Source organism: Methylobacterium sp. R2-1 (assembly GCF_014191355.1).
Lineage (GTDB): Bacteria > Pseudomonadota > Alphaproteobacteria > Rhizobiales > Beijerinckiaceae > Methylobacterium.
Genome location: NZ_JACHWM010000019.1, coordinates 1 through 55,100 on the forward strand (window position 1 = coordinate 1; position 55,100 = coordinate 55,100).

At 66.3% G+C, this 55,100-nt stretch carries 56 protein-coding genes and 1 other annotated feature (1 of these 57 running past the window's edge); of the genes, 31 read left to right on the top strand and 25 right to left on the bottom strand.

Features of this window, described 5'->3' with window-relative positions; genetic code table 11:
* Positions 1-1,242: 1,242 nt before the first annotated feature.
* The 3 genes from FHU13_RS23120 to FHU13_RS28435 form a co-directional block, all read right to left on the bottom strand.
* Positions 1,243-1,824 carry a hypothetical protein gene (locus FHU13_RS23120; protein ID WP_183438198.1) on the bottom strand — a complete coding sequence of 194 codons (582 nt, stop codon included), beginning with the start codon at positions 1,822-1,824 and terminating at the stop codon, positions 1,243-1,245.
* 536 nt (positions 1,825-2,360) lie between these two features.
* Positions 2,361-3,728, bottom strand: coding sequence for a TadE/TadG family type IV pilus assembly protein (locus tag FHU13_RS23125; protein ID WP_183438199.1), 1,368 nt, complete (start codon positions 3,726-3,728; stop codon positions 2,361-2,363).
* Positions 3,729-4,093: 365 nt separating this feature from the next.
* On the bottom strand, positions 4,094-4,351 hold the full coding sequence (locus FHU13_RS28435; RefSeq protein ID WP_183438200.1) for a DUF4113 domain-containing protein: 258 nt from the start codon (positions 4,349-4,351) through the stop codon (positions 4,094-4,096).
* A 200-nt stretch (positions 4,352-4,551) separates the two neighbouring features.
* Between FHU13_RS28435 and FHU13_RS23135 the strand changes: the two genes are divergently transcribed.
* The 3 genes from FHU13_RS23135 to FHU13_RS23145 all read left to right on the top strand — a co-directional run bounded on the left by FHU13_RS23135 (position 4,552) and on the right by FHU13_RS23145 (position 9,599).
* Positions 4,552-4,725, top strand: a complete 174-nt coding sequence (locus FHU13_RS23135) for a hypothetical protein (RefSeq protein ID WP_183438201.1) — start codon at positions 4,552-4,554, stop codon at positions 4,723-4,725.
* A gap of 1,525 nt (positions 4,726-6,250) precedes the next feature.
* Positions 6,251-7,369 (top strand): helix-turn-helix transcriptional regulator, encoded by a 1,119-nt coding sequence (locus FHU13_RS23140; protein ID WP_183438202.1) that lies wholly within the window; start codon positions 6,251-6,253, stop codon positions 7,367-7,369.
* A gap of 544 nt (positions 7,370-7,913) precedes the next feature.
* Positions 7,914-9,599 carry a methyl-accepting chemotaxis protein gene (locus tag FHU13_RS23145; RefSeq protein ID WP_183438203.1) on the top strand — a complete coding sequence of 562 codons (1,686 nt, stop codon included), beginning with the start codon at positions 7,914-7,916 and terminating at the stop codon, positions 9,597-9,599.
* Positions 9,600-10,530: 931 nt separating this feature from the next.
* On the opposite strand, the gene FHU13_RS23150 is transcribed toward FHU13_RS23145, so the two are convergent.
* Together FHU13_RS23150 and FHU13_RS23155 are read right to left on the bottom strand one after the other, a co-directional pair.
* Positions 10,531-11,529 (bottom strand): HWE histidine kinase domain-containing protein, encoded by a 999-nt coding sequence (locus FHU13_RS23150; protein WP_246714818.1) that lies wholly within the window; start codon positions 11,527-11,529, stop codon positions 10,531-10,533.
* Positions 11,530-11,788: 259 nt separating this feature from the next.
* A complete protein-coding gene (locus FHU13_RS23155; protein WP_183438205.1) occupies positions 11,789-12,127 on the bottom strand; it encodes an HNH endonuclease in 339 nt (112 codons plus the stop codon).
* A gap of 168 nt (positions 12,128-12,295) precedes the next feature.
* Between FHU13_RS23155 and FHU13_RS23160 the strand changes: the two genes are divergently transcribed.
* Positions 12,296-12,493, top strand: a complete 198-nt coding sequence (locus FHU13_RS23160) for a hypothetical protein (RefSeq protein ID WP_183438206.1) — start codon at positions 12,296-12,298, stop codon at positions 12,491-12,493.
* 48 nt (positions 12,494-12,541) lie between these two features.
* Here the strand turns inward: FHU13_RS23160 and FHU13_RS23165 are convergent, their stop codons facing one another.
* The 3 genes from FHU13_RS23165 to FHU13_RS23180 all read right to left on the bottom strand — a co-directional run bounded on the left by FHU13_RS23165 (position 12,542) and on the right by FHU13_RS23180 (position 14,521).
* A complete protein-coding gene (locus FHU13_RS23165) occupies positions 12,542-13,057 on the bottom strand; it encodes a DUF3280 domain-containing protein (RefSeq protein ID WP_183438207.1) in 516 nt (171 codons plus the stop codon).
* A 302-nt stretch (positions 13,058-13,359) separates the two neighbouring features.
* Positions 13,360-13,578 carry a hypothetical protein gene (locus tag FHU13_RS23170; RefSeq protein ID WP_183438208.1) on the bottom strand — a complete coding sequence of 73 codons (219 nt, stop codon included), beginning with the start codon at positions 13,576-13,578 and terminating at the stop codon, positions 13,360-13,362.
* Positions 13,579-14,329: 751 nt separating this feature from the next.
* Entirely contained in the window at positions 14,330-14,521 is a 192-nt protein-coding gene (locus FHU13_RS23180) for a hypothetical protein (RefSeq protein ID WP_183438210.1), read from the bottom strand.
* Between the two features lie 247 nt (positions 14,522-14,768).
* On the opposite strand from FHU13_RS23180, the gene FHU13_RS28440 reads away from it, so the two are divergent.
* Positions 14,769-14,981: a hypothetical protein gene (locus FHU13_RS28440; protein WP_183438211.1), complete on the top strand. Its 213-nt coding sequence runs from the start codon at positions 14,769-14,771 to the stop codon at positions 14,979-14,981.
* A gap of 41 nt (positions 14,982-15,022) precedes the next feature.
* Here FHU13_RS28440 and FHU13_RS23190 read toward each other — a convergent pair whose 3' ends face one another.
* From FHU13_RS23190 to mntR, 3 genes are all read right to left on the bottom strand, one after another.
* The gene (locus FHU13_RS23190; protein ID WP_183438212.1) at positions 15,023-15,226 is read right to left on the bottom strand and encodes a hypothetical protein; all 204 of its coding nucleotides are present in this window, start codon (positions 15,224-15,226) and stop codon (positions 15,023-15,025) included.
* A gap of 113 nt (positions 15,227-15,339) precedes the next feature.
* A complete protein-coding gene (locus FHU13_RS23195; RefSeq protein ID WP_183438213.1) occupies positions 15,340-15,648 on the bottom strand; it encodes a hypothetical protein in 309 nt (102 codons plus the stop codon).
* 43 nt (positions 15,649-15,691) lie between these two features.
* The gene (gene mntR / locus FHU13_RS23200) at positions 15,692-16,171 is read right to left on the bottom strand and encodes a manganese-binding transcriptional regulator MntR (RefSeq protein WP_183438294.1); all 480 of its coding nucleotides are present in this window, start codon (positions 16,169-16,171) and stop codon (positions 15,692-15,694) included.
* Between the two features lie 401 nt (positions 16,172-16,572).
* On the opposite strand from mntR, the gene FHU13_RS23205 reads away from it, so the two are divergent.
* Positions 16,573-17,907 (top strand): Nramp family divalent metal transporter, encoded by a 1,335-nt coding sequence (locus tag FHU13_RS23205; protein WP_183438214.1) that lies wholly within the window; start codon positions 16,573-16,575, stop codon positions 17,905-17,907.
* 27 nt (positions 17,908-17,934) lie between these two features.
* Positions 17,935-18,573, top strand: coding sequence for a DUF3885 domain-containing protein (locus FHU13_RS23210; protein WP_183438215.1), 639 nt, complete (start codon positions 17,935-17,937; stop codon positions 18,571-18,573).
* A 27-nt stretch (positions 18,574-18,600) separates the two neighbouring features.
* Here the strand turns inward: FHU13_RS23210 and FHU13_RS23215 are convergent, their stop codons facing one another.
* The gene (locus FHU13_RS23215) at positions 18,601-19,491 is read right to left on the bottom strand and encodes a LysR substrate-binding domain-containing protein (protein ID WP_183438295.1); all 891 of its coding nucleotides are present in this window, start codon (positions 19,489-19,491) and stop codon (positions 18,601-18,603) included.
* A gap of 173 nt (positions 19,492-19,664) precedes the next feature.
* Here FHU13_RS23215 and FHU13_RS23220 point away from each other — a divergent pair, with 173 nt between their 5' ends.
* The 7 genes from FHU13_RS23220 to FHU13_RS23250 all read left to right on the top strand — a co-directional run bounded on the left by FHU13_RS23220 (position 19,665) and on the right by FHU13_RS23250 (position 26,089).
* Positions 19,665-20,990, top strand: coding sequence for an SLC13 family permease (locus tag FHU13_RS23220; protein ID WP_183438216.1), 1,326 nt, complete (start codon positions 19,665-19,667; stop codon positions 20,988-20,990).
* Positions 20,991-21,130: 140 nt separating this feature from the next.
* Complete coding sequence (gene sdhC / locus FHU13_RS23225) at positions 21,131-21,532, top strand: succinate dehydrogenase, cytochrome b556 subunit (RefSeq protein WP_153875652.1); 402 nt, start codon at positions 21,131-21,133, stop codon at positions 21,530-21,532.
* 10 nt (positions 21,533-21,542) lie between these two features.
* The gene (sdhD, locus tag FHU13_RS23230; protein WP_096486447.1) at positions 21,543-21,962 is read left to right on the top strand and encodes a succinate dehydrogenase, hydrophobic membrane anchor protein; all 420 of its coding nucleotides are present in this window, start codon (positions 21,543-21,545) and stop codon (positions 21,960-21,962) included.
* A gap of 29 nt (positions 21,963-21,991) precedes the next feature.
* Positions 21,992-23,809 (top strand): succinate dehydrogenase flavoprotein subunit, encoded by a 1,818-nt coding sequence (gene sdhA, locus FHU13_RS23235; protein WP_183438217.1) that lies wholly within the window; start codon positions 21,992-21,994, stop codon positions 23,807-23,809.
* Positions 23,810-23,855: 46 nt separating this feature from the next.
* Positions 23,856-24,416: a hypothetical protein gene (locus tag FHU13_RS23240; protein WP_183438218.1), complete on the top strand. Its 561-nt coding sequence runs from the start codon at positions 23,856-23,858 to the stop codon at positions 24,414-24,416.
* A 56-nt stretch (positions 24,417-24,472) separates the two neighbouring features.
* On the top strand, positions 24,473-25,297 hold the full coding sequence (locus FHU13_RS23245; RefSeq protein WP_183438219.1) for a succinate dehydrogenase iron-sulfur subunit: 825 nt from the start codon (positions 24,473-24,475) through the stop codon (positions 25,295-25,297).
* Between the two features lie 237 nt (positions 25,298-25,534).
* Entirely contained in the window at positions 25,535-26,089 is a 555-nt protein-coding gene (locus FHU13_RS23250) for an AprI/Inh family metalloprotease inhibitor (RefSeq protein WP_183438220.1), read from the top strand.
* A 12-nt stretch (positions 26,090-26,101) separates the two neighbouring features.
* Here FHU13_RS23250 and FHU13_RS23255 read toward each other — a convergent pair whose 3' ends face one another.
* The gene (locus FHU13_RS23255) at positions 26,102-27,886 is read right to left on the bottom strand and encodes an outer membrane beta-barrel protein (protein ID WP_183438221.1); all 1,785 of its coding nucleotides are present in this window, start codon (positions 27,884-27,886) and stop codon (positions 26,102-26,104) included.
* A gap of 278 nt (positions 27,887-28,164) precedes the next feature.
* On the opposite strand from FHU13_RS23255, the gene FHU13_RS23260 reads away from it, so the two are divergent.
* The 3 genes from FHU13_RS23260 (at position 28,165) to FHU13_RS23270 (ending at position 31,821) form a co-directional block, all read left to right on the top strand.
* Complete coding sequence (locus tag FHU13_RS23260) at positions 28,165-29,190, top strand: SIS domain-containing protein (protein ID WP_183438296.1); 1,026 nt, start codon at positions 28,165-28,167, stop codon at positions 29,188-29,190.
* A gap of 935 nt (positions 29,191-30,125) precedes the next feature.
* Positions 30,126-31,082: a P-loop NTPase fold protein gene (locus tag FHU13_RS23265; RefSeq protein WP_183438222.1), complete on the top strand. Its 957-nt coding sequence runs from the start codon at positions 30,126-30,128 to the stop codon at positions 31,080-31,082.
* Entirely contained in the window at positions 30,973-31,821 is an 849-nt protein-coding gene (locus FHU13_RS23270; protein ID WP_183438223.1) for a hypothetical protein, read from the top strand. Before FHU13_RS23265 ends, FHU13_RS23270 begins: the two co-directional genes overlap by 110 nt.
* Before the next feature lie 81 nt (positions 31,822-31,902).
* Here FHU13_RS23270 and FHU13_RS23275 read toward each other — a convergent pair whose 3' ends face one another.
* Entirely contained in the window at positions 31,903-32,346 is a 444-nt protein-coding gene (locus tag FHU13_RS23275; protein WP_183438224.1) for a DMT family transporter, read from the bottom strand.
* 346 nt (positions 32,347-32,692) lie between these two features.
* Between FHU13_RS23275 and FHU13_RS23280 the strand changes: the two genes are divergently transcribed.
* From FHU13_RS23280 to FHU13_RS27995, 5 genes are all read left to right on the top strand, one after another.
* Positions 32,693-33,457, top strand: a complete 765-nt coding sequence (locus FHU13_RS23280; protein WP_183438225.1) for an enoyl-CoA hydratase-related protein — start codon at positions 32,693-32,695, stop codon at positions 33,455-33,457.
* 11 nt (positions 33,458-33,468) lie between these two features.
* A complete protein-coding gene (locus FHU13_RS23285; RefSeq protein WP_246714820.1) occupies positions 33,469-34,314 on the top strand; it encodes an SDR family NAD(P)-dependent oxidoreductase in 846 nt (281 codons plus the stop codon).
* Complete coding sequence (locus FHU13_RS23290; RefSeq protein WP_183438227.1) at positions 34,311-35,165, top strand: NAD(P)-dependent oxidoreductase; 855 nt, start codon at positions 34,311-34,313, stop codon at positions 35,163-35,165. Before FHU13_RS23285 ends, FHU13_RS23290 begins: the two co-directional genes overlap by 4 nt.
* Positions 35,166-35,187: 22 nt before the next feature.
* On the top strand, positions 35,188-36,192 hold the full coding sequence (locus FHU13_RS23295; protein WP_183438228.1) for a magnesium transporter CorA family protein: 1,005 nt from the start codon (positions 35,188-35,190) through the stop codon (positions 36,190-36,192).
* Between the two features lie 617 nt (positions 36,193-36,809).
* Positions 36,810-37,091 (top strand): hypothetical protein, encoded by a 282-nt coding sequence (locus tag FHU13_RS27995; RefSeq protein WP_246714821.1) that lies wholly within the window; start codon positions 36,810-36,812, stop codon positions 37,089-37,091.
* A gap of 15 nt (positions 37,092-37,106) precedes the next feature.
* On the opposite strand, the gene FHU13_RS23305 is transcribed toward FHU13_RS27995, so the two are convergent.
* A complete protein-coding gene (locus FHU13_RS23305) occupies positions 37,107-38,027 on the bottom strand; it encodes an oxidoreductase (protein ID WP_183438229.1) in 921 nt (306 codons plus the stop codon).
* 431 nt (positions 38,028-38,458) lie between these two features.
* Between FHU13_RS23305 and FHU13_RS23310 the strand changes: the two genes are divergently transcribed.
* Positions 38,459-39,295, top strand: coding sequence for an alpha/beta fold hydrolase (locus tag FHU13_RS23310; RefSeq protein ID WP_183438230.1), 837 nt, complete (start codon positions 38,459-38,461; stop codon positions 39,293-39,295).
* Between the two features lie 18 nt (positions 39,296-39,313).
* On the opposite strand, the gene FHU13_RS23315 is transcribed toward FHU13_RS23310, so the two are convergent.
* From FHU13_RS23315 to FHU13_RS23325, 3 genes are all read right to left on the bottom strand, one after another.
* The gene (locus FHU13_RS23315; RefSeq protein ID WP_183438231.1) at positions 39,314-39,847 is read right to left on the bottom strand and encodes a GFA family protein; all 534 of its coding nucleotides are present in this window, start codon (positions 39,845-39,847) and stop codon (positions 39,314-39,316) included.
* Positions 39,848-40,124: 277 nt separating this feature from the next.
* Positions 40,125-40,829 carry a YoaK family protein gene (locus FHU13_RS23320; protein WP_183438232.1) on the bottom strand — a complete coding sequence of 235 codons (705 nt, stop codon included), beginning with the start codon at positions 40,827-40,829 and terminating at the stop codon, positions 40,125-40,127.
* 43 nt (positions 40,830-40,872) lie between these two features.
* Positions 40,873-41,091, bottom strand: a complete 219-nt coding sequence (locus tag FHU13_RS23325) for a hypothetical protein (RefSeq protein WP_183438233.1) — start codon at positions 41,089-41,091, stop codon at positions 40,873-40,875.
* 99 nt (positions 41,092-41,190) lie between these two features.
* On the opposite strand from FHU13_RS23325, the gene FHU13_RS23330 reads away from it, so the two are divergent.
* From FHU13_RS23330 to modB, 4 genes are all read left to right on the top strand, one after another.
* Positions 41,191-42,060, top strand: coding sequence for a LysR family transcriptional regulator (locus FHU13_RS23330; protein WP_183438234.1), 870 nt, complete (start codon positions 41,191-41,193; stop codon positions 42,058-42,060).
* A 535-nt stretch (positions 42,061-42,595) separates the two neighbouring features.
* Positions 42,596-42,829, top strand: a complete 234-nt coding sequence (locus tag FHU13_RS23335; protein ID WP_003605770.1) for a hypothetical protein — start codon at positions 42,596-42,598, stop codon at positions 42,827-42,829.
* A 5-nt stretch (positions 42,830-42,834) separates the two neighbouring features.
* Positions 42,835-43,077 (top strand): BrnA antitoxin family protein, encoded by a 243-nt coding sequence (locus FHU13_RS23340; RefSeq protein WP_183438235.1) that lies wholly within the window; start codon positions 42,835-42,837, stop codon positions 43,075-43,077.
* 100 nt (positions 43,078-43,177) lie between these two features.
* Positions 43,178-43,891 carry a molybdate ABC transporter permease subunit gene (modB, locus tag FHU13_RS23345; protein WP_183438236.1) on the top strand — a complete coding sequence of 238 codons (714 nt, stop codon included), beginning with the start codon at positions 43,178-43,180 and terminating at the stop codon, positions 43,889-43,891.
* A 28-nt stretch (positions 43,892-43,919) separates the two neighbouring features.
* Here the strand turns inward: modB and FHU13_RS23350 are convergent, their stop codons facing one another.
* Positions 43,920-44,576 (bottom strand): glutathione S-transferase, encoded by a 657-nt coding sequence (locus FHU13_RS23350; RefSeq protein ID WP_183438237.1) that lies wholly within the window; start codon positions 44,574-44,576, stop codon positions 43,920-43,922.
* Positions 44,577-44,701: 125 nt separating this feature from the next.
* Here FHU13_RS23350 and modC point away from each other — a divergent pair, with 125 nt between their 5' ends.
* Positions 44,702-45,796 (top strand): molybdenum ABC transporter ATP-binding protein, encoded by a 1,095-nt coding sequence (gene modC, locus FHU13_RS23355; RefSeq protein ID WP_183438238.1) that lies wholly within the window; start codon positions 44,702-44,704, stop codon positions 45,794-45,796.
* A gap of 791 nt (positions 45,797-46,587) precedes the next feature.
* Positions 46,588-47,898, top strand: a complete 1,311-nt coding sequence (locus FHU13_RS23360; RefSeq protein WP_246714822.1) for an FAD-dependent monooxygenase — start codon at positions 46,588-46,590, stop codon at positions 47,896-47,898.
* A gap of 84 nt (positions 47,899-47,982) precedes the next feature.
* On the opposite strand, the gene FHU13_RS23365 is transcribed toward FHU13_RS23360, so the two are convergent.
* Complete coding sequence (locus FHU13_RS23365) at positions 47,983-48,267, bottom strand: hypothetical protein (protein ID WP_183438239.1); 285 nt, start codon at positions 48,265-48,267, stop codon at positions 47,983-47,985.
* A 359-nt stretch (positions 48,268-48,626) separates the two neighbouring features.
* Between FHU13_RS23365 and pdxA the strand changes: the two genes are divergently transcribed.
* Both pdxA and rsmA read left to right on the top strand, forming a co-directional pair.
* Complete coding sequence (gene pdxA, locus FHU13_RS23370) at positions 48,627-49,676, top strand: 4-hydroxythreonine-4-phosphate dehydrogenase PdxA (protein ID WP_183438240.1); 1,050 nt, start codon at positions 48,627-48,629, stop codon at positions 49,674-49,676.
* 12 nt (positions 49,677-49,688) lie between these two features.
* On the top strand, positions 49,689-50,573 hold the full coding sequence (gene rsmA, locus FHU13_RS23375) for a 16S rRNA (adenine(1518)-N(6)/adenine(1519)-N(6))-dimethyltransferase RsmA (RefSeq protein WP_183438241.1): 885 nt from the start codon (positions 49,689-49,691) through the stop codon (positions 50,571-50,573).
* A 69-nt stretch (positions 50,574-50,642) separates the two neighbouring features.
* Here rsmA and FHU13_RS23380 read toward each other — a convergent pair whose 3' ends face one another.
* The 5 genes from FHU13_RS23380 to FHU13_RS23400 form a co-directional block, all read right to left on the bottom strand.
* Positions 50,643-52,136, bottom strand: coding sequence for a SulP family inorganic anion transporter (locus tag FHU13_RS23380; protein ID WP_183438242.1), 1,494 nt, complete (start codon positions 52,134-52,136; stop codon positions 50,643-50,645).
* A gap of 68 nt (positions 52,137-52,204) precedes the next feature.
* Positions 52,205-52,260 (bottom strand) — a sequence feature (sul1 is cis-regulatory element that is thought to sense ions involved in sulfur or methionine metabolism; They are found in Alphaproteobacteria).
* Positions 52,261-52,309: 49 nt separating this feature from the next.
* Positions 52,310-53,026 (bottom strand): LrgB family protein, encoded by a 717-nt coding sequence (locus FHU13_RS23385; protein WP_183438243.1) that lies wholly within the window; start codon positions 53,024-53,026, stop codon positions 52,310-52,312.
* Positions 53,023-53,466, bottom strand: a complete 444-nt coding sequence (locus tag FHU13_RS23390) for a CidA/LrgA family protein (RefSeq protein WP_183438244.1) — start codon at positions 53,464-53,466, stop codon at positions 53,023-53,025. Before FHU13_RS23390 ends, FHU13_RS23385 begins: the two co-directional genes overlap by 4 nt.
* Before the next feature lie 127 nt (positions 53,467-53,593).
* A complete protein-coding gene (locus FHU13_RS23395) occupies positions 53,594-54,070 on the bottom strand; it encodes a TerB family tellurite resistance protein (RefSeq protein WP_183438245.1) in 477 nt (158 codons plus the stop codon).
* Between the two features lie 144 nt (positions 54,071-54,214).
* Positions 54,215-55,100 carry the end of an LPS-assembly protein LptD gene (locus tag FHU13_RS23400; RefSeq protein ID WP_183438246.1) on the bottom strand. 1,748 nt of this gene lie beyond the right edge of the window, so 886 of the gene's 2,634 nt are visible here — the last part of the coding sequence; its start codon lies beyond the right edge, outside the window; its stop codon occupies positions 54,215-54,217.

Here is a 55,100-nt window from a genome sequence, read left to right on the forward strand (position 1 = left end):
GTCGCTGTGATCGAGAATCTTGCAATCGGATTTCGGACCGAAGATCGGGTGCGGCTCCGGCATCCGTAGGCCCCGCCCGATGATCTGCACGAACACTCGGGTCTCTACGATAAGACGAGCAAGGCCGGTGCGAAGCGACTTGCTGCGCACCGCGATCCTACTGGCGCGGGTATAGAAGGCTTGAGCGGCCAGGGTGCCGAGCCCTTTGGCAGCCTTCGAGCGTCAGCTAAGAAGTGCCTGAGAGGGTGAGCTGAGAGACACGAGACAACACGAGATGGGAACGTACCGGCTGCATCGTGGGTGGCGTGAGCCCAATGGGCTTGTAACGGATCACGCCACGTCCGATCAGACGATCACGGCACCGACTGCCTACGAAGCTATGGCTGTCGCCCTTGCCGATGGCGACTTCATGGTCACCGAGGACACCAATCTGGCGTGGCTTACAGACGAGCAGGGCACTATGGTCTGGTCCTTGAGGCTGGGCGATGAAGACGTGGCTCCCAGAGTATGACGCGTCGAGTTGCTTTGCGCACGAGCACCGTGATCCTGCTGCCATGGGTCTAGAAGGTGTGAGCACTTGCAAGTGGCTTCAGGCTGATGCTTCGTGATTACCTTTTGAGCGCTGTCCGATCCGCAGCGTAGCAAGTCGCGGCATGCTCCTCGGGCGTGTCAGGGGCAGAGCATGTTGGAAGCCAAAAGGCGTCGGAGATCTATCCGACGGTCCCGCAGGAGATGGAGCCGAGCGAGGCGAACTGGGACGAGCGGTTGCCGCGTTGCGATTTCAACCGGCCGTTGCCTGAGATGGCTCAGGGCCGAAATGCGCAATAAACCGGAGGCCGTCCCATAGGTCGATGCCGGCGTCTCGTACCATCGCTGCAGCAAGTGACAACGCTTCATCGTCACTGCGGGCGCTCAGAGGTGCACTCACCAAGACACGCCCGCCCTCGGTCAGCGTAAGCGTGCGATAGGCGGTCGGCGCGTCAGGATCGAGGATTCGATAAACAATCGTTATCGCTGTGCTCCTACTCCGCACAGGCGGGAGCACTCATCTCTCTCAGCCGCTGGCGCCCGCGATTCGTTGCCAGCAATAGCCCGAGCATATGCGCTCGACACTTGCGCGCAACCGTGCAGCCCGTGGGCGATGATCTGCACCGCCCACAGCCTTCCGAAGCTAGCACAGCCTGGCAGTTGAGCCCTTTGATCCGCATCGACTGATCATGTCTAGCTGGTCCATCTTGGTCTTCAGACCCGTCTTACCTGCGGGCTGCTAGCTGATCGGACAGCGGCCTCGGCCTGTGTAAACGTATGGCCTGCCGGCGAAATTATAACATACCTTTCCCGTCCCAAGCCCGCCACCGTACCCGCCTGGTCCGTAGCCGCCTCCGCCGTAATCAGCAGGCCGATACACTCCACCGCCAGGGCGACCTTGGCTACCGCCGTAGCCTCCACCCTCATTCCAGCCGCCCGGCCGACCTCCCCCACCAGGACGACCTCCGCCACCGTAGCCTCCACCCTCATTCCAATTCCCGGGACGACCTCCACCGCCGTAACCGCCGCCCTCATTCCAGCCACCCGGGCGACCTCCACCACCGGGACGACCTCCGCCGCCGTAGCCGCCACTCTCACTCCAGCCTCCGGGACGACCTCCACCGCTCTCATTCCAGCCGCCTGGACGACCTCCGCCTCCGCCGCCGTAGCCGCCGCCCTCATTCCAGCTGCCGGGCCGGCCTCCGCCGCCAGGACGTCCTTGGCTGCCAGGCTTGCTGCCGACGCTTGGCGTTCCGCCATAGCCGCCGCCCCATTCAGCATGCGCTGAGACAGCAAGTCCGAACATCGCTGCGCCGAACAGTAAGGCGCCCGCGCAAGATCTTGTATGTGTGCGCATTGCGTCCGCTCCTCTGTGAGGTTTAGCCCCCAGGCGACAGAGTGCGTGTTCTTATCTGCCTAGAATTGAATCGGCATCATGGATCGGTTAGCACAAATCAAATCTTGAGTATAGAGACACGGCACATCCATGCAATCAGCATCAAAAGATCTATCAGATTTTCTTCCCAAGGATCAGAAAACATTCTGAATTGTTGTTCTGCGTGCAGATACGAATGGTGCTTCCGATAGTACCAGCTGAAGGTCTGGAAGCGGCGTACCGCAGAACACATCGCATGCGAACTCGTGATTCCGAGCAGACATTTGAGCCGCCGTCGCTCAAGGACCGCTTAGCGTGGATAGCGGTCGCACGTTGATTGCGAGTTCAACGTCTGGATTGCAGGTTGAAGCAGACGATACGGCAGTTCAACCCGCCCCTAACAATCCGAAAACCGCGAGATAGGACAGCCAGGATGGTTGGCCCCGTACGGGCCATGTCATTGGCTGAGCAACAGCCGTCCTGAGATCGGGCCAAGGCCCTTCGGCACCGGCACACTCGTGTTGTTGTAGTTGGCATTGAGATAAAGATTTGGCCCCTCAAACAAGCTGATCTGCTGCGCCACGACGACAGTGTAGGCGGATTGGTCAGCCACCGGTCGAGAGGAGTCGATAACGAGCCGCCCACTCGGCAGGTAGATCGTGCCAAGCATGGTCCGCGCGTTGTCGCTGATGATGCGATAGGTACGCATCGGCTTTGTGGCCGCCAGCGGTGGCGGCGGTGGAGGCAGCTTTCCGCCATCGGGCGTGGTGACGAGATCACTCGGATCAACGGGATCACTGACCGAGCGATCCTCCATCAGCAGCAGCCCAGCCATCACCCCCGAGACTGGGGCCGTCAGGCTGACGGTCGTAAGCTTGTCGAAGACGAGGCCGCCCTTATCGCCGGTGAAGTAGAATCCCACATCAGTGCCCGTCAGGGTCGCCTTCCCGTCCACGACGAGGGGCCCATCCTTCATCACGTAGACACCCGGCCGTAGGGTCACGACCGCATCCTTGGTGATGTGCAAGCCGCCGCAGTAGGTGCCAGGATTGAGCGGGGTCGTGAAATCGATCCGGTTTTCTTTCAGAGCGGGCCCGCCGAGTGGACCCTGCGGGCCGGGCGAAGTAGGAAGCGTCATGCAGTCCCCCACGGACGGCGCGGAGCGGTCTGCAAGAGGATCCTTAATGGCTGGGCACCCGGTCTGGGGATTAGGTGTGAAGTTGGCGCGATCGTTCCTGAAGCCGCCGGCCGAGCAGATGGTCTGTGCTATGGCTTTGGAGCTGTCCTTGCCAGTCATGCCGTTGGGGCTGCTGGAGTTAGAGTACAGCGCACAGTCGTAGGCCGTGACCTGGGCACTCTTCTCCAGGTTGAACGCTCCTTTGGCGGCAGGATCGAGCGCGAGCATGCACAGGCGCATCTTGCCGACAACGCTGGCCTTGGCCTTGGCCGAAACTTTCTGTGACGACATGCCGACGAATGGCCCGAACGTAAGCTGGATGGTCTGCTCGACCATCGCTGTCACGCTGGTTTTGTCGCTCGCAACGTCAACCTGGATTGTGACAGGATTTTTGGCGGCGTCCTTGATCTCGGCCTGTATGGTTTGAGTGGTCAGGCCGACGATCGAGGCCGTGTTGGACACGACGAGTTTGAGGGCATTGCCACCTGCCATCACACCGGTATCGGCCGCCTGCTGGATGTGACCCTGGGCCGAGACCAGCCGGGCATAGTCCATCGCCCCACCCACAAGTCCGATCAGGGTCGTTGTGGCGAGCGCGACGATGACGGTGACGGTGCCACCGCTATCCCGATGAAAGGCGCTGGCCATGCGGTTCGATCGCGCCAGTCCGCTCCACAGACGTCCGAAGCCGTAAACCAAGATGACCTGCCAAGTGCCTTCTCTTCAGCTTCGTTCTAGCATCAGCAAATTAACAGAATACCCACAGTTCTCTGTTGCCCGGGCTCCCACGATTTAAGCGTTGGCAACCAACCTAAGTTGGGCATTTCCACAGCTAGCGCTGTTTGACGCACGATTTGCTTGCGGCGCCGGATGTAATGGGCGGACATGGCCGCCGCTCCTCGACGCCCTCTGATTTGCCGTCAACGGGCGGTTTCGCAGGTCGACACAAGCGTCCGCTACGCCATCCAACTCCTTGGCTGCCGCTGCGTTGAGAGCGTAGGGCTGCTCGGGGTCTAAAGCGGCTGCCCGCAGAGGTCACCTAAACGGTCGTTTTCCGGACATACAGAGCCGAGCGGCTGCAGGTCTGCTGGGGGTCGAAAACCGAGCCATTCGGAATACGCGATAGGCAGTTCGTCCACCGGCGTCGTGTAGAGCAGCGTCAGCATCTCGAACTTCGTGGCCCAGGTCCACCGCTGCCGCCCCAGGCCGGCGCGAGCGGGCACGACGCTACCACGGCCGAATTGGGCGTTGTAGGCGTCCATCGCGCCCATGAGCGGTGTCGAGCGCTCGCGGTCGAGCCATCCCGATTGACGCCAGCCATCTCCCTCCACGAAGAGAGTAGTTTGGCCGCCTGCTATTGGGTGAGGCTGCCTGCAAGAAGCTCACGGACCTGTGCGTCGCGTGTGCCGCAGCACGAGCGTATGATGCAATCTGCGACACCATAGAGCTGCCTGATCAGGGAGTGATGATCATGCGTGCCATCTACGTGTTCCTGCTTGCCTTTGCCCTTGCGACTGGAGCGTTTTGGGCAACGATGCTCACCAATCCGCCGAAGACGAGAGCGGCCCCTACCGCCATCGCCGACACATGGGTCGTGAAAAAGGATCAGCCCCCAATCGCGGACGACTACGACCCAGAGTTCTGAGTCGACTGATAGAAGCGCTACCGCGCGTGCCGATACAACGAACGGCTTGGGCGTCGTACGCAATCGCTGAAGGGCCACGACGCGAGAAGTACGGATCGGCGCCTCAGCCTTTGATTACTCCCACCTGCTGGTTCGCTACCGTCATGGTGAAGACCAGATCGTTGTCGGCATCGTCTCGCGCTCGATTTCTGAGGATTCAGGACGCTTATCTCCGCGCCAATCGAGGGGCAGACGACAGCAGACAAGGTGCTGGGGCTGCTCGGTGAGAACCCGCTCTGGCACGAGGCACGCAGGCTGACGGGGATGTGGGCTAAGCTCGATGTTGCGCCGGAACGGTGACGCGCGATCATCCCAGCCTGTCCGCCGAACCGCGCAGCTTGCTCCTTCGTCCAACGGCTCGACCAAAGCGAGGCCACACAGTCATGTGACTCGCATTCGACACCAGTTTCGGCATCTAAGCAGCATGAAGCTCCTCGCAGCATACTTCCGAGCGAAATCTACGCTCTGCCGAGAGCTTGCGGATACCTTGGCCGATCGCCGATCCTAGCGACCCGGTCGTGTCGAAGCTCCGGTGCGTGGCTGACGAATTCGGCCAGAACGCTGGCGCTCTCGAGAATCGGCCTGCAAGAGATGCGGCGTCTGACGCCATCCAAGCCAGGGCACTCAACCTCCGTTGATCCGTTCCCGGCCGCGGGAGGAATGAGTGCTGACGCACGGGCAAAGGCAGCCGTGATCGACGCCAGCGCCGACGCCGAGCCGTCGAGGTTGAAGCAGCGGAGGCACGGAAGCTTATCGCAGCGCTCGAGGCTGGCGTGAACGAAGACGAAAATAACTTCGACGTGGCGTTTGAAAAATGGAAGGTAAAAAGGCGCTAGCACAGCTGGCAGCGAGCACTGAGCCGCCGCACGACGAGCATCGTAGAGCGGAACCGCTCTCTGCTCATGATAACGCCTGCGCCATCCGTGATCTGAATGTCAGCGTAGCCTCGATTAGCCCAATCGTCTGCAAGGCACATCGCGCTTGCTGCGAGGCTACGCCTCGCCTCCATATGATGCCCTTGATAATTCGCCGAGACGGTGAAGCGAGGTGGTCTTGCTGGAAGCATCTCAAAACCTCACATAATCATGATTGCCTTAGAGGAAGCACGCGTGGCGGCCATCTAATCTGCCCCGCCTGCGAAGCTGCGAGCGATCGTTCCCAGGAGGACGGCGCCGGGGCGGTGGCCTGCCGGTGCCGGTCCTCCGGCGTACGCGGACGCCTGCGACGGACCGGGGCTGAACGGCCTGGTGGCAGGCCGAGCGAAATCTGTCGCAGACCCGAAGACTTGATCGACCACGCGCTGCCCCCGATCGGCGGGATCGGCCACTGGCACCTTTCGTGCACGAACCGATCACGATACCGGTATCCTGCTGAATATCTTAGGGTTGAGCGTCCACCCTAGGGTGGAGGCGGGGCGGTACGGCTTTGGAGTTGTAGTTCCGCCACAGCCGGCGCGTATCGCTGTCCGTGCTTGTCGGAGGTGATCTTGAGTGAACCGGATCCCGCGGACGTATCTGCCGTGATCGCACGGATATACGATGCATCTGTCGATCCCAAGCTTTGGCCCAACGCCGTCGAAAGCATCTGTCTATTCGTTGGAGGCAATCAAGCCCTGATGTATTGGCACGACGCGCTTAAGCCCGAAGTCGACACACTATTCCGGTTCAACGACGACCCATACTATAGCAAGATCTACCAAGAACAATATGCGGCTCTGAACCCGCTCTTCCCTGCATTTGCCTTCCAGCCTGTTGGATCCGTCATGTCCGCCAGTGATGTGGTGCCTGATGCGGAGATGGAACAGACACGCTTCCATCGGGAATGGCTGGTGCCACAGGAGATGACCGATTCCCTCGGGGTGGTCCTTGAGAAGGAAGCGACCCGCGCCGCATTCTTGACGGTTCAGTGGCAGGGGAGGCCGATTGATCAGGCGGCGCGGCGGAGGATGGCCCTGCTCGCCCCCCACCTCCTGCGGTCAGTCGCGATTGGGCGACTGTTCGTGAGCAGCCGTCGGCGCGAGGCTGCCCTGACCAAGACGCTAGACCAAGTTGAGGCTGGCGTGTTTCTCGTCGCCGAATCCGGACGCCTCGTCCTCGCAAATGCGCGCGGTCAGCGCATGATTGAAGATGGGCGCCTCCTCCGCGATGTCGGCGGGCGCTTACGAGCAACCTCGACCGTGGCGGACCGCGCCATCTTCGACCATCTGCGCACCATGAGTGGACGTGTTGCAGCGCCCGCCGACGATCATGCGATCCCACTCTCTGACACAATGGACGGCTGCTGGACGGCGACAGTCCTGCCACTCTCTGACGACCGCCTTGGCTCTATGGTCGAGCCGCGGACCGCGGTCGCGGCCATCTTCGTGCGATCGCCGCTACCGGCAGTCGTCAGCCCGTTGGAGACGCTCGCCAGACGGCACAACCTCACTGCCAGCGAGATCCGCGTGGTCGAGGCTATGTTGCGCCTGAACGGTCTCGACGCCATCGCCGACGCGGTTGGCATCGCGCGCTCGACCGTGAAGACGCACCTGAATCGCGTCTATCGGAAATCCGCCACTAAGAACCAGGCCGAACTCATCAGGAAGATCGCTGGATTTAGCACCTAGGACTAAAACCCGACCAGACCACTGCTACGGACACCTCTTATAAATAATAACTCCCTAGCGCACTTTATGCATTTGATTGCGCCGTGCCTGTTATTATCTCAAGCAGCAAGGTGTGATCGAGAGCTTCCAAAGAGAAGCTCAATCGGATTTTCTTCTGTAAAGCATCGGATGTCTGCCTTGGGGTGGAGAGCGGACCTTCTTCAACGCAACCATAATGAGCTTCTTTTCGGTCGTAAGCGGGTGATTTCTGACGAACAGCGAATTCAGGCGGCATCCGGATCGCAGACAATATCGCTGCGATCTGCGAGGCCAGTGGCGCAGGACGTGGGAGCCAGGAGCTCACAATACCGCAACGAGGACGAAAGCAACGACCATAAACAACATACATCAATGAGCAGAGCGTCGATTTTACCAGCCTTGGGTTATTGCCCCAGAGAAGCCGTTACTCATACTCGAACAATCAGCGAGAGTTAGTCCGCTGGTAACCGTTGGTGAGTGGTATGCCTGTCGGCGCCAGGAAGCGTCACCTTTTGGCGGACCGTCTATGCGTATCTCGATCAAGGCCGCGCTGACCGGCCTCTTTGCCTTGCTCGCGGTGATCATCGCCGGCGAGAGTGCTCTTACGCTCCTCAAACTCAGCGCGATCCGCCACAGTGCAATGGAAGTTGCAAGCAATTGGCTGCCGTCCGTTCAGAAGTTAGGAGAGCTGAATTCGGCGATCGATAAGACTCGCGTACGTCAGTACCGGCTCGTCGCCGCGACGCGTGATGCACAACAGCTTGCGGAGCATCGCAAGCAATATCTCGAAATGGTCGAGACTGTTGCTCAAAAGCGCAAGCAATACGAACTCCTGATTTCTTCGCCGGAGGAGCGAGCGCTGTTCGAACGCTTGGCGCAGGATTGGACACAGTTCGAAGCGGTCGGCAAGCGCGCAGTCGATCTGATGGAGGCTGGACATCAAGTCGAAGCCTTGGCTGAGATTACGCAGCCTGAGGTAATCAGGCGTTACTCGCACATATCGGAAATCATTGTTCAGGCGGTCGCTCTGAACCGGCAGGGCGCGCAGAATGAAGCGGAAACGACCGTTGCGAGCGCGGACAGCGCGACGCAGGTGACATACGTCGCGATGGCCGCGGCTTTGGGCTTGGCCGTTGGCGCTATGATCTTCAGCCTGATGCGTGTTTCTCGGCCGATCGCCCGGATGACAGCGACGATGGGAACGCTTGCTGCTGGAGACACCACCGTCGCAATATCTGGCTCCGAGCGCCGCGACGAGATCGGCGCCATGGCAGCGGCAGTGCAGGTGTTCAAGGACAACCTGATCCGCACCCGTCAGTTGGAGGATGAGACGGCACTCGCTCGTGCCTCTGCCGAGGAACAGCGCAGAGCGGGCATGCGCCAGATGGCGGATAGCTTCGAGCAGGCGGTGGGTGGCATCGTCGGCATGGTGTCCTCCTCGGCAACTGAGCTGCAGGCCACCGCTCAGACCCTGACGACCACAGCCGGCGAGACTGCCGGCCAGTCGACAGCGGTGGCCGCTGCGGCCGAGGAAGCGTCTGCCAACGTCAACACGGTTGCGGCTGCCGCGGAGGAGCTCGGCACCTCCGTTCAGGAGATCGGGCGCCAAGTGTTCGGCTCAGCTGATCTTGCTCAACGAGCGGTTGCTGAAGCCGACCAGACTGCCACGCTCGTGCAGGAGCTGAACGGCGCGGTCTCGAAGATCGGCGACGTCGTGGCCCTGATTTCAAGTATAGCTGGACAGACCAACCTGCTTGCGTTGAACGCCACCATCGAAGCCGCTCGTGCGGGAGAAGCGGGACGCGGCTTCGCCGTCGTCGCCTCCGAGGTGAAGGAGCTTGCCAGTCAGACGGCCAAGGCGACGGATGAGATCTCCGGTCAAATCAGCCGAATCCAGGGTGCGACGGGTCAGGCAGTCTCCGCCATCAGCTCGATCACGGGTCGGATCCGCGAGATCAACGCTGTGGCTGCCACCATTGCGGCGGCAGTCGAGGAGCAGGGTGCGGCGACGCAAGAGATCGTGCGCAATGTGGCGCAGGCGTCGAGCGGAACGAGCGATGTGACGAGCAACATCGTGGGCGTCGCACGCTCATCTGAGGACACCGGTGCCGCGGCCTCTCAGGTGCTCGCTTCTGCTTCCGAACTGTCTCGCCAGTCCGAGCATCTCAGTTCGGAGGTTGCGCGGTTCCTCGCCACGGTTCGAGCCGCCTAATCCTAGCCTCCCCTTCACGCAGATGCAGGCTCGCTGATAATCCAGCGGGCCTTTTTCTTGCGTGAGCTGCACGGCGAGCGCGCCGAGCCAATCGCCCCATGGCAGGATTACCGCCTTATCGCCGGCGGTGGCGACCTCGGTTGCAAGGGCAGGAGATGTGACACTGGCGAGCGCCAGCGCCGCGACCAGAAGCATGCGGATCATGAGGATGATCCTGATGATGGGGATGCGCGGAGGGTCCGGCCGGCTCGGGTACTGCGAGCGGGGTAGACCGGAGGTCCTACTTGAGTGCCTCTGGAACAACGGGCACGAAGGGGAGCTGCCGCAGGATCTCATCATCTCTCGGCAGGCCGTAGACGGCGGGCTGGTGTTCAGGGGGCACTGGCCCGCTGTTCGCGAACTTGGATTAGGTGTGGCCGAGCTGGGGTCGCGCTCGGGGTAAGCCGCAGGCGTGGCTTGAGCCCTGTCGCGGTGCGGGGCACGATTTCATGCTGTCCTGCCGGATTTGACGAGCTTCTGCGCAGGCGGCCGGCGGGTCGGTGTTGCACCCCCTGATACCGGCGCCGACCCGCTGCACTTACGCCTCGCTCAAACTCGAGCGCGCCCCCGCGATCGTCGTCGGAAGTGTGTGCGGCGCCGAAAGCGGCACGTCGGCCTGCGCCGCTTCGCCGATGTCGCTCGGTCGCCTGCATGCTGCCCGCGTGCTTCGGCTTCCTGCCAGCCCCCTGGCATTTGCCGCCGCGGCCGACGCCGGTTGGTTTCGTCATAGCCGTTTGATTTCAATCAGGGTGATGCGAGAAGACCTGCGAATGGGACCCTGTGCGATGCCGGCCCCTATACCCGTAAGGTTTCACTCCCTGGCACCGGACATAGCAGGGATGCGGTCGAACTGCCCTCGGGCAGCCTCATGCTCAGGGAGACGAAAACCGCGTCACTGAAGGGGCACCCGAACGCGGACGCGGATACCGTCAGATTCGAAGGCGACTTCGACCTCCGCCTTCGTCTGCGCAGCCAGAACCTTGTTCAGGAGGCGGTGCCCGAACCCTTCCCGTGTCGGATGCCCGACCGGTGGTCCGTCATGTTCATCCCAGTTCCACCGCAGGCACCTCCCGATCGGGCCATTCTCGACCCACCAAGTCACCGCAAGTTGGCCGTTCGGATCAGCGAGAGCCCCGTGTCGCAGGGCGTTGGTGGTTAACTCGTGCAGGGCCATACCCACGGGCACGGCGAGTTCGGATGGTAGCTCGACCTTGGGACCTTGCAGGGTGAGCCGCCCGCGGACATCGTAAGGATCGACTTCAGCCCGCAGCAGCCCCTCAAACGAAGCAGCTTGCGACAGATCCTCTGTGATCAGCGCGTGCGTTCGTGCGAGCGAAGTAATCCGGCCAGACAGTGCACGGGTAAACTCTGAGATTGAGAGGGAGGATCGAGCCGTTGCATTCATTACCGCCTGCACGGTAGCAAGTGTGTTCTTCACACGATGGTGCAACTCACGCACCAAAAGCGTTTGCCGTTCCTCAAAGGCATGACGCTCCGTCACATCCCGCTGTGCCGAGACCCAGTGCGTGATCAGACCGTCCTTCTCACGCACCGGGCTGATGAGCCACTCAACGACGTAGGTTGATCCGTCCTTGCGATAGTTGATGGTCTCGCCCTGGAAGCGGTCGCCCGCCGCAAGAGCAACGCGCATCCGGTGCAGGACCTCGCCATCTGTTTCCGGCCCCTGCAGCAACCGTGGTGAGCGCCCGAGAACCTCGTGCGCTTCGTAGCCGGTCATACGGGTGAAGGCGGGGTTGGCGTACTCAATGCGCGGTCCGGGCTCATCAAGTTCGGCCGAGGTGATGAGGATAGCCTCACCGGCTGCTTCGACGGCAGCAATAAGCACTTCCAGGTTGAGCCCAACCTGCGCCGCTCCGCGATCCTCGCGCAAGTCCCTCTCCATCTAAGCAGCCGCTTTATGTGCCTCCCGTCAACCGACGCACCATCAGTCGGTTTCCCGATTTCGCGCTTCCGCCTGTGCTGGGAGCGCTCATGATGTGGAGGACCCTTACCGCCATCCGATCAGCACGACGAAGCTGGAGAAGGCGATGGCAGAGGCCATGACGGTGAGGGCGATCGTGTCCATACCGGCCCGATAGCGACAATCCGGAACAGGCGACATCCGGCGTTCAGCCGCTGCGGCATCGACATCACCGCAGGCAGAGTCGGCGCGCCCTGGAATCCGCCGTCCTCCGGGTGTGGTACGATCCGCAGCGCAACCGGATGTTCGCCTCGTCCAGGCTGGCGCCACCGTCCTGAAGTTCCACGATGTGGTCGCAGTAGATGCGGGTGCCGGCGCGGCCACAGTCCTCGCAGCGGCGGCCGCGCTGCCTCAGCAACCGATCCCGAAGCGCGCGCCTCTCGGGCGTCTGATAGAAGGCCTGCGACCGCTCACTGACTCTGCGGTCCTCCCAAGTGCGGGCCGAGGGCATGGCCGTTCGCGTGCCCAAAGAGCCGATACGCGGCGAGAGGGTGGCGAGACGAGCCATGCCCTACAAGTCCCACCAAGGTGAGCCGCGATCCGGTCGCCGGGGTTTCGGATCAAATCGCTAAAGAGGGCTCGGGCCCCGACCACCCGTACAGCTTCGGGCCGCCAGGGTTCCCGCCGGTCTCGGATGGACCTGGCAGCAGCGAGGCTGGCGTGCGATATGGCGCTCATGACGAACGAAGTGCCACATCCCTATTCCATCACGGTCGAGCCGCTGAAGAAGCCCGAAGGACAGTTCGGGTGGGCGCTGAAGAAGCACGGCAAACTGACCGAGCGGTCGGACCGCTCCTTCCCTAGCGAAGCCAAGGCATTCGAGAGCGCCTTGAAGGCCATTGAGCGAGAGCAAACCGGCTTCGGGAGCCGATAGGCTTCTGAGGGCTCTAAAGCGGTACAGACCACCAGCCCGCAACCAGCCTCACCTCTTCGGCTCTGCTGACTCAGCTGTTGGCGGCCGCATCTTGTTTTTCACGAGGTACTTCACCCCGCGATCGAACGAGGTATCGTTGTCTCCGCGAATGTCGACGCTGTAAGCCTGCTCGGGTGTATCGGCCTTAAGGTCTTTCACATAGACATTGATGTTGAGGATCAGGTTCGAGACCTTCTGGATTTCGCCAGTGATTGCGACGTCCGCTTTGAGTTTGCGGGCGTAATCTTCGGCGCATCCGCCGCATTTGCGCAGGTCGGATCCCCGTTCGACCTCAGCCCTCACGGCATCCGTTGACACGATCTGGTAGCGTCCGCTCTCCTGCAGTTGCTGACGCAGCAGATCGGTGAGGGGGCCGAGGCGGGCTCGGTCGGCGTCGGTTGGACTCTGGGCGCCGAGGTTTGCAAGCTGAAAATCGAAAACGGCAGCTTTGGGCGGCTCGGCGTGTGCTGCCGTGGTCACAAGCAGTACTGCCGAGGCAGCCGACAACAAATGATGTGACTTCATGCATGTTCCTCCTGAGACTTTTTTGTCTCATGAAGGAACGCGTGAACAGGAGATACGTCGCATCCAGGGTGCCGAGACGCGGAGCGAGAGCGGGGAGGCGGCCAAGCCCTACGAACGCTTGCCAAGTGCGCCTCGATCCTTTTGCCCGGCACGGTGCCCTACAGGGCGATTACCCTGCCAAACCTGATCGGTTGCCATCAATAGGTCGGGCGCCAGTTCATCTGGCTGTGCGGAGCGCCGGGCATCCACGTGTTGACCATGCGGGTCTCTTCAGCCTCGCAGGCTAGCAAGGCGAACCTTCGTCATTCAAACCCCGTGATCGCTCGCGCCTCGGGGGCGTCAGGATCGAAGGTGTTAGGGACGGTCGAGAGCCAGTCGACGGCCAGGATGCCGGCCAGAACCATCGCCACACCGATCAGCAACGGGGTCAGTCGCTTGGCGTGAGCGCGCAGGCCGTGGATCACCACGCAGCCGAGCACGAAGACGCCGGCTTGGTAAAGGGCGACCGCAGGGTGGGCCATGGCACGAGCTCCGGACGAATCGTCGGAGCGCACCCTACCGCGCGAGGCAGGCTTCGATGAAGTCGCGCGACCATCGGATTCCAAGGGCCGGCCGCGAGGCTGCCGCCCCGCCCCCATCCACCACCGCGAGAGGCCGAGATGTGTAGCGTCCGCGCGTCGGGAGCCCCCGAGATCACACGCACGACGCCGCTTCGTCTCGCGGACGCCGCACTTGCTTTCCCGGACGGCGGAAGGACAGCCTCTGGCCTGCGCCGAGAGCGCGACCGCGGGCGGCTTGTCACCGAGTTCGTCCCGGGAAAGGAATACACCACGCTCGATGCGATCGACCGCATGAGGAAGCTATGCCGCACGCAGCCAAAGGCCCCCGTCTCTATCTCGTCGCTGCCCGCCGCAATGCCGAGGGTCGTATCGTCGCTGCCGCTCAATGAGTCATCCGAGACGGCACCAAAATGCGCACGACAGGATGCGGCGAAAGCGACGTTGCAGGCGCTCATCAAGCACTCGCCGATTACCTCCGCGCCGCGCACCGGCCGGCGCGGAGCAAACGCGGTCTCGATGACATCTCGGCGGCGATCGGCCATCGCCTGACCGATGCCGGGCGGCGCGATCCCGAAAGTATGGCCGTCTCGGACAATCCCAAACCTCGGTTGAGCCCGGCCTATGCCAAAGCCGGCAACCGGCCTCGGACGACGGGTGTCGTGCCGAGGGAGGCACCGAACCGAAGCGGGTCCTGAAGGCAGGGGCCTGGCCCTCAGCGCTTCGGCCGCTTATCCTCTGGCCTCTCGGGCTTGGGATCCCGCGAGGGATCGGGGTTGTCTTCGGACTTGACCGTCGCCCCGGGCGTGCCCTTACCGGGATGCCCGGTCTGCTCGTCGATGTTTCCGAGCGCGCCGCCCTCGCGTGTCTTGCCGGCCTCAGCGCCCGGCTTCTCCGGCTTCCTCATGTCGTTCTCCCATTCGCCGAGCAAAAGCGCTTCAAGCTGGTAGAACGCGTAGCGAACCTTGAAGGAGCCGCATGTTCGGCATTATGATGCAGATGTGATCGGTCCGGAGCAGGGCGCACGCCTCGACGACGGATGTGGTGTCACGCGCAGGGGAGGTCGCTGGGCGGCCTTCCAGCATCGGCTCCGGCCGCATCGATCTATAGCGTCCGGCGGCCTAATGCTCGGACATCCCGAACAGGAGGACACCATGCGCTATACCGTTCATTGGACTGCGCCGTCAGGTCCCTCGACGGAGCCGCACGCTCTCGGAGCGAGAGCGGCCGAGCGGGCCATGACCTTTGCGAGTATGGGCGCCGCGGACGTCTATGTGGAGACCGCCGACGGACGGGTGTTCCGGGCGCCGGCGCAGATGGCCGCCCTGGTTCAGTACGCTCAGACCGCCGACGCCGACCAGATCTGATCCGACGGCGCGCAGCAGCCCGACCCATTCCCGGGAAGAGATCACGAGCCGACGAGCTGCCACTCGAAGACGAGCTGGCGCAGCTGCAGCTGGGCAGCGCGGCGGGCCTCGTCGAAGGTCGCGTAGCTCTGCGGTCCGTAGCGTCGCGGCGCTCCCTTCTCGAGGATGGAGCAGACGAAGCGGCCCGGAAGCCGCCAGCAGGGCCGCACATCGATCGAGTAGGGATGATTGTTCCGGTCAGCCATCCGGACATCGTGACATGCCCGTCGGCCTCGACCAAGGCGCGGCGGCACCGTGCGAGGCTCACATTTACTTGCAGCCGGTCCCTGCAGCGTGTCCTCGCGGCGGATGAGCGGCCTCAGGCCTCGTCCTCATCCTGCGAGGGGCGCAGGGAACGCTCGATCGTCTCCAGAACGGTCTTGGCGAGCGCCGCGTCCGGATCGTCGCGGAACAGCACGTCGCGCAGCATGGCGAGGTAGCCTTCGAGGCGCTCGTCGTAATGATCGGAATCGATCGAGCGCAGCACGCTGGCCAGGAAGCCCACCGCCATCTGGTGGGCCACCTGCTTGGCACCGAGCTCAGCGAGCCCCTCGGCGAGGTTCGTCACCGCCGCATCGTGCCGCGCAGTGACGGCGGCGAGCGCGGCGAGTTGCTGGGTCTGGTCCATCGGGGTCGGGTCCTCGGAACGCGCCTGCGGTCAGGATCGAAGCTTACAGCTTCGCGTCGGCGAAGCGGCGGAACGCCTCCAGCGTCTCGGCGCTCACATGGTGCTCAATGCCCTCCGCATCGCGACGCGCCGTCTCGGCGCTGACGCCCACGGCACGCAGGAAGCGCTCGACGATGCGGTGGCGCTCCCGCGACTGCTCGGCCAGCGCCTGTCCCGCCGCGGTGAGAAACACGCCGCGATAAGGCCGCTGCTGCACGAGACCGTCCTCGGCGAGCCGCTTGAGCATCTTGGCGACCGTCGGCTGGGCCACGCCGAGGCGAGCGGCGATATCGACCTGCCGCGCCTCGCCGCCGTCGCCGATCAGGTCGGCGATCAGCTCGACGTAATCCTCCACGAGTTCGAGACGGCGCGCCTCGCGGGCTTGGCGGAAGCTCTCGACATGAACCTCCGCGTCGACGAGCGGCCTATCGAGCGGCGCCTCCGCGCCCGCACGGTGCGGCTCCGATGCCGGCTTCTGCCCCATCTCTCGCCCCATATCTCCCGATGCGTCCTGCATGAGGCGGCGGGCTCCTCCGTTCCTGGGCGCGGCCTGACCGGCCCGCGCCTCACATGGTCGAATCGTCGTTCACGAAACGCCCGGCGCGCGGGCCACGCTCCGGCGTGGGCAGCCGATCCGCCGGGTGTCACGTGCCGTTCGTACCGCCCTGTTTAACCTATGCGCCCCAGGGGCGGGAACCCGGTCGCAGGTCCTCTTGATCCCAGCTTCGGCATAGCTTTATAGCTGAAGCTATAAGGCCGTCTCGTCCAGCCGAGCGCGGATGGGGCGGCCAGCCCTCCTGCGTCGCACCGCCCGTCAGCCCTCCTGTCGGAGCGATGGGCTGCGGCAGGGGGAAACGGACGCCTCGATTGCGAATGGAAGCGGTAATGGATCAGGTTCGGCCGGCCCCGCCCGGACAGGCCTCCGCAGAGCCGAGCCTCGGCGCGCTCAATGGCAGCGTGCCGGTGCGGGTGGGCGGCCCCTGGCTGTGGCGGCTCTTCGCCTTCCTCGGGCCGGGCTACATGGTCTCGGTCGGCTACATGGATCCGGGCAACTGGGCCACCGACATCGCCGGCGGCGCCCAGTTCGGCTACACGCTGCTCTCCGTCATCCTGCTCTCGAACCTGATGGCGATCGTGCTGCAGGCACTCGCCGCGCGGCTCGGCATCGCCACCGGCCTCGACCTCGCCCAAGCCTGCCGCGAGCGGACCTCGCGGCCCGTCTCCATCGCCCTGTGGCTGATCTGCGAGGCGGCGATCATCGCCTGCGACCTCGCCGAGGTGATCGGCACGGCGATCGCCCTCAAGCTGCTGTTCGGCATCCCGCTCACCCTCGGCGCCATCATCACCGCGCTCGACGTGTTCGTGGTGCTGCTGCTCCTGCGCCGGGGCTTCCGGGCGCTGGAAGCCTTCGTGATCGGCCTCCTGACGATCATCTTCGTCTGCTTCGGCCTGCAGATCGCGATGGCCGCGCCTCCGATCCAGGCGGTGCTCGGCGGCTTCGTGCCGTCGCGGGAGATCGTGACCAACCCGGCCGCGCTCTACATCGCCATCGGCATCATCGGCGCGACCGTGATGCCGCACAACCTCTACCTCCACTCCTCGATCGTGCAGACGCGGGCCTATCCCCGCACGGAAGCAGGCCGGCGCGAGGCCCTGCGCTTCGCCGTCACCGACTCGACGGTGGCGCTGATGCTCGCTTTGTTCGTCAATGCCGCGATCCTGATCATGGCCGCGTCCGTGTTCCACGCGGGCGGGCGCACCGATGTCGAGGAGATCGAGCAGGCCTACGAGTTGCTCTCGCCGTTGCTCGGCGTCGGGCTCGCCTCGACCCTGTTCGCCGTGGCGCTTCTGGCCTCGGGCCTCAACTCGACAGTCACGGCCACGCTCGCCGGCCAGATCGTCATGGAAGGTTTTCTGCGGCTGCGCCTGCCGAATTGGGCACGGCGCCTCGTGACGCGGGGCATCGCCATCGTCCCCGTGGTGATCGTCACCGCCGTCTACGGCGAGCAGGGCACCGCCCGGCTCCTCGTGCTGAGTCAGGTCGTGCTCTCGATGCAGTTGCCCTTCGCGGTGATTCCGCTGGTGCGCTTCGTCTCCGACCGGCAACTGATGGGCGCCTTCGTGATCCCGGTCTGGCTGAAGGCACTGTCCTGGGTCATCGCCGGCATCATCGTGGTGCTGAACGTGAAGCTGTTGGTCGATACCCTGACTGGTGGTTGAGTGGGCCTCATTGTTCTCCGAAGCAAGATGATGCTGGAAGCCTCCATCCTCCGAAGAATTGAGACCGCCTTCGGCCACGATCGGGGCTTTCCTCAGCCGACATTCTACGCGTTCGCGAACGCACTACGATTCGATCTCGGAGGTGATGTGGAAGCGGTAGGGACACGCTTCCTTCAGGCTTTCGACCGGGCGAGAGCAATCGCGCGCGCCCTGTTCGCCAACTCAGGAATGCTCACCGCTGTCGCCCCACATTACGGCTATGATTGGCCGGCACGGCACAGGGCGCGGTGGCAGGACACCCTGAATGAACTCGGCTTCACGATGCCGTTCGATGGATGCGACCGGACGCGAGCGGACGATGACCCAGAACTCTTCTGCGACTGGTACTCGGCCGATTTCGGCAATGATCTGGTGCTGATTGATGCCTTGCTGTGGGCGAACATCGCTCGCGAGCTCGGTGTCACACCGAAGGCCCGCTGGCTCCCTCGCGTTTTCATCGTTGATTTCGAGCGCCGCCTGATCCTGTTCGCTTACGATGATCGAGGTATGGATGTAATCGCGATGGCTCGCGAGCCGCTCCAGCCGATCTACGATCAATTCGGCGATTGGCTGCTCGACTATGACCGCGCCAGGATGGACGAGCGTTTCGCCGCCCGCGTTGACTGAGCACCCCGGCGCGCCGGCCCGATCACGTCACGCATCGGCGGCGCGCAGATGCGCCACGAAATCCTGCGCGAAGGGCGGCAAGGCCGCCAAGTCGCGCAGGCAGAGCTTGAGATCACGCGCGGCCCAAGGGTCTTCCAGGGGCACGAGGGCGATCCCCATCGTGCGCCAGGCCCGCCGTGCCGTGGTCTCCGGCACGATGCCGAGGCCGACGCCGCACTCGACGAGACGGCAGACCGCGTCGAAGCTGCGCAACTGCACCCGCAGCCGCATCGGCCGGCCGATGCGGGAGGCCTTGTCGGCGAGGAAGCGCGTCAGCGCGCTCGGCCGGTCGAGGCCGACGAGGTCGTGCTCCAGCACCTCGGCGAAGCCGACGCTTGCGCGGCGGGCCAGCGCGTGGCCGGCGGCGACCACCACGACGAAGCGGTCGTGGCGGAAGGGGAAGGTCTGGAGCGTGCCGGTATCGACGGTGCCCGCGACGATGCCGAGATCGGCCGCCCCGTCGGCCACCATCCCGACGATCTCGTCGGAGGTGCGCTCCTCGATATCGACGCTGACCCCCGTATGGAGCGCGAGGTAGGCGGAGAGCGCCTCGGGCAGGAATTCGGTGAGCGCGTTAGTGTTCGACAGGACCCGGAGCTGGCCAACGGCGCCGCCCGCGAAGACCGACAGATCGACCTGCAGTCGCTCGATCTGCGCCAAGATCTCGCGGGCATGGGCCAACAGGGCGCGGCCGGCAGGCGTCGGCGTCACCCCCTGACGTCCGCGCAGCAGCAGTGCGGCGCCGAGCGAGTCCTCCATCGCCCGCACCCGCGCTGAGGCGGCGGCCAACGCGAGGTTCGCCCGTTCCGCCCCGTGGGTGATCGAGCCCGCCTCGACCACGTGGCGGAACAGGTTCAGGTCGACGAGATCAAAGCGCATCATGACTGTGGCCGGGTCGGGCTATGGGCTTCGCATTCGCGCGCGGCGGAGCCAAGCCCCATCGCGCAGGCGTTCACGTCAGCGTGAGCACGTTATCAGCCTTCGCGGTTGACGAAGGACGCCCCCACGAAAGCCGAATTGCGAACGGTTCCAATTCGCAGTTGAACCGCGCCATGAGTGCCGCAGCCACCAGCATTTTCGGAGGACAGGGCACGGTCGTTGCGACGGGCGGCCTGCTCGTGCTGTGCATGGGGCTGTGGGCAACCGGCTTCGTGGCCGAGATCGTCACAGCGCTGATGTTCTTCGCCCTCGCGATGCTGCTCAAGCTCGCCCCGGCGCAGACGGTGTTTTCGGGATTTGCCTCCTCCGCCTTTTGGCTGGTGACGAGCGGCATGGTGGTCGGGCTCGCCATGAACCGGACGGGGCTGGGCGACCGGCTCGCGCGCAGGCTGGCAGGGCGGCTGCCCGCCTCCTATCCAGGGTTCATAGCGGGCCTCGTCGCCTTTTCCTTCGCGCTCGCCTTCGTGATGCCGTCCAATCTCGGCCGCATCGCCTTGATGGTGCCGGTGGTGATCGCCCTGTGCGACGCCTTCGGGCTGGAGGCCGGGCGTCCGGGCCGGACGGGAGCGCTGCTCGCCTTCGGCATCGCCACGCCGATGCTCTCGGCGGCGATCCTGCCCGCTAATGTGCCGAACCTCGTCATGGCCGGCACCGCCGAGACGCTGTTCAACATCCATCTCAGCTATCTGCCCTATCTCTTTCTGCACGCTCCGGTTCTCGGCTTCATCAAGGGCGCGCTGCTCGTCGCCTGCACGATTCTGATCTTCCCCGACCGCCTCGACGGGAAGCGGCCCGAACTGCCGCCGCTGCCTCCGTTGTCGGGTGAGGAGCGGCGCCTCTCGATAATCCTCGCGGTGATGCTGGCCCTCTGGCTGAGCGATGGCTGGCACGGCATCCCGCCGGCCTGGATCGGTCTCGCGGCGGCGGTGATCTGTCTGCTTCCGGGCGTCGGCGTCCTGCCGTCAGCGCGGTTCGGCGAGATCCCGTTGCGGACGTGCTTCTACGTCGCCGCCCTGTTCGGGCTGACGGCCGTGATCAACGAGAGCGGTCTCGGGGCCGATCTCGGCCACGCACTCCTCTCGGTCGCCCCGCTGGAACCGGGCGCACCTGCCAAGAACTTCGCGACCCTGGTCGGCTTATCGATCGGCTTCCTGTTCACCACCACCGCCAACGGCGCGCCCGCTCTCTACACGGCGCTGGCGGAGGAGTTCTCGCGGGCGAGCGGCTTCGACCTGTTGAGCGTGCTGATGGTGCAAGTCGTCGGCTACTCGACGCTGTTCCTGCCCTATCAGGCACCGCCGATCATGATGACCATGGATCTCGGCCGCCTGTCGCTGGCCGACGCGACCCGGCTCACGCTGGCCACGGGTGTCGCGTCGCTCCTGGTCGCGACCCCGTTCGCCTACCTCTGGTTCCGACTGATCGGGCGGCTCGCGTGAGGGATGCCCGTGAGACAGATCCGCGCGATCGTCAGCTTGACCAATGCTGCGCTGCAGCACCGCCATTGCCGGCCGGATCTGACCGCCCTAACCCTTCCCTGGAATTTATCCAGTCTTCGACGCGAGGATCGTGAGCCGCGATGAACCCTACCGTCAGACCTACGGTCGCCCAGCCGCTCTCGCCCCATCTCCAGATCTACCGCTGGACTTGGACCATGGCGATGTCGGTGTTCCACCGCATCACCGGCACGGCGCTCTACGGCGGCACCTTCCTCGTCGCGGTGTGGCTGGTGGCGCTCGCCTCCGGTCCGCGCGCCTACGATACGGTGGCGTGGTTCTTCGGCTCGCTGATCGGACGCGCGATCCTGTTCGCCTACACCTGGGTGCTGATGCACCATATGCTCGGCGGCATCCGTCACTTCATCTGGGACGCGGGCTACGGCTTCGATCGCGACCGCCGCCTGGGCCTCGCCCGCGCGACGCTGATCGGCTCCATTACCCTGACCGTCGTGATCTGGGCGATCGCCCTGCTCGTGCGCTGAGAGGCTCGCCATGTCTCAGGTCGACAATCGCCAGAACACCGCGCTCTCGATGCGCACGCCGCGCGCCCGGGTGAAAGGCCTCGGCGCCTCGGGCCACGGTGCCGGCCATTTCTGGCTGCAACGCCTGACCGGCGCCTCGAACGCGCTGCTGATGCTCGCCTTCGTCGTCATCATCGCGCTGATGGCCGGGCGGACCTATCCGCAGGCGGTCGCGCTGGTGTCGCACCCGCTGGTTGCGATCATCCTGATCCTGGCCGTGGTCTCGGTGACCATCCACATGCGCCTGGGGATGCAGACGGTCATCGAGGACTACGTGCATAGCCACGGCCTCAAGTTCGCGGCGCTCATCGCCAACACCTTCTACGCGGTCGCGGTGGCCGCTGCCTGCCTCTACGCGATCATCCGCGTGAGCCTGGGCGGCCTCGCCTGATCGTCGTCACGGAACCAAGGACTCAAGCCATGGCCTCCAACGGAACGAACGGCGGCGCCCCCGCCTACGCCATCATCGACCACACGTTCGACGTGGTGATCGTCGGCGCTGGCGGCGCGGGCCTGCGCGCCACGGTTGGCTGCTCCCAGGCCGGCCTGCGCACCGCCTGCATCACCAAGGTGTTCCCGACTCGCTCGCACACCGTGGCGGCGCAGGGCGGCATCTCGGCCTCGCTCGGCAATATGGGCCCGGACGACTGGCGCTGGCACATGTACGACACCGTGAAGGGATCGGACTGGCTCGGCGACCAGGACGCGATCGAGTACCTCGTGCGCAACGCCCCTGCCGCCGTCTACGAGTTGGAGCATTGGGGCGTGCCCTTCTCCCGCACGGATGAGGGCAAGATCTACCAGCGGCCCTTCGGCGGCATGACCACCGACTACGGCAAGGGCACCGCACAGCGCACATGCGCCGCGGCCGACCGCACCGGCCACGCCATGCTCCATACGCTCTACGGGCAGGCTGTGAAGAACAAGACCCAGTTCTTCATCGAGTACTTCGCCCTCGACCTGATCATGGACGAGGACGGCCGCTGCCGCGGCGTGATGGCGATCGATCAGGCGACGGGCGAGATCCACCGCTTCCGCGCCCAGCAGACCATCCTGGCCACCGGCGGCTACGGCCGCGCTTACTTCTCGGCGACCTCGGCGCATACCTGCACCGGCGACGGCAACGCCATGGTGCTGCGCGCCGGCCTGCCGCTGCAGGACATGGAGTTCGTGCAGTTCCACCCGACCGGCATCTACGGCGCCGGATGCCTCATTACCGAGGGGGCGCGGGGCGAGGGCGGCTACCTGACGAACTCCGAGGGCGAGCGCTTCATGGAGCGCTACGCGCCCTCGGCCAAGGATCTCGCCTCGCGCGACGTGGTCTCGCGCTCGATGACCATGGAGATCCGCGACGGCCGCGGCGTGGGCAAGGACAAGGACCACATCTTCCTGCACCTCGACCACCTCGATCCGAAGATCCTGCACGAGCGCCTGCCGGGCATCTCGGAATCGGCGAAGATCTTTGCGGGCGTGGACGTGACCAAGGAGCCGATCCCGGTCCTGCCGACGGTCCACTACAACATGGGCGGCATCCCGACGAACTTCCACGGCGAGGTACTGACGCTGAAGAACGGCGACCCCGACACGGTGGTGCCGGGCCTGATGGCGCTGGGCGAGGCGGCCTGCGTCTCCGTCCACGGCGCCAACCGCCTCGGCTCGAACTCACTGATCGACCTCGTGGTGTTCGGCCGGGCCGCCGGCCTGCGCTGCGCCGACATCGTCGAGGCCAATGCCCGCCAGCCGGAACTGCCCAAGGACTCGGCTGACAAGGCGCTCTCGCGCCTCGACCGCTTCCGCTGCGCCGACGGCGGCACGCCGACCGCGCAGTTGCGCGACCGGATGCAGCGGACGATGCAGAACAACTGCGCGGTCTTCCGCACCGGCGAGGTGCTGGAGGAGGGCAAGGGCCTGATCCACGAGGTCTGGCGCGGCGTCTCCGACATCGCGGTCACCGACCGCTCGCTGGTCTGGAACACCGACCTGCTCGAGACGCTCGAATTCGACAACCTGATCGGTCAGGCGGTCGTGACCATGGAATCGGCGGTCAACCGCAAGGAGAGCCGCGGGGCCCACGCCCGCGAGGACTTCCCCGACCGCGACGACAAGGAGTGGATGAAGCACACCCTGGCGTGGCTCGACCCGTCCAAGCACGGCGTCGAGATCGATTACCGTCCGGTCCACACCTACACGATGTCGAACGACATCCAATACATCGAGCCGAAGGCGCGGGTGTACTGATGCAGCGCCCAGCGGCCAGGCCCTGGGACGGGAGGCTCTGCGGACGATGATCCCGGCCTCGCACCCGATCGCCCGCGCCGTCCTGTGCGCAGCGGCAGCGCTTCTGATGACTCTGCCGGCGGCGGCGCGGGGACCAGACTTCGACTTCCCGGCAGAGGTCGCCGGGTTCGCGCGCGGCCCCCGCACGGATTACGAGGCCCGTGCGCCGGGGCTCGGCTACTCCGTCGTCTACACGAACGGCCGCTGGAAGGCGGATATCTACGTCTACGATGCCGGTGTGGCGAACATCCCCGACGGAGCGTCCTCATCCGCCGTCACCGGGCAGCTCGCGCAGGCGGCCGGGGACATCCGGGCGGCAGTGGCGCAGGGCGTCTACCGCGGCAGCGAGGATCGCGGCGCGGTGCGCGTGCCGGGGGAGGCGGGCGCCAAGCTGACCTGCCGTGCCTTCACCATCGACCACCCGGCCCTCGGCGCCACCGAGAGCCTGCTCTGCCTCACCGGCCTGCGGGGCCAATTCGTAAAATTCCGCCTATCCGGCCCGGCCGCGAAGCAGCCGACGAAGGCGGAAGCCGAACGGTTCATGACCGGCTGGCTCGGTCGGCAATAGGTATCTCTCAAGCTCGGAGCGCGCCTCACGGCCGCCGCACCTCAAAGGCACAGGACATGGCCCAGTTCAATCTCCCCAAGAACTCCCAGGTCACGGAAGGCAAGACCTGGCCGGCGCCGGACGGCGCCAAGAACCTCCAGACGTTCCGGATCTACCGCTGGAACCCGGATGACGGAAAGAACCCGCGCATCGACACCTACCGGGTCGATCGCGACGATTGCGGCCCGATGGTCCTCGACGCGCTTCTCTGGATCAAGAACAAGGTCGATCCGACGCTGGTCTTCCGCCGCTCCTGCCGCGAAGGCATCTGTGGCTCCTGCGCCATGAATATCGAGGGGCAGAACGCGCTCGCCTGCACCATGGGCATCGACGAGTGCAAGTCGCCCGACAACGCCCTGCCGTTCCTGACCCGCAAGGACAAGGACGGCGCGGTGCGGATCTACCCGCTGCCGCACATGCCGGTCCTGAAGGATCTCGTGCCGGACCTCACCAACTTCTACGCCCAGCACGCGGCGATCGAGCCCTGGCTCCAGACCGAGACACCCGCGCCGGAGAAGGAGTGGAAGCAGACGCCTGAGGATCGCGCCCGGCTCGATGGCCTCTACGAGTGCATCCTGTGCGCCTGCTGCACTACGAGCTGCCCGAGCTACTGGTGGAACGGCGACAAGTTCCTCGGGCCGGCAGCCCTGCTCCAGGCCTATCGCTGGCTCATCGACTCGCGCGACGAGAACACCGGCGAGCGGCTCGACGGACTGCACGACCCGTTCCGGCTCTACCGCTGCCACACGATCATGAACTGCGCCAACACCTGCCCGAAGAACCTCAATCCGGCCAAGGCAATCGCCGAGATCAAGAAGATGATGGTCGAGCGCGAGGTCTGATTTTTCTCCAAGGACAATCATCGAAACGACGAGAGCCGCGCCCCGATCCGGGCGCGGCTCTCGTCGTTTCGACATCTCGCATCCGCTCTCCATCGACTGAGGCAGGTCAGCCACACTGCCGGGAAAACCTGCGCAAGCGCGGCTTTTCCCGGGCTGGCCGTGCAGCCTGCCTTGCCGCAAGCGCATTTGCTCGCGAGGCCAAGCGCGACCGTTGCGTGTTCTGTTGAGGGGTGTTTGATGACGCGTGGGTTCCTGTCGAAAGCCGCCTGTCTCGCGCTCGCCGCGAGCGTCGGCGCCTGCGCCTCGAACCGGTTCGAGGGCCCCCGCGAGCGTCCGCGGCCGCAGGCAGCGCTCGAACCCGCCACGCCCGCTCTGCCCGCCGGCGCGGTGACGAGCGAGCCCCTCGCGCCCCCGCCGGGCGCCTCCGCCGCGCCGAGCGAACCGCCCCCGAGCGTTGCCGCTGCCCCGTCTCCGGCGCTCGAGCCGCCGCCGGCTCCGCCTCCGGTGGTCGCGACCGGCCGCTCCTCGGTGGTGGGCTCGTGGAACGCCACCGATGCGGCGGGAAGCTGCAAGGTCTCGTTGTCCAGCACACCTTCGCTCGACCTCTACAAGGCCACGACCGCGGGCTGCGGCAACAAGGATCTCGCCAAGGTCTCGGCCTGGGATTTCCGCGATGGCGAGGTCTACCTCTACCAGCCGGGTGGCACCGTCGCCGCGCGCCTGCGCCAGGGCGGCGGCGGCCTCGAGGGCGCGCTCTCGAAATCCGGCGCCCAGCTCTCTCTGGCCCGCTGACGCACTCTCCCGTCAGGGGTTCACCCGCACGCCGAGCAGCACCGTGTGCGCCTCGTAGGTCGAGAGCGGGATGGTGCTGCTCAGCGTCGAGTAGATGTAGCTGCCGCGCAAAGCGAGCCAGCGGTTGAAGCGGTAGTCGAACCGGGCGGTGGCCGAATAGCCCCGCTCGCGGATGCGCACGCCGTCGTAGTTGGTGGACAGATAGGCGCCCCCCAGCGTGATCGAGAGGTTGCGCAGGAGGTCGTGCTGCACTTCGAGCGTGGCGGCGTCGGTGAAGGCGCCGCTGGAGCCCGGCACCGCGGTCTCGATCACGCCCGTCTGCTGGTTGAAGCGCACCGTGGTCAGCGGCGAGACCGACCAGACCAGGGCCGCGTTGATGACCGGCGCGTTGATGTCCTGCAGCGCGCGGTCGATGTAGGAGCGGTGCTGCAGGCCGCCCGAGATCTCCGCCGTCAGCGTGCTGTTGAGCGCCACCGCCGCACCCGCGGTGAAGGCGATGCCGTCGGAATCGCGGCGCAGGCCGAACTGGTCCACCGGCGTGTCGTAGACCCGGCTGTCGAGGAAGGTCTCGACGAAGGGCGTGATCGCCGGCGAGATCTCGTATCCGGCGCGCAGGCGCAGACCGTACTGGTTGGCGTCACGGTCGCTCTGGATGATCGTGGTGCCATTGCCGAGCTGCGCATCCTCGAAGACGGAGCGGTCGATCGAGCCGCGCAGCGAGAGCTGCAGCCGGTTGAAGTTCTCCTGCACGCCCGCGGTCGCGCCGTAGGTGGCGAAGAGCGGCCGGGTCGTCGCCCCGCCCGCGCCGAGATCCGGACTGCCGAGGCGCTGGCTGTCGAGCAGGAAGCGGGTCTCCAGATCGACGCGGGTGTCGCGGTCGACGTCGATGCGCATCCGCGCGGTGCCCACCGCGTTGGGGCGGCTCGCCTCCGGGTTCTGCGGATATTCGAGGTAGCTGCCGCGCATCTCGGCGGTGAGTTCGCTCGCCGACCACTCGCTGCGCAGCGCCAGCTCCGCCTCGCTGCGCAGCGCCAGGGACGGCCGCGGGCGGGTGCCGCCGATCTGGTCCGGATTCGAATCGTAGCCGACGCTCTGGGTGAAGGCCGGCAGCAGCGTGAAGGTGCCGAACCGGATGCCGAGCGGCGCATAGGCGGTGTCGGCGGGAATCGGCCGACGGAGCGCCGTGCCGAGCAGGAACCCGGCGGCGTTCGGCAGGCCGATCCCGAAGATCGGCGTCGGCAGCGGCACGCCGGAGACGGGCGTCTGGATCACGGGGGTGAGGCGCAGATCCGTGACGGTCTGCTGCGTGCGGGTCTGCGTGATCCGGCGGGTCGCCGAGCCGAGCCGGCGCGGGGGCGCCGCGCGCAGGCGCAGCAGCGAGGGCCGGGCCGGCGTGCCCTGCGCGGTGGCGGAGCCGGGCAGGCTCGCCGCGCTGCGGAAGCGGGGCAGGCGGGCGACCGTCGGCTCCTCCTCCCCGGAGGAGGAGGCCGGAGCCTGGCTCGTCGTCGTGCCGCTGCCGAGCGGGGCGGGGGCAGAGAAGGCGCCCGAGCCGCGCAAAGCCGTCGGCGCGTCGAAGGCGGACCGGCGCGGGCGGCCGGCGGTGGCCGGCTCGGAGGGGGTGCGCGCGGGCGATCCCGATGCGGCACCCGGGGCCGGGTCAGATTGCGACGGGTCGGGCGTCTCCTGCGCCAGGGCAGGGGAGCCGAGAACAGGGCCGAACAGGGCAGGCAGCAGCGCCAGGGCGAACGCGCTGCGGCGGCCTCCTCGCTTGTCCCCGATCGGCCGCTCGCGTGACACCGGCAGCGCTCTTTCCCTGGTGAGGGCCCTGGCTATGGCCCTGGACGCGGCCGGCGGCCCGTGGACGGGGCGGCGTCCGTGTCCGGCCGGCGCTCCATGGTTAAGGAAGCTACAGCGGGCATGGTTAACGCGCCGTTGCGGGCGCTGGCCCCATGCTGTGCCGGGCCGGGCAGCCGCCTTGCGGCCACAGTCGCGGGCGAAGACGGCGCGGCAAACCAAGATCGAGATCACGACCCGGCGCCGTGCCCACGGCCCCGGACGACACGGAACGCGACTTCATGGCCCTGGCACAGCGGATCGAGGATCAGGACGCGGCGCGCGCGGAGTCGGCACGCCCGCCCGCCATCGCCTCGGCGCTGCGCACCATCGAGACCGAGCGCGAGGGCCTGGCCTGCCTGATGGCCGCGATCGGCAACGGCCTCGGCGAGCCCTTCGCCCAGGCCGTCGAGCGGATCGGCGCCGCGCGCGGCCGGGTGATCTGCACCGGCATGGGCAAGTCCGGCCACGTTGCCCGCAAGATCGCCGCGACCTTCGCCTCCACCGGCACGCCGGCCCTCTACGTCCACCCGGCCGAGGCCAGCCACGGGGATCTCGGCATGATCCAGCCCGAGGACGTGGTGCTGGCGCTCTCATGGTCGGGCGAGACCACGGAACTCGCCGACATCATCGGCTACACCCGGCGCTACCGCGTCGGCCTCGTCGCGATCACCTCGAACGCCGCCTCGACGCTGGGCCGCGAGTCCGATACCTGCCTTGCGCTCCCGAAGGCGAAGGAGGCCTGCCCGAACGGGCTCGCCCCCACCACCTCGACGGCGATGCAGCTCGCGCTCGGCGACGCGCTCGCCGTGGCGCTGCTGGAGGCCCGCGGTTTTTCCGCCCGCGATTTTTCCGTGTTCCATCCCGGCGGCCGGCTCGGCGCCTCGCTGCGGCAGGTGCGCGAGGTCATGCATGGCGGCGCGGACCTGCCGATGGTGGCGCTCGGCACCGCGATGCGGGCCGCGGTGGCCGAGATCGACGCCAAGGGGTTCGGCTCCGTCCTCGTGGTCGATGCGGAGGGGGCGCTGGCCGGCATCCTCACCGACGGCGACGTGCGCCGCGCCATCTTCTCCCGCGAGGGGCTGGACCGCCTGCCGGTCGAGGCGGTGATGACCAAAAACCCCCGCACGATCACGCCCGAGACCCTGCTCGCCAAGGCGCTGCAGATCCAGGAGGCGATGAAGATCACCGCCCTGGTGGTGGTGGAGAACGGCCGCCCCGTCGGCCTCGTCCACTACCACGACCTGCTGCGCACCGGCGTGGCGTAAGGCCATCATCGCACCGTCATCGCGAGGCGGAGCCGAAGCGATCCAGGGCGCGCCATCGGCCGGAAACGTCGCGGCCTGGATTGCCACGGCTTCGCCTCGCGATGACGGGGGAGAACGCGAAGCGATCGCTGCGCCAACGCCAATCTGGGGCCTGGAACTGCGCCCGTCTCCCCGACCGGTCGAAAAGCCTTTTCGAAAACACGTTTTCCCCCGCGGCCCTGAGGCCCGGAGGACGGCTGGCCGATCGGCCGGCTGGGGACGCACCTGACACAAACCCCGAGGGGGACGCGGGACGCTGCGAAACCTCCGGATGCTGATGTGAGACTTTGCTGGTTTCCCGGCGTCCCGCGGAGGGGCCGCTTCCTTATCACGAGAAGCCGTCCCTCCGTTTTGGCGTCACGGTCTCTCCACCGGCCTCGACCCCGGACATATGCGCCTGTGGGACCCTCGGACCGCCTCCCCGCGAGGGGAGAGGGAACCTCTGCAGACGGCTATGAGCGGACTTGTCCGCACCGGACCTCGTATTGGGCCCGGCTCCGGTTGTTCCTGGGCGCCGACCCGAGACGGCCTATGGCCCCATCCCGAGACGGCGTTGTGTCGCGCACAGCGCCCGAGGCGATAGCGACCGGGCCACCGACGCGGGAACCGTCACACCTCCCAACGAGCCTCGCCGGCCGGCCACCGGAAAAGCTCCCCCGGTTGGTCCGGGAGGTGAGTGGCGGCGGTTGTAGGATTTTAAGCCTGAAATGTCAAGGGAATTTGGACCAAAACATCTATGCTACAGCTAGCGCTGCATTATTCCACGAGACGAGAGTCACCTATGTGATAAACTAAAACTGCGACGAGGCGCCTAGCGACTAGCATCGAACTCGTTGCAGACACTGGGGCAGCTTCATTCATAAAATTAGACAACGGACATATGGAAGGGGACAAATTTGTCTGTCTCCAAGCTTTCAAGCGAAATCATGCGGTTTATATCATCCGGAAACCCGGAGATTGTCTGTATAAAAGGAAAATGGGGAGTAGGAAAAACTTACGCTTGGCGCAAATTTCTGAAAGAAGCACACCAACAAAAATCTATTGGACTGAAGCAGTACTCTTACGTGTCACTTTTTGGAAGAAATTCCTTGACGGATCTGCGCAACGCTGTAGTCGAGAATTCAATCAGCACTGACGACCTTGACGCAAAGCCTAGCTTAACGAGTTTGGAGCAAGCCGCACACGTATTCAGACAAGGCCTGAATAGAGCGGGATTTTTAACCCAATACCTACCTAAATCTGATAAGTATGCCGATGGTATTCAGCGCGTAATGTTTTTGCTCGCTCGAAATAAGATAGTATGCCTGGATGATTTAGAGAGAGCAGGAAGTGGGCTGAATATCAAAGATGTTCTTGGCCTCGCCTCACAGCTAAAGGATGAGAAGGGCTGCAAAGTCATCATTCTTTTAAACGACGAAAAGCTGGAAGACACACAGAAGATCGATTTCGAGGATCAACTCGAAAAAGTTGCCGACATAATTTTCAGTTTCGACCCGTCGCCCGAAGAGGCATTACTCATAGCGCTTACAACAGAAGGGGATTTCAAAGAATTTCTTGCTGAAAACTGCAAAAAGCTTAAGATAAACAATATCAGGGCAATAAAAAACGGAATCTTATTGCAATCGACTTTCAGAAATATTAGATGGATTAGATCCACGTGTATTACAGCAAGCCATCCATACGGCTACACTGGCGAGTTTTTCAAAGTTTCAGCCAAAAGATGCACCAACTATCGAATATATAATGAAATTCGATCCATACGCTGGCTTATGGGAATCAAACGAAACCAGCAAGCCCAAAGATTCAGACCCTCATGCCGACTTACTGCTAGAATACGATTTTGGCAACGTTGATGAACTTGACAAGGCCATAATATCTGGCGTCGTAAAAGGGTTCTTTGATGAGGAGACTGTCAGAAGTTTCGGAGAATCAGTAAATCACAATTTGGCACTGTCCGATCAAGGTAACGCCTACAGGGCAGCGTGGAGAGTTTATCACGACTCATATGAAGACAACGCAGAAGAAATCATTGAATCTCTTGTTCAATCTATTCGTTCAAATATAAATGTTGTTGATATATCTAACCTTGATGCAGTAGTTCAAACGTTGCGCGAACTTGGAGCAAATGAGAAGGCAGCTGAACTCATAAGGTTTTATGTGGACAATAAGAGCGGCGACGCCACGATATGGGACACAGAAAGTTACTCGTATAGGGGCGGCATCAAAGATGCGGAGGTCTTATCGGCATGCAATGAGAAGCTTAGACTGCATGAACCAGAAACAACCCAAAAAGAAGTACTTTTGAAAGTAGGCATTTCCCAGGGATGGAACGCAAAAGATGATGCTTTGCTGGCGAACGCATCGACCGAGAATATAAAGCATATTTTAAAGTCCGTTCGTGGAGAAACGAGGTCTAATGTGATTTCGGCAGTCCGCCTGTACCTCAGCATCAGCAACCCATCTGCTGATGTAAAAAAAATACAGGAGAATCTTGATTTTGCGCTGCGAGAGATTGCTGGCGAAAATGCCCTTAACCGCAGGCGGATCAAGGGCGTATTTGGTATAGACGCTGATATCAACACATCATCTTGATATTTATTATACGTATATTTTTTACCATGCGATGAGCTTCCAATGATCCGCGCAATCAATGAGGTACCACCTCGCAGAATCTCAAAACACCGCAACCAACCCCACCCCAATCACCATCAACACCGCCCCGGCAACCCGCCAGACACTGGCGGGATGCACCTGAAACCCGATCCAGCCGAAGTGGTCGAGCACGAGCGAGGCGGCCACGCCCACGGTGACGATGATCCCCAAAAAGGTCGCCGCGCCGATGGCGGGGGAGGCGTAGAGCTGGGCCAGGATCAGCAGGATGCTCAGAAAGCCGCCGAGCCACGCCCACCAGGGCACCTGACCGAGCTGCTGGCCGGAGGGGAGTTCGAGTTTGCCCAGGGCGAGGCCGCCCACGAGCAGGGCGGCGGTGCTGACCAGCAGGGTCAGCAGGGCCGCCGTCACCGGCAGGCCGAGCGACTTCGACAAAGTCGCGTTCTGTCCCGGCTGGATCGCATTGGCGAGACCGGCGAGGATCGTCAGAGCATAGAGAGACCACATAGCTCGTCATCCGACTCGCGGACGGCCAAGTTTCGCGGGTGCGACACCAGGACCGCACGGTCGCGCGCGGCGGGGTCGAGGCGACCGGCGGGCGGTGTCCGGGGTCGCGAGAGGGAATCGACGCAGCGGGCCGTGCGGAGGCCGATCGGCCCTGGCGCCCCTCCGTCCCTCCGGGGCCGCGGGGCGGAGCCCGGAATGACGGGCGGCGTGGGATGCGCGGGGTCCCGGGGTCGTGAGCCCGCCTGCGGCGCCCCGGCCTCGCCGCGGCCCCTCGACAAAGCGTCGCGGCGGGAAGAAGGGTGAGGCGGCGCGCCGAAGATTGATAAATGTGCGGGGGCGAGGACGGATGAGCGAAGCCATCACCATCGAGGATCGTTCGGGCGGCGTCCGGCTGATCCGCTGGAACCGTCCGGCGAAGAAGAACGCGCTGACCGGGGCGATGTACGACGCCGCCACCGCCGCGCTGGAAGATGCCGACGCGAACTCCGAAACAATCGGGGCGGTGGTGTTTGCCGGGCTGCCCGGCGCCTTCACCGCCGGTAACGACCTGGGCGATTTCTTTGCCGCCGGCACGGCGCCGCGGGGATCGTTTTCCGAGATGCCGGCCCTGCGCTTCATCCGGCAGCTCGCCCGCACCCGCACGCCGCTGGTCGCGGCGGTGGACGGACTCGCCATCGGCGTCGGCACGACGCTGACGCTGCATTGCGACCTCGTCTATGTCGGGCCGCAGGCGCGCTTCCGCATGCCGTTCGTGGAACTCGGCGTGGTGCCGGAGGCCGCCGCGAGTTTCCTGCTGCCGCGCCGGATCGGACTCGCCCGCGCCTCGGCGCTGCTGCTGCTGTGCGAGCCGTTCGACGGCGCGGCGGCGGTGGCGCTCGGACTCGCGAACGCGGAGCTGCCCTCCGAGACGCTGGAAGAGCACGCGCTGGCCCAAGCCGCTCGGCTGGCCGCCCTGCCGCGGAAGGCGGTGCAGGCGACCCGCGCGCTGCTGCGGGGCGAGCAGGGGCTGGTCGAGGCAGCGATCGAGGCGGAGGCGCAGGCCTTCGATGCGGGCCTGCGCGACCCCGAGACGCAGGCGCGGCTCGCCCGCTTCCTCTCCGGCAAGGCATGAGCGTTTCCGCGATGCCCTCGTTGCGCGGAAAAGTCTGCCTCGTGGCCGGGGCCTCGCGCGGGGTCGGGCGCGGGCTCGCGCGGGGCTTGGGGGAGGCGGGCGCGACGGTGATCGTCACCGCGCGCTCCTCCGAGACCGGGCGGCGCACCGAGACGCGGCCGGAGGCGATCGAGGACACCGCCCGCGAGGTCGATGCGGCCGGCGGCGAGGGGCACCATTACCTGTGCGACCACACCAGCGAGCGGGCGGTGGACGAACTCGTGCACTGGGCGCTGCGCCGGTTCGGGCGGATCGATGTCGCGGCGTCGAGCGTCTGGGGCGGCAACGAGGGCTATGACGGCGAGCGCTACCCCGACGGCGCCGCCTGGGGCACGCCGTTCTGGCGTCGCTCGGCCGAGCCGTTCGCGCAGTATCTCGGGACGGGGCCGTATCCGGGGCTGCTTCTGGCCCGCGCTGTCGCGCCGGCCATGGTCGCCGCGAAGCAGGGGCTGATCGCCTTCGTCTCCTTCGGCACCGAGACGTATCTCGGCGATATCTACTACGACCTCGCCAAGGCGGCGACGAACCGGCTCGCCTTCGCCTGCGCCGCCGAGCTGAGAGAGCACGGCGTCTGCGCGCTGAGCCTCTCGCCGGGTTTCGTCGCCACCGAGCGGGTGCGCGATCTCGGCCAGGAGGCGCTCGCCACCGAGAGCCCGCTCTATGCCGGCCGGGCGCTGGCCGCGCTCGCCGCCGACCCGTCCGTGCTGGACCGGGCCGGGCGGACGGTCCATGTCGGGGATCTCGCCCGCGCCTACGGTTTCACCGACGCCGACGGCCGCCAGCCGGAGCGCTTCCGGATCGGAGAGGATGACGCATGAGCCTGGCAGGAAAGACGCTGTTCATCACCGGCGCCTCGCGCGGCATCGGGCTCGCCATCGGCCTGCGCGCCGCCCGCGACGGCGCCAACGTCGCCATCGCGGCCAAGACCGCCGAACCGCATCCGAAGCTGGAGGGCACGATCTTCACGGCGGCCGAAGACATCGAGCGGGCCGGGGGCCGGGCGCTGCCGCTGACGGTCGATGTGCGCGACGAGGAGGCGGTGAAGGACGCGCTCGACCGGACGGCCAAGACGTTCGGCGGGATCGACATCGTGGTCAACAATGCGAGCGCGATCTCGCTGTCGAACACGCCCAAGACCGAGATGAAGCGCTTCGACCTGATGCACGGGATCAACGCGCGCGGCACCTACATGGTGAGCAAGTACGCGATCCCCCATCTGGAGCGGGCCGAGAACCCGCACATCCTGATGCTCTCGCCGCCGCTCGACATGGCGGAAAAATGGTTCGCGCCGCACCTCGCCTACTCAATCGCGAAGTTCGGCATGTCGCTGTGCGTGCTGGGGCTGGCGGGCGAACTCCGGGGCAGGGGCATCGCGGTCAACGCCCTGTGGCCGCGCACCACCATCGCCACGGCGGCGGTCAGGAACCTGCTCGGCGGCGACGCCCTGATGCAGGCGAGCCGCACGCCCGAGATCATGGCCGACGCGGCCCACGCCGTGTTCCTGAAGGAGGCCATGAGTTTCACCGGGCGCTTCCTGATCGACGACACCTTCCTGGCCGAGGAGGGCGTCACGGACTTTTCAAAATACCGCGTCACAGCAGGCGTCCCGCTTGCGCCGGACTTCTTCGTGCCGGAGACAAGCGTCGCCCCTCCCGGGGCGCTCGACTGAAGCTTCCACAGGTCGCAACGCCTTGATCTTCACGCACAAGCCCGTCGCGGGCGACACCCAGACGGTGCTGGAGCGCCGCTACCTCGAACTGCAGGAGCCGATCCCCGAGGACACGGTCTGGCTCGACCTCGTGCGCCCGACGCGGGAGGAGGAGGTGAAGGTCGAATCCTTCCTCGGCATCACCGTGCCGACGCGCGAGGAGATGAAGGACATCGAACCCTCCGAGCTGCTCTACGTCGAGGCCGGCGCCCGCTACATGACGGGGCGCGTGCTCTCCCGCGTCAGCGATTCCGAGGAGCCGGGCTTGGCCGGCATCACCTTCATCCTGCGCGACAACCGGCTCATCACCGTGCGCTACGAGGAGCCGCAGGCGTTCCGGATGTACACTCAGCGCGCCGGCCGGGCGACGGGCAACGGGCCGTCGCGCTCGGTCTCGGGCGAGTCGATCCTGGCCGGGCTGATCGAGGCGGTGATCGACCGCGCCGCCGACGTGCTCCAGCTCCAGGGCGAGCGGATCGACCGCCTCTCGCGAAAAATCTTCGAGGACAAGGGCGACCCGTCCTCGCGCAACAACGCGCTGCAGGACACGCTGCGCTCGCTCGGGCGGCACGGCGACCTGATCTCGAAGCAGCGCGAGAGCCTGGTCTCGATGGAGCGCATCCTGCTCTCGCTCTCGGCCACCTACCGCACGGCCAAGGCTCCGCGCGAGTTGCGCGAGGACGTGCGCTCGACCTTACGCGACCTGCAATCGCTGGAAGAACACGCGACCTTCATCTCGGCCAAGATCCAGTTCCTGCTCGACGCGACGCTCGGCCTCGTGAACCTGGAACAGAACAACATCATCAAGCTGTTCTCGGTCATGGCGGTGGTGTTCATGCCGCCGACGCTGATCGCCTCGATCTACGGCATGAACTTCAAGACCATGCCGGAGCTCGACTGGCATTTCGGCTATCCGGCCGCGGTCGGCATGATGGTAGTGGCCGCGGTGCTGCCTTACGTATTCTTCCGCTGGAAGAAATGGCTGTAGGGGCATCGTCTCGAAGCCTCGGGACGCTCCCGCAGCCGGCCCGAAATCGTCTCCCCTTGGCCGGCGCGAGGCGGCCGCCCGATCCAGTCATCCGAACCGGGACACCGATCGCGCCCTCAACGGCACCGAAGGTCTCGCCTTCGCGCGTCGCGCCGGTTTCTGGATTGGTGACGACCGAGTGTCTCCCGCAGAACGCCCGCGGTACCATCGCAATCGGAAAGAAAACGGGCAGTGGCCAAGAGTTTCGTGAGACACTCTGATCGTGCAGTCTTCGCACAAACCTCCAATACCAATAAGTCAATCCTAGGAAGCAAGACACATCCAATGCGCGGCTTCGATACGGTATCCATCCCGCAGCAGCGCGAACAATGCCGCTTAGCGCGCTACCAAACACGTCAATCAGGCGTTCATCAAACGAATTCGCTGCCGCAAAAATTTTCCTCCGGCACGTATTCGCGACAATCGGTCTTCCAAAAACTTAACGATGGTGGGGGAGGTTCGCGGCGGAGAGGTTGCCACGATGTCATCCGCAGGAACGTTTCGGGTCTGTGAGACGGGCAGTCCGCCGCTGCGCGAGGCGCTCGCCGAGGCGCGCGCTGCCGTCCGTGCTTGCCACCATGCTCCGCAGCCTGATCGAGGCTTGGCCGGACGAGGTCTACTCGCGGCCACTCGTGACGACGCGCTTTATCATGGTCATCGCGGGCGGCCTCGGGATCGACGTCACGGTCGAGGGCGGCAAGACGGAGCAGCAGGCGGAAATGCTGCGGCTGCGGCGCTGCAACAGCGCGCAGGGCTTCCTCTACAGCCCGGCCCGGCCCTCCGGCGAGGTCACCGGGCTGATCGAACTCATCCCTCAGGCCGTCAGGCAGGCGCGGCGGCCCACGCGGAACGTCGCCTGACGGGAGGGCGGGGGATCACGGGGCGAACCGCACCCCGGTGAGCGTCTCGGACATCGCCCAGAGCCGATCGGCCGCGGCCCGGTCGAGGGCGCGGGCGGCGATAGCGGCGGGCTTCGGACCGCCGCGCGCCTCCCAGAGCCCGTCCGGTCCGTAATAGCCGCCGCGCTCCGCCTCCGGCGCGGTGGCGGCGTAGAGGATCGGCAGGGCACCCTGCGCCGCCGGCTGGCCGATCAGCGAAAAGATGATCCGCCCCGCTCCCTGCTGGAACGCGCCCGCCCGGTCGCCCCGGCGGAACACCTCGGTGACGGCGAGCCCCGGATGCGCCGCGAGCGAGGCGATGCCGGAGCCCGTCGCCTTGAGCCGCCGGTCGAGTTCGAGGGCAAACATCAGGAGCGCGAGCTTGCTCTGCCGGTAGGCGGGCTGTGCCCCATAGGTCTCGCGCCAGTGGGGGTCGTCGAACCGGATCGTTCCGCTGCGATGGGCGAGGCTCGCCACCGACACCACCCGCGCCGAGGGGCTCAGGACCGGCAGGAGCAGTCCGGTCAGCGCGAAATGGCCGAGATAGTTCGTGGCGAGCTGCCGCTCGAAGCCGTCCGCGCTCTCCTCACGCCGGGGCACCGCGGCGATGCCGGCATTGAGCACGAGCCGGTCGATCGGCGCTTCCGCCGGCCAGGCTTGAGCGAAGGCATGCACGGAGGCGATCGAGGCGGTATCGATCGGGCGCACGGACAGGTCGGCGCCGGGATGTTCCCGCCGGATCGCCGCGGCGGCGCGCTCCCCCTTCTCCGGATTGCGCACCGCCAGCACCACCGACGCACCCGCCCCGGCCAGCGCCCGCGCCGTCTCGAACCCGAGCCCGGCGCTCGCTCCCGTCACGACGGCGCGGCGGCCGGCCTGGGAGGGGATGTCGGCGACGGTCCAGCGATGTCTCGCCATCGGGCGGGGGTCCTCATAGGCTTCGAATCGGATCCGGCCGGGCGACCGACCGCGCCGTAACGGACCTTGACCTCCCCGAACAGAGGGGGCACCGGCCGAGGTGGAAACCGTGATCGATCCCGGCAGTTCGGTCCCACCCTTTCGGTGCGACGGGCGTGTTCCACAACCGCGGCGAAACTCTTACCATCCCTGCCGGCTCTTCACTGGCCGAGATCTCATGGCCGCGGCCGAGCGGGCCGACCTCGCATTTGCAAAGCGGACTCGCACCCCGCGAAAAGTGCGGCATACCACTTTTGGAAACGATACATTTCAATCGTTTCTGATTTTCAAATCTGCGGCATGGGTTCATTCTCCCACCGTCAAGCATCGGCCGCCGCGGCCCGATCCGGACGCTGCTCCACCCCACCCACTACCGTCGAGGAGAGACAGTCATGGCCACGATCACCACCCGGGACGGCACCGAGATCTTCTACAAGGATTGGGGGCCGAAGGACGCGCAGCCGATCATGTTCCATCACGGCTGGCCGCTCTCGTCGGACGACTGGGACGCGCAGATGCTGTTCTTCGTCGGCCAAGGCTTTCGCGTCGTGGCCCACGACCGGCGCGGCCACGGCCGCTCGGCGCAGGTGCCGGACGGGCACGACATGGACCACTACGCCGCCGACGCCTCGGCGGTCGCCGAGGCTCTCGACCTGAAGAACGCCATCCATATCGGCCACTCCACCGGCGGCGGCGAGGTCGCTCGCTACGTCGCCCGCCACGGCGAGCCGCAGGGGCGCGTGGCCAAGGCGGTGCTGGTGAGCGCCGTGCCCCCCTTGATGCTGAAGACCGAGGCAAACCCGGAGGGTCTGCCGATCGAGGTGTTCGACGGCTTCCGCAAGGCGCTGGCCGACAACCGAGCCCAGTTCTTCCTCGATGTCCCGACCGGCCCGTTCTACGGCTTCAACCGCGACGGCGCGACGGTTCATGAGGGCGTGATCCGGAACTGGTGGCGGCAGGGCATGATGGGCTCGGCCAAGGCGCATTACGAGGGCATCAAGGCCTTCTCGGAAACCGACCAGACCGAGGATCTGCGGGCGATCTCCGTACCGACGTTGGTGCTCCACGGCGAGGACGACCAAATCGTGCCGATCGGCGCCGCCGCGCACAAGTCGATCAAGCTCCTGCGCAACGGCACGCTGAAGACGTATCCGGGCCTGCCGCACGGGATGCTGACCGTCAACGCGGACCGGCTCAACGCCGACCTCCTCGCCTTCATCCGCGGCTGATCGGGGTGATGCCCCGCGTCAGCGGGGATGCGATCCTTCGGGCTCGCCGGGGAACGGTTCGCTTCCCCGGCGGCCGACCCTATGGGGGGCGTCGTGCACGAACGGCGCCTGCGGCACGCCCGCCGCGTCTATGGCCGGTCCGGCGAAGGTGTCGAGGCCCGGCAGGAGCACCGCCTCGGCCCGTGCCGAGGCGACGAAGACCTGCTTGGCGTTGTCGGGTCGCACCTCGATCGCGGCCGGGTCGTCGAGCGTCCCGGCATACACTCCGCACAGGGTGGGGAAGCGCTCGAACGTCATGAACAGCGTCGTCCCACAGACGGCGCAGAAATGCAGGTCGAGGTGCTTGCCGCTGCCCTCCGAGCGGTGCCGGTACACGGTTGGCACGCCCGCGGTGACCTGCAGGTCGTCGCGGGCGAAGAGCGGCTCGACGAGGTGGCTCGATCCGGTCACGTGCTGGCAGAAGCGGCAGTGGCAGAGCGTGACCCGGAGCGGCGGGGAGCGCGCCTCGTAGCGCACGGCACCGCACAGACAGCCGCCCGACAGAACCGGCATGCTCCCTCCGCACGAGACTGGATCAGGCCGCCCTTGGCCGAACTGTTCGCGAGGACCGCGACAACGATCTTACGGAAATGGATCGGTCGGTGCTTTCGCAAATAGCATTGGCTTCTGGGAAGCTAGGACAAGGGGACCAGAGCCGAAGCCCAATCAGCTTGGCTTTATGAAGGACCATTGGGGGTGGGAAGCAGAGGTTCCCTCATCGCCCAGAAGCGGACGTTCGATTATGCGGCCTTCTTGGTCGACCATCGATTTGGGATATCTCTGGCGTGGCTCAAGTCACGGCGTCTGCTTCGGCAGGCGCCATCGCCAGGACGATCAAGCTGATCAAGACCATGATCGGCAGCGTGATGCAGCCGAAGGCCAGATAGGCGATCCCGAAAGCTCCGCACAGGGCGCCTGCGGCGAAGGCCACAATGGCCGGTAGCACACGCAGCAGGCGCGCGCGCGTCTGAGCGGGGTTCCCGGACGTTCTCAGGGCGAGATCCGTTGCGTCGATGACGGCTTGGCTTACGCTCACGGTCATCACCGTGGTCGGAGCGAGGTGACCGAGCGAGAGTCGACCGATCGCGTTCTGCACGCCCATGGCCGCGACGGCGAGCATGCCGACGACCAGAGCCGGGGCACCGTCCGGCGCATCCAGCGGCGACAACAGGGTCCCGCACAAGCCGAACCCCGCGAGGAGGGCCGCCTCGACGGCGAGCAGCCAGGGCAGCGGATCGGCATCCCGTCGCTCCAGGAGCAGCGCGAAGATGCGGGACCCCGCCACCGCCGCCATGAAGACGGGCAGCGCCAGAAGCTTCGCCAGCACGCCCGTCGAACTCGCGACCAATTCGGCACCGATAAGGACGAAGTTACCGGTGACATGGGCCGTGAACAGGCCTGTTAGCGCGATGAAGGCCGCCGCATCGACGAAGCCGGCGACGAAGGCGAGGGCGGTTCCAGCGGACGTGCCGCCACCCGTGATCTGCGGCTTCACGAGGCTTTCCCTGATCTGCAGGCGATGGATGCGTTGCGATGCGCTAATCGCCAAATGGCGTTGCCGTCATGGCAACCGGCACCTGAGGATTGGCGTAGTAATCCGGCCAGCGATCACAAAGGAGCATGATCGCAATCACCAGCACGACGGTCGCGAGAAGGAAGGCGAGCCCCTCCGTGACCTGATGCGCCCATCTGCCGAATACCGGGATCGCGACGAAGCCGCTGATGAAGATCATGGCTATGGCAAGGGGAGCGGTCACTGGGAGACGCTTGGCGATGGTGCTGGGAAGCGGGTTCGGTCTGGACCCTAAGCCTGCCGGGCTCCGGAGCGGTATGGATATCGGTTATCACGAACCATGATGAGCAACCTGAACGTCGAGCAGATCCGCTCCTTCCTGGCCGTACTTGAGAGCGGCAGCTTCACGGCCGCTGCGCAGACGCTCGGCGTGCGGCAATCTACGGTCAGCGGGCATATCACGCGGCTGGAACAGGCGCTGGGCCGCTCCCTCCTGATGCGGGACACACACCGGGTCGCCCTGACGCCGGACGGCCAAGCCATGATCGGCTTCGCCCGCGACGTGCTGGAGGCGCACGACCGGCTTCGCGCCTTCTTCTCGCCGGGCGGCCTGCGCGGCCGCATCCGCCTCGGCGTCTCCGAAGATTACACCCTGTCGGCCCTGGCCCAGGTTCTGGCGCGTTTCGCGGATTGCCACCCCTCCGTAGATCTGCAGCTGACGGTCGGGCTCAGCCGGGCCCTCTACCAGGGCTACGATGCGGGCGAACTGGACGTGATCTTCTGCAAGCGCCGACGCGGCGACCCGCGCGGCGAGTTGGCCTGGGCGGAGGAGCTGATCTGGGCGGGCCGGCCTGGCTTCGTTCCCGATCCGGCGCTGCCATTGCCCTTGGTTCTCTATCCGCCGCCTTCGATGACGCGCACCCTGGCGCTCGATGCCCTCGAAGCGGCGGGCCGCTCCTGGCGGATCGCCTGTACCAGCGGCAGCCTGATGGGGCTGCGCGCTGCCGTCGAAGCGGGTCTGGGCATCGCGCCGCACTCGGCCAGGGTGATGCCGCCGGGACTGACCCCGGTCCCGGAGACGGCCGGATTGCCGTCGATCGGCGCGGTCGAGTTCGTGGTGCTCGGCTCAGGCCGCCAGCATGCCGTCGCGACGGCGTTGCAGGAGACGATCCTGGCCAGCACGGCGGAGCTTCAAGCCATCCCTGAGGGTTGAGCGTTTCGCTGTCGAGCACCGCATCGCACGTCCCTCGGTCCGGAGCCGATCTTCTCAATGTCAGAGAAGGGCCGTAAGCGGCCCGCACTCGTAATCAAGCCGATGGGGTTCGGGCCCTCATGCGGGAAGGGGGCTCGGCGCTGCGAGAGCCTTCCCCCAGCCTTGCCGCCTCCAGCCTTGCCGCCACAACGAATGCGATGGGCCGCGGCGGGGCAGGGTAGGTCGCACTGTGGCTCGTCGATGCGCAGGGAGTCCTGCACTGGTCCCTGCGGCGCGCGGATCGGGATTGAGCGAGCGCCGCCGCGGTGGCGTCGCGCTTCCGGCAAGAGCGAGGCGCGAAGAGCCGGGGAAAACCGGCTGCGCTTCGGCCGAATTGGTCTTTGCCGGCGCTTTCGTGCTAAGTCTGAAGGCAGGAATCCTCGACGGTCCCGCTCGAGGCTTTTTTGCCGTCCCGCGCCCGATCCCACCCGTGTCGGGACGCCGCGCGCCGCCGCCGGGATTTCACGCGGCGCGAGTTCTCGCCGAAAGTTCTTTCATGAGCGACGACATCGACGCCAAGACCCGCGCAGCGGAGCGCGCCGAGCGGGCCGAGCGCATGGCTCGCGAGGGCCAGCAGGCCATGGCCGAGCATCTGGCCGCGGTGAAGGCCGTAGACGAGCGCACCGTGCGCCTGCGGGCCCTGCGGCTCGCCAAGGAAGCCGAGGAGGCCGCGGAGCGTGCCGCCAACCCACCCGCGCCCAAGCGCGGCCGCAAGAAGGCAACGGCCTGAACCCCATGGCGATTGATCGCACCCGCCGCACGAGCGACCCGCGTCAAGCGGCCGAAGCCGCCTTCAGGGCGGTGACACGAAAAACCCCCGAGGCCGCGCCGGAAGCGCCCAGGGCACCGATCGTCCCCGGCGCGCGCGAGACCGTGTCCCTGCGTATCGACAGGGCGGTGCTCGAGCATTTCCAGAAAGATGGTCCCGGCTGGCAGGACCGCATCAACGCCGCCCTCAAGGCCGCTGCGGGGCTGTGAGGGCGGCGCGTTGAGGCAAGGGCGTTGCCGGCAAGGGTCGTGAGGGCGAGGCCCGGCGGATGACCGTGTCCGTCCCGCCCGCTCCTTCGGGGAGGGCGCCGTGAGCGGACCCTCGGATTGGCTCGGCCTCAGCCCCGACGAGACGACGGCCCTCCTGCTGTCCCTGCGCGTCGCCTCCGTCGCGACGCTGGCGAGCCTGCCGCTGGGCCTGCTCGTGGCATGGCTGCTGGCACGACGGCGTTTTCCGGGTCACGCCCTGCTCGACGGCCTGGTCCACTTGCCGCTGATCCTGCCTCCGGTGGTGACGGGCTACCTGCTGCTGCTCACCTTCGGCCGGCGGGGCTTCCTGGGGGCGTGGCTCGCCGAGATCGGTCTCGTGTTCTCGTTCCGCTGGACCGGCGCGGCGCTCGCCTGCGCGGTGATGGGCTTTCCGCTGATGGTGCGAGCGATGCGCCTGTCGATCGAGGCGGTGGACCGGCGGCTGGAGCAGGCGGCGGCGACGCTCGGTGCCGCACCGCCCCTGGTGTTCCTGAGCGTGACTCTGCCGCTCAGCCTGCCCGGGATCCTCGCGGGTGCGGTGCTCGCCTTCGCCAAGGCGATGGGCGAGTTCGGCGCGACCATCACCTTCGTCTCCAACATCCCCGGCGAGACCCAGACCCTGCCCTCGGCGATCTATACGCTCACCCAGGTGCCGGGCGGGGAGGCGGGGGCGCTGCGCCTGACCCTGGTCTCGGTCGCGGTCTCGATGCTGGCGCTCGTGGCCTCGGAGGCGCTGGCGCGGCGGATGAGCCGGCGGATCGGGGTGGAACGGTAAGGAATAATATCCCGCTCACAAACCCCCTTCACGCATAGGCGTAAGGCCCACCCCGCTCCAGCGCTCGCTTGTAGGCGGGCCGCGCATGGAGGCGCGCCAGCCACTCCGTCACCCGCGGGCCCGCTCCCGTCCCGCGGGCGGAAAAGGCTTCGAGGGGGAAGCTCATCATGATGTCGGCCACGGTGAAGTCGCTGCCGCAGAAATAGGGGCGTTCGGCGAGTTCCGCCTCCCAGTAGGCGGCGTGGCGGCGCAGCTCCGGATCGACGAAGCCGCCCATCACCTTGGCCGCGACCGCCCGCACCAGCGGGCGAAGCAGGGCGGGGCTCCCCGGAGCGAGCCGCGAGAACACGAGCTTGAGCAGAAGCGGCGGCATCGCCGAGCCCTCGGCGTAGTGCAGGAAATAGGTGTAGCGGTCCCGCTCCGGCGTGTCCGGCGCCGGGGTCAGGGCGCCGCCGGCACGGGCGGTGAGGAACTCCACGATGGCGCCGGTCTCCGCCACCACCCGCCCCTCCGCCTCGATCACCGGCGACTTGCCGAGTGGATGCACCGCCCGGAGTTCGCGCGGGGCCAGCATCGTCGCGGGGTCGCGCGCGTAGCGCTTCACCGTGTAGGCGAGCCCCAGTTCCTCGAGCAGCCACAGCACCCGCTGCGAGCGGCTGTTCTCCAGATGGTGGACGGTGATCATCGGGCGCCTTTCGGATCCTGCGCCGACAACGCGGCAGAACGCCTATGAGCCCCCGCCCATCGAGCCTCTTGTCTCCGCCTCGGTTTTGCTGAGAAGCCGGCCGGACGGTTTCAGGCCGAGGCTGCATGACCATCGACGTCGACGTTTCCCTCCGCCGCGACGGTTTCGCGCTCGACGTCGCCTTCAGCGCGGGCGCCGGGCTCACCGCCCTGTTCGGGCGCTCGGGCTCGGGCAAGACCACGGTGATCGACCTGATCGCCGGTCTGGCCCAGCCGCAGCGCGGGCGCATCGTCGCCGACGGCACCGTTCTGCTCGACACGGAGCTCGGGATCCGCGTGCCGGTGCATCGGCGGCAGATCGGCTGCGTGTTCCAGGAGGCGCGGCTGATGCCGCATCTCAGCGTGCGGCAGAACCTGCGCTTCGGCCGCCTGTTCTCCCGCGGCGTGGGCGGGCCGCGCTTCGACGCGGTGGCGGATCTCCTCGGCATCGCCCCGCTGCTGGAGCGGCGCCCCGCCGGCCTCTCGGGGGGCGAGCGGCAGCGGGTGGCGATCGGCCGGGCGCTGCTGGCGCGCCCGCGGCTGCTGCTGATGGACGAGCCGCTCTCGGCCCTCGACGAGGCCCGCAAGCGCGAGATCCTGCCCTATATCGAGCGGCTTCGCGACGAGGCCGGATTGCCCATCGTCTATGTCAGCCACTCGGTGGCGGAGGTCGCGCGCCTCGCCTCCACCGTGGTGGTGCTGGAGGCGGGCCGCGTGGCGGCGAGCGGCCCGGTCGATGCCGTGCTGCGCCGGCCCGACCTGATCCCCGACGGCGCGGAAGCCGGCAGCGTGCTCGCCATGCGGGTCGAGCGCCACGATCCCGCAACCGGTCTGACGCGCCTGACCGGCCCGGCCGGCCCCCTCGACCTGCCGTTGATTGACGCCCCTGAGGGCCGCCAGCTCAACCTGCGGGTGCCCGCCCGCGACGTGCTGCTGGCGCTGGCCCGCCCCGAAGCTTTGAGCGCCCGCAACGTCCTGCTGGGCCACGTCGCCGCCCTGCGGGAGGAGGGCACCGCCTGCCTCGTCGAGGTGACCTGCGGGCAGGCGACACTGGCCGCCCGCCTCACCCGCGCCTCGGCCCGCGACCTGGGGCTCGCGGTCGGGCGCCCGGTCTTCGCCATCGTGAAGAGCGTGGGGCTCGATGCCGGCGGGGCGCCGGGGGGTGGGCGCATCGAGATTTAGGGAGAGGTCGGCAGTTTGACCTTGGGTCCCGAGATCCGCAATGGGTGGAAACCCGCTGTTCAGCGCGCGGATGCTGAACGGCGGCTTTGCGCCAGTAGCGGACCTACGGTCCGGCCTTCTCGAATAGCCGCTGACCTCCCTAAAGCTGCCTTTGTACCAGTAGATCGGTCCGGCCGTCACAACGTCCTGAGCGTTGTGCTCCATGCGCATCGAGGTTGAGGCCGCCGGTCCTCCTCTTAAGCTTTCTCACAGCCGGCTGTGCGACCCGTTCCGATGATGGCCCGGCATCGGGGGTCGGTCAGAGGCGGCTCCGACGCCCAAGCTGGCTGCGGAGGGATGTCACGCCCATGCAGGCAGACAAAGAGGCGGGCGTAGCCCCTTGGGGTTAAGACCATCATCCAGAATCGACGTTGCGCTCGTTGGTGGTCCATTTCAAGCTCTCATCGCCGGCTTCCGTCGCGCTGCCACGGCTGCACTGTCACGCAGGATGATCATCAGCATTCCTGCATCCTTCAAAAAACGCCGTTGTTCCTGATGCACGCAGGAAGGCCTTTTGTTGCCGTGAGTGCGACACCAAAATATACATGAAATCATGATCTAGAGCATCGTCCCGAATACCGTATCCAGGACGATGCTCTAGGCCCCTGTTTTGCCTCGTCTTTTTCCGAAAGCCGATGCCACCTTTCGGGACGATGCTCTAGCAGAGTCATCTCATGTCATGATGCATGAAGCATCAGACTAGATGGAGAGTCTTGATGCGGATCTCATGTGTCGGTGCAGGGCCTGCCGGATTGTATTTCGCGATCGTGATGAAGCGGCGCAACCCGAACCATGAGATCGTCGTCCACGAGCGAAACCCAGCGGGAACGACACATGGGTGGGGCGTCGTCTTCTGGGACGATCTTCTTGCCACCCTGCGGACCAACGATCCGGACAGCGCGCAGGCGATCGCGGATCAGGCGGTTCCCTGGTCCGGGCAAGTGATCGACGTCGAGGGGCAACCGCCGCATCACTCCGTAGGCGGGGGCTACGGCATATGCCGTCGTCGCCTCCTGCAGATCCTAATCGAGCGGGCGCTCGCGCTAGGCGTCGACGTGCGGTTCGAGAGCGAGATCAGCGAGCTGAGTCAGGTCGCTGACGCCGACCTCATCGTGGCGGCAGACGGTGTCGCGAGTCAGTTGCGTCGGCGCCGCGCGGATCAGTTCCGGCCGCAGATCGAAGCCGGCCGCAACAAATACATCTGGCTCGCAACGACACAGCTATTTCCTTCCTTCACTTTCGGATTCGTTCCGACCAGCGCCGGATGGGTCTGGTTTCACGCCTACTCCTTCAAGGAGGGAGTGAGTACATTCATCGTGGAATGCGCACCGGAGACGTGGAATGGGCTCGGTTTTGGCATGATGCTCGCGGATGCCGAGTTGCGGGTACTGGAGAGCATATTTGCCAAGCATCTCGACGGCCACGAACTGATCAGCCGCGATGGCAATGGTAACAGACTGCCATGGCTGAGCTTCCGCACGTTGGTCAACCGAACGTGGCACGCGGACAACTTGGTGCTGATCGGCGACGCCGCACATACGACACATTTCACGATCGGTTCGGGAACGCGTCTCGCCATCGACGACGCGGTCGCGCTCGCCTCGGCCTTGAGCGAGCACGACAGCCTTCCCCGCGCCCTAGACGCGTTCGGCCATCGACGTCACCGCGCACTCGCTCGCGTGCAACGGGATGCGCGCCTGAGTGCGGAATGGTTCGAGAACCTTCCGCGCTACATCCGCTACAACGCACCCGCCTTCTTCACGCTCCTGCTCGCGAGGCGCTCTCGCCTGCTTAAGCGGATGCCTGCGAGAACATACCTGTATCTACGTGGTGCATGTACCAAATTGACTGGAAGCGCGGCCTCACCTCTCGCCCGGATCGGCGGACCAGTTCGGATCAAAAGCCAACCGCGGCATCTCCGGAGCCGAACCGGGAACGCGCCGCCATTGACGCTGTCAGCGCCGGAGCGGGCTGAGCCCGATCCCGCCGACGCGGGTCGTCCCGGCGGCCGCGCCGCGGATGAAGCTGCCTCCGGTCCTGCCCCAGCCCGCAGAGCAGGTTGAGCACGGCTCACCAGTCGAGCCGCGGGATCCGGATCGAAGCCGAACTCGGCGAGGGCACCAGCGTAGTGCTTAGCCTTCGAGGCCTCACAACCCGTTCGGCAACGTCTCACCGCCCAGCGCCGCCGGAGTCTCGCTCTGGCTCGCGTCTGCTTTTTCGCCCTGAGCTGGCCAAGGTGGAAAGGGCATCCAGTCTGTGAAAGCGTCCGACGCGTAGCCGTGGTCGCACGAAGCGACCCGCCAGGGCTCGCTGTCCTCGATGCTGCCCGGATCCCAGCGAATGACGGCTCGGCGGTCCGGCTCGCGCCGGTTGATGGCGATGATCCAGCGGCCATCACGGGGCGCCCGATCCATGATCCGCCAGCTCCACATCGATCAATCCTCGGATCCTCAGACCTGGGGACCCTTAACGCTGGATCAGGTCAGACCGTTCGGTCTGCTCACCTCAAATCCTCAGGCGCTCGTCCGCCCGGCTGGCGCTAGGATGCCGGCAGGGTCCGCTTACCGACCCATCCGGACCTTCGGCGGAAGCGGGTCGAATGTCCGCAAGGGTCGGAAGCAGACACCACGGCTTCAGAACCCGACCGATCCCTCATAAGTCATGGGCCAGACCAGCGGCGATGAGCGCACCCACGGGTCCTCATCACGGCGGTCGGCACAGCGGCCAGCCACCTCTCAGCCCATCCCTCGAATCCCCTCGGCGATCGGTCAAACCGCGCTATAAGCCCGCCATGGCCTCCGACGACAGACCGCTTGCCCTCACCCTCGGCGATCCTTCCGGGATCGGACCCGAGATCGCGCTCGCCGCGTGGCAGTTGCGGGGCGATCGGGGGGTGCCGCCGTTTCAGATCATCGGCGATCCCGAATTCGTGGAAGCCACCGCCTACCGACTCGGCCTGTCGGTGCCGGTGGCCGAGGTCGAGCCGGACGATGCCGTCGAGGTGTTTCCCCGCGCCCTGCCGGTGTTGCCGCTGCCGAGCGGCGCGAAGGTGATCGTCACGCCCGGCGCGCCGGATTCGGCCAATGCCGGCGCCATCGTCGAGTCGATCACCGCCGCCGTCGATCTGGTGCGCTCCGGCGCGGCCTCGGCCGTGGTGACCAACCCCATCGCCAAGTTCGTGCTCACACGGGTCGGCTTCGCCCATCCGGGGCATACCGAGTTTCTGGCCGCGCTCGCCGCGCGAGAGGGGCGTGAGCCGCCGCTGCCGGTGATGATGATCTGGAGCGACACGCTCGCCGTGGTGCCGGTGACGATCCACGTCGCCCTGCGCCGCGTGCCCGAGTTGCTGACGCAAGGTTTGGTCGAGCGCACCGCGCGCATCGTCCACGCCGACCTGCGCGCCCGCTTCGGCCTCGAACACCCCCGCCTCGTCCTGTCGGGCCTCAACCCGCATGCGGGCGAATCCGGCACAATGGGCACCGAGGACCGGGACGTGCTGGCGCCCGCCGTCGCGGCGCTTCGCAGCGAGGGCATCGACATCCGGGGACCGTTGCCGGCCGACACCCTGTTCCACGAGCGGGCGCGGGCGACCTACGACGTGGCGCTCACCCCCACCCACGATCAGGCGCTGATCCCGGTCAAGACGCTGGCCTTCGACGAGGGCGTGAACGTGACGCTGGGGCTTCCCTTCGTGCGCACCTCGCCCGACCACGGCACCGCCTTCGACATCGCCGGAAAGGGCATCGCCCGGCCCGACAGCCTGATCGCTGCCCTGCGGCTGGCGCAGCGCCTCGCGCAGCGGCCGACGGACAACGTCACACCCTTTCCCGTCCGCGCCTGAGCCTCTTCGCCGATGACCACCGAAGCGTTGAGCACCGACGGCCTGCCCCCCCTGCGCGAGGTGGTGCGGCGGCACGGGCTGGAGCCGAAGAAGGCGCTCGGCCAGAATTTCCTGTTCGATCTCAACCTGACCGGCCGCATCGCCCGCTCGGCGGGCGCGCTCGACGGCGTGACGGTGGTGGAGGTCGGCCCCGGCCCGGGCGGGTTGACCCGGGCGCTGCTGGCGGCGGGCGCCAAGCGCGTGGTGGCGATCGAGCGCGACCCCCGCGCGCTGCCGGCGCTCAGTGAGATCGCCGCGCACTATCCCGGCCGGCTCGACGTGATCGATGCCGACGCGGTCGGCTTCGACCCGCGCCCGCTGGTCGGAGACGGGCCGGTCAGGATCGTCGCGAACCTGCCCTACAACGTCGCCACCGTGCTGCTCACCGGCTGGCTCGGCGCCGAAACCCGCGGCGACCGGACTGATGACCCTTGGCCGCCCTGGTGGGAATCGGCGACGCTGATGTTCCAGCGCGAGGTGGCCGAGCGCATCGTCGCCGATGAAAGCGACCGGGCCAATTACGGCCGGCTCGGCGTGCTCTGCGGCTGGCGTACGCAGGCGACCATCCTGTTCGACGTGGCGCCGACCGCCTTCGTGCCGCCGCCGAAGGTCACCTCCAGCATCGTCCACTTGCGCCCGCGGCCCGAGCCGCTGCCCTGCCGGATCGCCGATCTCGAACGGGTGACCCGCGCCGCCTTCGGCCAGCGCCGCAAGATGCTGCGCCAGAGCCTGAAAGCCGCCACCGCCGACCCCGTCCGCCTGCTCGCCACCGCCGGCCTGCCGGGGACGGCGCGGGCGGAGGAGATTCCGGTGGCGGGGTTCGTGGCGCTGGCGCGGGCGCTGGAAGCGGGGGGATAGGACAGGACGTACGTCCGTCCCTCGCGCCGCCTGCGCGGAGAGGGAACACACACCCTTCTTCGGCGCCCCTCAATGCGCCGGCAGCGAGGCCTCCGCCTTGTCGTGCTGGCCGAAGCGCTCGACCAGGGTGGTACTGGCCTCGTTGAGGCCCACGACCTCGACGGTCTTGCCGTTGGCGCGGGCCTTCATCACCACGCGGTCGAGAGCGCCCACCGCCGAGATGTCCCAAAAATGCGCCGCGTGCACGTCGATGACGAGGCGCTCCACCGGCTCGCGCAGGTCGATCGCCTCGGCGAAGGTGCCTGCAGAGGCGAAGAACACCTGACCGCTCACCCGGTAGGTGCGCGTACTCCCGTCCGGCGAGAGCTCGGAGGTGACCCGGCTCATCCGCGCGACTTTTCCGGCGAAGAACACGCCCGACAGCAGGACGCCGACGAGCACGCCGATGGCGAGGTCGCGGGTGGCGACCACCACGGCGACGGTCGCGAGCATCACCAGGGACGAGGGCAGCGGGTTGGTGCGGAGCTCCAGGAGCGACCGCCAGGAGAAGGTATTGAGCGAGACCATGATCATCACGGCGGTCAGCGCGGCGACCGGGACGATGGCCAGCAGATCCTGCAAGAGCACGAGCAGCACCAGCAGAAAGCTCCCTGCCACCAGGGTCGAGAGCCGGCCGCGGGCGCCTGACGACACGTTGATGACCGATTGCCCGATCATGGCGCAGCCGCCCATGCCGCCGAACACCGCCGAACTCATGTTGGCCAGCCCCTGGCCCATGCATTCCCGATTCTTGGAGCTGCCGGTATCAGTCATGTCATCGACGATCTGCGCGGTGAGCAGGCTCTCCAAGAGGCCGACCGCGGCGAGCGTCGCGGCGTAGGGCAGGATGATGCGCAGGGTCTCCAGCGTCAGCGGCACCTCCGGCAGGGCAAAGCTCGGCAAGGCGGTCGGCAGCGCGCCGAGATGGGCGACGGTGCGCACATCGAACCCGAAATAGGCTGTGAGCGCAGTGAGCACGGCGATGGCCACGAGCGGCGAGGGGACGGCGCGGGTGACTCTGGGGACGCCGTAGATGATGGCGAGCCCGAGCGCGATCAGCCCGTAGGTCGCCGGTGTCACGCCGGTGAGTTCGGGGAGCTGCGCCAGAAAGATGAGGATGGCCAGCGCGTTGACGAAGCCCGTCATCACCGAGCGCGAGACGAAGCGCATCAGCCGCCCGAGCCGGGCGAGCCCCGCCAGGATCTGGAACACCCCCATCAGGATGGTGGCGGCGAACAGGTACTGGACGCCGTGGTCGCGCACGAGATCGACCATCACCACGGCGGTGGCGGCGGTGGCGGCCGAGATCATGGCCGGGCGCCCGCCGGCGAAGGCGATGACGATCGCGATGACGACTGAGGCGTAGAGGCCGACCTTGGGATCGACCCCGGCGATCACCGAGAAGCCGATCGCCTCCGGGATCAGGGCCAACGCCACGACGATTCCGGAGAGGGTGTCGGCCCAGGGAGAGCCGAACCAAGTGGATGCGAACCGCCCGCGGGCGGTCTTGGGAGTCGATGACATCGAGAAAAATCCGCAGAGGGACGCGGGCTCCGCCGGCAATGCGGGGCGGGAGGGAAGCGTCGCGAATGCGTGGTCCGGCGGATCGGCGGCCGGAAGAGCCACCCGGGCTTTCACCGGGTCCGAGCGATTGCGCTGAGGTTTACGGCGCGTTGCACTCCGGCGCAATACGGGGCTCAGCGCAGGAAGCTGACCGCCACCGGCACGAGAACCGCGGTCAGGAACGCGTTCAGCCCCATGGCGATGCCGGCAAAGGTGCCGGCGACCTCGCTGACCTGGAAGGCGCGGGCGGTGCCCAGCCCGTGGGCGGCGAGTCCCGCCGCGAAGCCGCGGGCGCGCATGTCCTCGATGCGCAGGCTGCGCATCAGCGGCGTGACGATCACCGCGCCGGCCATGCCGGTCAGCATCACCAGCACGGCGGCGAGCGTCGGGTCCCCGCCGAGCGCCTCGACGATGCCCATGGCGACGCCCGTGGTCACGGATTTCGGGGCCATGGCCAGCCGCACATCGTAGGGGATGCCGGCGAGCTTCGCGAGGACGAGCGCCGAGGTCATCGCCGTGATGCAGCCGACCGAAAGGGCGGCGAGCATCGGCAGAAGCGCGCGCATCACCGTCGCCCGCCGCTCGTAGAGCGGCACGGCCAGCGCCACCGTGGCCGGCCCGAGCAGGAAGTGCACGAACTGCGCGCCCTCGAAATAGGCGCGGTAGGGCGTGCCGGTGAGGGTCAGCACGAGGCCGATCATCCAGATCGCATGGATCACCGGGTTGGCGACCGGGTGCCGCCCCGCCGCCTGAAAGAAGCGGTCGGCTACCGCGTAGGCCAACAGCGTCACGGTGAGCCACAGCAGCGGCGTGTGGCTCAGATAAACCCAGAGAGCGAACTCGCCGCTCATCGGCGATCACCGTCCTTGCATCGGCTCTTTCCGAAAGCCGGCCACCACCGTTCGGGCCGATGCTCAAGCAGACGCGACACCGCGACGAAGGTGAGCACGGTCGCCGCCAGCGTCAGGGTCACGGAGACGAGGAGGACGAGCGCGAGCGCGAGCCCGTGGCTCGCCAGCACGTCGAGCTTGCCGACGATGCCGACGCCGGCCGGCACGAACAGGATCGAGAGATGCGCGAGCATCCCCTTGGCCGTGCCCTCCAGCCCACCGTCGACCAGCGGCGGCGGCAGCCAGCGGGTCGAGGCCGGCTGCGTCCGGTCGCGCAGCACCAGGAAGCCGAGGAGCAGCGCCATGCCGATCACCGGCCCCGGCACCGGCAGGCCGGCGGCGCGAGCGGCGACCTCGCCGAGAAGCTGGGCGAGCAGGATCAGGGTCAGGCTGACGATCATGATTTTGTCCGGGATTCCAAAGGGATCATCCCTTTGGCGGGGTCTCGGGGCAGCGCCCCGGCACTGTTCCAGGGCTCTGCCCTGGACCCGCGAAAAGGCTCGCCTTTTCGAAATCCGGGACGAACCTTCACGCGCCGGCGGGCTCGCGGAAGCCGCGGTTGCGGGCGGCGGCGATGCCGGCCTCGTCGATGCCGAGCAGCTTGCCCAGGCGCCAGACCAGCGCCTCCTCGAACTCGTGTACCTCGCCGTCGGCGCCGGCCACGGACCACGCCATGGCGAGCAGCCGCGTCCGCTCCTCCGGGCTGCTGCCATCGCTGCCGATCAGCTCGACGAGGCTCGTCATGTCGCGGGTCTGCGTCTCGAAGGCGGCGGCGCGCTCGATCAGGCTCTGCGCCTCCGCATCGCTGGCGGCGTAGCGGCGACGCACGAGCCGCACCAGGCGCTCGGCCTCCGCCGGGTCGAGCACGCCGTCGGCGCGGGCGACGTGGACGAGCAAAGCGGTCGCCGCGAGATGCTCCTCGCTGCCGTCGGGCACCGCCTCGGCGGTGGCCGGCAGGCCGAAGGCCGAGGAGGCGTAGGAGAGGAGCCGCTGAAGAAGGGCCATGTCCGTTCCCGTCCGGTTTTGCGCGCCACCGTCGGGGGCGGGCCGGGCAGGGTCAAGCGAGGAGGAGGTGCAGGCGGGGCGGCTCACGCCGTTTCGCGGACGGCGTGGCCCGGCTGCACCGGCGTATCCCCGCGCGTTTCGCCGTCAGCGCACCGAGGCGATGCCGTCGGCGGTCGTCGAGGTGCTGACGTTCTGGCGCAGATCCGCCTCGCCCAGCGTCTTCAGCTCCAGGCGCAGCAGCACGGTCTGGTTGCGCTCGCGCACGCCGATCGCGGTGGCGATGGGCGAGACGATGTAGTTGAGCGAGACCGTGGTGCACTCGTCCTGATAGCCGCCCCCGAGACTCATGCCCGAGAGATAGGCCTTGCCGGGATTGCTGTAGACCGGCGCGAGGCCGACCGGGTTGGCGAGGTAGGCGGTGTAGTAGTCGGTGAAGGTATCGCGCGTGTCGAGATAGTGGGTGAGGTCGACGAGCGCCGAGCCGGTGACGAACCAATTCGGGGTGATGCGGTAGGTGGCGGAGGCCGTCACGCCCTCGCGGCGATGGGCGAAGCCCAAAGCCGGCTGCGCCTCGTAGTAGGAGTAGAACAGCGAGGTCTCGAGCGGCAGGAACGGCGCGAAGCGCGCGGTCACGCCGGTCTCGAACCGGTTCACGGCAAAATCGCGCTGGTCGAAGCGAGCACGGCTGATGAAGCTGATGTTCTGGTTGGGCGAGAGCTGGAAGCGGCCGACGAAGTCCGAACGGCGGTTCTCCAGGCCGGAATCGATGCCGACATTGGCGAGATCCCCGCGGCGGAAGGAGTTCACGCCCGCGACCTGGATCGACTCGCCGAACATCAGGTTGGCGTACCAGCCAGTCGGAGTCACGACGGAATACTGCGCGCCGAGATTGGCCCGCACGCCGCCCTCGACCCGGTCGTAACCGGAGAACTTGTCCCACTGGAACAGCGAGGTGTCGTCGAAGACGAGGCTCTGCGCGTCCTCGTTCGGAAGCCGGCCGATCCGGGTCTCGGAGGGCCGGGCGATCACC

What these genes read in the sequence shown, in the direction of transcription:
- FHU13_RS23125 (WP_183438199.1), bottom strand. Translation starts at nt 3,728, where the DNA reads ATGGCCAGCGCCTTTCATCGGGATAGCGGTGGCACCGTCACCGTCATC.
- FHU13_RS28435 (WP_183438200.1), bottom strand. Translation starts at nt 4,351, where the DNA reads ATGGGCGCGATGGACGCCTACAACGCCCAATTCGGCCGTGGTAGCGTC.
- FHU13_RS23135 (WP_183438201.1), top strand. Translation starts at nt 4,552, where the DNA reads ATGCGTGCCATCTACGTGTTCCTGCTTGCCTTTGCCCTTGCGACTGGA.
- FHU13_RS23145 (WP_183438203.1), top strand. Translation starts at nt 7,914, where the DNA reads ATGCGTATCTCGATCAAGGCCGCGCTGACCGGCCTCTTTGCCTTGCTC.
- FHU13_RS23155 (WP_183438205.1), bottom strand. Translation starts at nt 12,127, where the DNA reads ATGGCTCGTCTCGCCACCCTCTCGCCGCGTATCGGCTCTTTGGGCACG.
- FHU13_RS23160 (WP_183438206.1), top strand. Translation starts at nt 12,296, where the DNA reads ATGACGAACGAAGTGCCACATCCCTATTCCATCACGGTCGAGCCGCTG.
- FHU13_RS23165 (WP_183438207.1), bottom strand. Translation starts at nt 13,057, where the DNA reads ATGAAGTCACATCATTTGTTGTCGGCTGCCTCGGCAGTACTGCTTGTG.
- FHU13_RS23170 (WP_183438208.1), bottom strand. Translation starts at nt 13,578, where the DNA reads ATGGCCCACCCTGCGGTCGCCCTTTACCAAGCCGGCGTCTTCGTGCTC.
- FHU13_RS23180 (WP_183438210.1), bottom strand. Translation starts at nt 14,521, where the DNA reads ATGAGGAAGCCGGAGAAGCCGGGCGCTGAGGCCGGCAAGACACGCGAG.
- FHU13_RS28440 (WP_183438211.1), top strand. Translation starts at nt 14,769, where the DNA reads ATGCGCTATACCGTTCATTGGACTGCGCCGTCAGGTCCCTCGACGGAG.
- FHU13_RS23190 (WP_183438212.1), bottom strand. Translation starts at nt 15,226, where the DNA reads ATGGCTGACCGGAACAATCATCCCTACTCGATCGATGTGCGGCCCTGC.
- FHU13_RS23195 (WP_183438213.1), bottom strand. Translation starts at nt 15,648, where the DNA reads ATGGACCAGACCCAGCAACTCGCCGCGCTCGCCGCCGTCACTGCGCGG.
- mntR (WP_183438294.1), bottom strand. Translation starts at nt 16,171, where the DNA reads ATGGGGCAGAAGCCGGCATCGGAGCCGCACCGTGCGGGCGCGGAGGCG.
- FHU13_RS23205 (WP_183438214.1), top strand. Translation starts at nt 16,573, where the DNA reads ATGGATCAGGTTCGGCCGGCCCCGCCCGGACAGGCCTCCGCAGAGCCG.
- FHU13_RS23210 (WP_183438215.1), top strand. Translation starts at nt 17,935, where the DNA reads ATGATGCTGGAAGCCTCCATCCTCCGAAGAATTGAGACCGCCTTCGGC.
- FHU13_RS23215 (WP_183438295.1), bottom strand. Translation starts at nt 19,491, where the DNA reads ATGCGCTTTGATCTCGTCGACCTGAACCTGTTCCGCCACGTGGTCGAG.
- FHU13_RS23220 (WP_183438216.1), top strand. Translation starts at nt 19,665, where the DNA reads ATGAGTGCCGCAGCCACCAGCATTTTCGGAGGACAGGGCACGGTCGTT.
- sdhC (WP_153875652.1), top strand. Translation starts at nt 21,131, where the DNA reads ATGAACCCTACCGTCAGACCTACGGTCGCCCAGCCGCTCTCGCCCCAT.
- sdhD (WP_096486447.1), top strand. Translation starts at nt 21,543, where the DNA reads ATGTCTCAGGTCGACAATCGCCAGAACACCGCGCTCTCGATGCGCACG.
- sdhA (WP_183438217.1), top strand. Translation starts at nt 21,992, where the DNA reads ATGGCCTCCAACGGAACGAACGGCGGCGCCCCCGCCTACGCCATCATC.
- FHU13_RS23240 (WP_183438218.1), top strand. Translation starts at nt 23,856, where the DNA reads ATGATCCCGGCCTCGCACCCGATCGCCCGCGCCGTCCTGTGCGCAGCG.
- FHU13_RS23245 (WP_183438219.1), top strand. Translation starts at nt 24,473, where the DNA reads ATGGCCCAGTTCAATCTCCCCAAGAACTCCCAGGTCACGGAAGGCAAG.
- FHU13_RS23250 (WP_183438220.1), top strand. Translation starts at nt 25,535, where the DNA reads ATGACGCGTGGGTTCCTGTCGAAAGCCGCCTGTCTCGCGCTCGCCGCG.
- FHU13_RS23260 (WP_183438296.1), top strand. Translation starts at nt 28,165, where the DNA reads ATGGCCCTGGCACAGCGGATCGAGGATCAGGACGCGGCGCGCGCGGAG.
- FHU13_RS23270 (WP_183438223.1), top strand. Translation starts at nt 30,973, where the DNA reads ATGAAATTCGATCCATACGCTGGCTTATGGGAATCAAACGAAACCAGC.
- FHU13_RS23275 (WP_183438224.1), bottom strand. Translation starts at nt 32,346, where the DNA reads ATGTGGTCTCTCTATGCTCTGACGATCCTCGCCGGTCTCGCCAATGCG.
- FHU13_RS23280 (WP_183438225.1), top strand. Translation starts at nt 32,693, where the DNA reads ATGAGCGAAGCCATCACCATCGAGGATCGTTCGGGCGGCGTCCGGCTG.
- FHU13_RS23285 (WP_246714820.1), top strand. Translation starts at nt 33,469, where the DNA reads ATGCCCTCGTTGCGCGGAAAAGTCTGCCTCGTGGCCGGGGCCTCGCGC.
- FHU13_RS23290 (WP_183438227.1), top strand. Translation starts at nt 34,311, where the DNA reads ATGAGCCTGGCAGGAAAGACGCTGTTCATCACCGGCGCCTCGCGCGGC.
- FHU13_RS27995 (WP_246714821.1), top strand. Translation starts at nt 36,810, where the DNA reads ATGCTCCGCAGCCTGATCGAGGCTTGGCCGGACGAGGTCTACTCGCGG.
- FHU13_RS23305 (WP_183438229.1), bottom strand. Translation starts at nt 38,027, where the DNA reads ATGGCGAGACATCGCTGGACCGTCGCCGACATCCCCTCCCAGGCCGGC.
- FHU13_RS23310 (WP_183438230.1), top strand. Translation starts at nt 38,459, where the DNA reads ATGGCCACGATCACCACCCGGGACGGCACCGAGATCTTCTACAAGGAT.
- FHU13_RS23315 (WP_183438231.1), bottom strand. Translation starts at nt 39,847, where the DNA reads ATGCCGGTTCTGTCGGGCGGCTGTCTGTGCGGTGCCGTGCGCTACGAG.
- FHU13_RS23330 (WP_183438234.1), top strand. Translation starts at nt 41,191, where the DNA reads ATGAGCAACCTGAACGTCGAGCAGATCCGCTCCTTCCTGGCCGTACTT.
- FHU13_RS23335 (WP_003605770.1), top strand. Translation starts at nt 42,596, where the DNA reads ATGAGCGACGACATCGACGCCAAGACCCGCGCAGCGGAGCGCGCCGAG.
- FHU13_RS23340 (WP_183438235.1), top strand. Translation starts at nt 42,835, where the DNA reads ATGGCGATTGATCGCACCCGCCGCACGAGCGACCCGCGTCAAGCGGCC.
- FHU13_RS23350 (WP_183438237.1), bottom strand. Translation starts at nt 44,576, where the DNA reads ATGATCACCGTCCACCATCTGGAGAACAGCCGCTCGCAGCGGGTGCTG.
- modC (WP_183438238.1), top strand. Translation starts at nt 44,702, where the DNA reads ATGACCATCGACGTCGACGTTTCCCTCCGCCGCGACGGTTTCGCGCTC.
- FHU13_RS23365 (WP_183438239.1), bottom strand. Translation starts at nt 48,267, where the DNA reads ATGTGGAGCTGGCGGATCATGGATCGGGCGCCCCGTGATGGCCGCTGG.
- pdxA (WP_183438240.1), top strand. Translation starts at nt 48,627, where the DNA reads ATGGCCTCCGACGACAGACCGCTTGCCCTCACCCTCGGCGATCCTTCC.
- rsmA (WP_183438241.1), top strand. Translation starts at nt 49,689, where the DNA reads ATGACCACCGAAGCGTTGAGCACCGACGGCCTGCCCCCCCTGCGCGAG.
- FHU13_RS23380 (WP_183438242.1), bottom strand. Translation starts at nt 52,136, where the DNA reads ATGTCATCGACTCCCAAGACCGCCCGCGGGCGGTTCGCATCCACTTGG.
- FHU13_RS23385 (WP_183438243.1), bottom strand. Translation starts at nt 53,026, where the DNA reads ATGAGCGGCGAGTTCGCTCTCTGGGTTTATCTGAGCCACACGCCGCTG.
- FHU13_RS23390 (WP_183438244.1), bottom strand. Translation starts at nt 53,466, where the DNA reads ATGATCGTCAGCCTGACCCTGATCCTGCTCGCCCAGCTTCTCGGCGAG.
- FHU13_RS23395 (WP_183438245.1), bottom strand. Translation starts at nt 54,070, where the DNA reads ATGGCCCTTCTTCAGCGGCTCCTCTCCTACGCCTCCTCGGCCTTCGGC.